This window comes from Stenotrophomonas daejeonensis (assembly GCF_001431505.1).
Classification (GTDB): Bacteria; Pseudomonadota; Gammaproteobacteria; order Xanthomonadales; family Xanthomonadaceae; genus Stenotrophomonas; species Stenotrophomonas daejeonensis.
In genome coordinates, this window is sequence record NZ_LDJP01000030.1 from 1 (window position 1) to 41,770 (window position 41,770).

The following is a 41,770-nucleotide window of genomic DNA, read 5'->3' on the forward strand; positions in this document are numbered from 1 at the left end:
TTATATGTACGGGCCGCCATGGGCTGCACGCCCCGTCATACCTTCGGCAGCGTAAGCAGCGTATAAGAGACACGTTAAGAAGGTCGCCAAGAAGGCCACCGCGAAGAAGGCGGTGAAGAAGGTCGCCAAGAAGACCACCGCGAAGAAGGCGGTGAAGAAGGTCGCCAAGAAGGCCACCGCGAAGAAGGCGGTGAAGAAGGTTGCCAAGAAGGCTACCGCGAAGAAGGCGGTGAAGAAGGTCGCCAAGAAGGCCACCGCGAAGAAGGCGGTGAAGAAGGCCACCAAGAAGGCCGCCCCGAAGAAGGCGGTGAAGAAGGTCGCGAAGAAGGCCGCCGCCAAGAAGCCGGCCGCCCGCAAGAAGAAGGCCGCTCCGGTCGCGCTTCCGGCAACCCCGGCGCCGCTGATCTGATCCGGCACTGACGCTGCACCTGGAACTCCTTCCCCGACTGCCCAGCGGGGAGGGAGTTTTTTTATGCGCGGGATGCTTCCGCAGGTTCCACCGCCACCCGCAGGAGTGACGTAAGTCGCGACCCGTAACGTAACCGGAAGGCCTGGCCTCGCCTTGCTCCCGCGACAGCGGCGTGCTTCCTCCGGAATGAAGAAGGCGGCCACGCGGGCCGCCCTTGGTTCTTCCCGTGCGCCCGCCTCAGCGTGGCGAAGCGGTGGCGCGGTTGGAAACGATGCCCTTCTTGCCCTGCGGCGCGTTGTCCTGGGTGCCTTCGACCATCAGGTTGTCGCTGCCGAAGTCGACGTCCACGTCCAGCCAGCGCTGCGCCGGCAGGCCGATGGCGTGGTCGAGGATGGTCGGCATCAATCCGCTCGGCACGCTGCTTTCGCCGTTCCACAGGATGGCGATGCCCAGGTCGCGCTCGGGCAGCAGGGCGACCAGGCCGCGGTAGCCCTGCACCGCGCCGGCATGGAACACCACCGGGTGGCCGGAGTAGTCGAACACGCGCCAGCCCAGCGCGTAGCCGGCCGAATCCAGCCGCTGGTGGCGCCAGCCCGAGCGCATCTCGCCAGGGGTAGTGATCAATGGTGCGTGCAGCGTCGCCAGCAACGGTGCCGGCAGCACGTCGGGGCGGTGCCCGGTATGGGCCAGCAGCCATTGCGCCATGTCGCTGGCGCTGGCGTTGACGCCGGCGGCCGGGGCGACGCGGTAGTAGGTGGGCTTGGGCATCAGCGATACCCAGCCGTTGCGGCTGCGCACGTGCGGGCGCGCCCAGTGCGGGCTGGCCTGGATGCCGGCCAGGCCCATGCTGGCATCGTTCATGCCCAGCGGCTTGAACAGGCGCCGCTCGACGGCCTGCTCGTAGAAGCTGCCGGAGGCGGCGTAGACCACGTCGCCGATCAGGCTGAAGGCGACGTTCTGGTAGGCATAGCACTCGCCGGGGTCGCACTTGAGCGGTGCGCTGGCCAGCTTTCGGGTCAGCGTGTAGTAGTCGGCGTTGGCCTCGACGTCGCGGTCGTAGGCGTTGTACGGCAGGCCGACGCGGTGGCTGAGCACGTCGGCCACGGTCAGCTTGCCGGTGGCCTCGGGCGTGGCGAGGCGGAAGCCGGGCACGTAGTCGGTGACCTTGCTGTCCCAGCGCAGCGTGCCGTCGTTGACCAGCAGCCCGGCCATCGTGCCGGCGAAGGCCTTGGACAGCGACGCGAGGCGGAACACGGTGTGCGCATCCACCGGCTGCGGGTTGCCGATGTCGGTGACGCCGTAGCCTCGCGCGGAAAGAATGCGGCCGTTCTGCACGATCGCCATCGCGATGCCGGGCACGCGGTTGCCGTAGGTGAGCTGCTCGGCCATCGACTCGATGGCGGCGACGTTGAACCCGGCCGGCAGCGGTTGCACCTGGTCCGGGCGCAGCGACACGCGCCAAGGCATCGGCTGGGTCGGCGACGGCGCGGGAGCGTTTTCCAGATTGACCGGCAGGGCCGCGGGCGCCTGCGATACCGAGGCCAGCGAGGCCGGTGGGGTCTGCGCGGTGGACGACAGTGCGAAGGGCATCAACACACCGAGCAATCCCGATGCCACCGGGCGGAAACGCCGGCGCCTGTTGTTCTCTTTCATCGTGATCGATGCCTGTAAGCCAAGGCTGTCGGCGATTCTAGCGCCGCTTTTCGCCATTGCACAAACAAGAGGAAGATGAATGGGCATGATATTGATATTTCTTGTTTTTCCTTGAACTCCAACTGTGACGGTCGGTACTTTCCAGACCCTTGCAGATGGTCCGCAATCCCATAGCGCGCATCCTGGAGCGCCGGAGGTTTCCCGGGGAAGTCACCAGCGCATCAGGGTGCGCTCTACGTTGTCCGGATCAGCGCCGCGGCGCGTTCGGCGATCATGATCGTCGGCGCGTTGGTGTTGCCGCTGACCAGCGTGGGCATCACCGAGGCATCGACCACGCGCAGGCCGTCGATGCCGCGCAGCCGCAGCTGCGGATCGACTACCGCGGTGGCGTCGCTGCCCATGCGGCAGGTGCCGACCGGGTGGTAGATGGTTTCGGCCTTGGCGCGGATGAACGCCGCCAGCCCGGCGTCGTCCAGGTCTTCGCGCTCGGGGAAGATCGGTGCCCGACGCCAGCGGTCGAAGGCCGGTTGGCGCAATATGTCGCGGCTCAGGCGTGCGGCTTCGACCATCATTTTCAGGTCGAAGCCTTCGGCGTCGCTCAGGTAATTGGCGTGGATGCGCGGCGGCGTGGCCGGGTCGGCGCTGGCCAGCGCGATGTGGCCGCGGCTGCGCGGATGCAGGTAGCAGGCGTGCAGGGTGTAGCCGTCGCCGGGCAGGCGGTGGCGGCCGTGGTCGTCGAGCATCGCCGGCACGAAGTGGAACTGGATGTCGGCGCGCTCGTCGGGCGCGAAGCGCGAGCGCACGAAACCGCCGGCCTCGGCGACGTTGCTGCAACCGGCGCCACGGTGGCCGCGCAGGAACCAGTCGAAACCGATCTTCAGTTCGCTGGCGCGGTCGTAGCTGACGCCGGGCACGGTGCCGTACAGCGTGCAGATGTCCAGATGGTCCTGCAGGTTGGTGCCGACCTGCGGCTGGTCGAGTTGCACCGCGATGCCCTGCGCGCGCAGCGCGTCGGCCGGGCCGATGCCGGAGAGCATCAGCAGTTGCGGCGAGTTGACCGCGCCGGCACTGAGCAGTACTTCGCGCCGCGCATGCAGTTGTTCGTGTTGCCGACCACGGCGCAGGGCGATGCCGTGCGCGTGGCCGGCGTCGATCAGGATGCGCTCGACCAGCGCGCCGGTCAGCACCTGCAGGTTGCGGCGCTGCCTTGCCGGCGCCAGGTAGGCGGCGGCCGACGAACAACGCGCGCCGTCCTTCTGCGTGACCTGGTACAGGCCGACGCCGGCATGCATGGGGCCGTTGAAATCGTGGTTATGGGCATGCCCGGCCTGCATGCCGGCTTCGATGAAGGCATGGCTGAGTGGATTGACGTGGCGCAGGTCACTCACGTGCAGCGGACCGGCGTCGCCATGCAGCGCATCGCCGCCGCGCGTGTTGCATTCGCTGTTGCGGAACCACGGCAGCACGCTCGCCCAGTCCCAGCCCTCGGCACCGGCGGCGGCCCAGCGGTCGTAGTCGCCGGGCACGCCGCGCACGTAGCACATGGCGTTGATCGAACTGGAACCGCCCAGCACCTTGCCACGTGGCCACCACAGCCGGCGGTCCTGCAGCTGCGGCTCCGGCGCGGTGTCGTAGCTCCAGTTCAGGCGGCGGTTGTCGACCAGCCGCGCCAGCCCGGCCGGCATGTGGATGAACGGGTGGCGGTCGCGCGGGCCGGCCTCGACCAGCAGCACCTGCACCTGCGGGTCGGCGCTGAGCCGGTTGGCCAGCACGCAGCCGGCCGAGCCGGCGCCGACGATGATGTAGTCGTATTCCTGCATCGCGCTCCCCCTTGGACGTGCCGCCAGCATAGCCGGCGCAGACCGTCGCACTGGCGATGTTGCAGTGCATCGGATACCTTGCGCGCTTCATCGCGTGGAACGCGCAAGGCATGCAGTCCAGTCGGGGCAGGGTACACAGCGGGGAATGGCCGGCCGTCGCGCTGTCCTTCGCCTACTTCTTTTGCGTGCTGGCCGCGTACTACGTGATCCGGCCGCTGCGCGAGCAACTGGCCGCGGCGGTCGGCTCGACCCAGTTGCCGTGGTTCTACGGCGCGACCTTCGTCGGCACCCTGCTGCTGACGCCGTTGTTCGGTGCGCTGGTCACGCGCTGGCCGCGGCGGGTGGTGATGCCGCTGGTCTACGTGTTCTTCATCGCCTGCCTGATCGGCTTCGTGCCGCTGTTCGCGTGGCCGGAGCTGCTGACGCCGCGCACCCTGGGCATCCTGTTCTTCGTCTGGGTCAGTGTGTTCAACCTGTTCGTGGTGTCGGTGTTCTGGAGCTTCATGTCCGACATCTGGAGCACCGAGCAGGCACGGCGGCTGTTCCCGGTGATCGCGGTGGCGGGCACGCTGGGTGCGGTGGCCGGACCGACGCTGACGCGCTCGCTGGTCGGCGTGATCGGCGTGGCGCCGCTGCTGGTGGTGTCGGCGGTGCTGCTGTGCGCGGCGCTGGGCTGCGTGGTCGCGCTCGGGCGCTGGGCGCGGGTGCATGGCGCGCGGCGGCACGAGCCGGGCCACGAGGCAGCGGTGGGCGGTGGCATGTTCGACGGGCTGAAGCAGGTGTTCGCCGACCCGTTCATCCGCAGCATGTCGATCCTGCTGCTGTTGGCCGACGGCATCGGCACGGTGAACTACGCGCTGGTGGCCGACTACTCCGGCGCCACCTTCGCCGATGCGGTGGCGCGCACGCGCTTTGCCGCCAATGTCGATCTGGCTGGCAACGTGTTGACCGCGATCACCCAGCTCACGCTCACCCGCTGGCTGCTGCCGCGCAAGGGGCCGGGCATCGTCATCATGCTGTGGGCGCTGGCCAGCATCGCGGTGCTGCTGCTGGTGCTGTTCGCGCCGGACCCGCGTGCGCCGCTGTTGTTCGGCATGCCGGCAGTGGCGATCGCGCTGATCGTCAGCCGCGGGCTGGCCTATGGCATGGCCGAGCCGGCGCGGCACAGCCTCTACACCCGGGTGCCGCGCAACGTGCGCTACAAGGGCCAGAACGCGGTGGACACGGCGGTGTGGCGCTTCGGTGACCTGTCCATCGCGCTGGGCATGAACGGGCTGCGCCTGCTCGGCATCGGCACCGCCGGTTTCGCCGGCATCAGCGCAACCGCGGCGGTGATCGCCGCCGGCATCGGCTGGCGGCTGTCGCGCCGCACCGAGGGTGCGGTGGTGCCGCCGACCGGGACGCCGGCTTCTCCCTGAGTGCCGGTAATGGTGGCCGGCCACGCACGCCGCAGGTGCCGTCGATTCAGGCCTTGCTGTCGCGCACCGGCGACAGCCACATGTCGATGCGCGCCTGGAACACCTCGCTGCCGGCACGGTCGCGGATGCTGACCACGACCGGCAACGCATGGGCCTCGGTGGCGGCAACGATGGCTTGCGCCGGCAGCGCGATGGCATGGAGGCGGCCACGGGCCTTGGCCAGGTACTGCACTTCCATGCCCTTGGGGATCCAGCGCATGCCGGCCGGCAGCGATGCGTCCACCATCAACCCCGCGGTCAGTTCGGCCAGGTTGCACAGCGCGATCGCATGCACCGTGCCGATGTGGTTGCGCACCTTGCGGCGGTCGGACAGCGTGCCTTCGCAGCGGCCGGGTTCGAGCACAGTGATGCGCGGGGAAATGCTGGCGAAGTAGGGTGCCTTGAAGCATATGGCACGTGCGAACAGCCAGTGTCCGCCGGGCCAGCGGGTGATGCGGCGGTAGAGCGACAACAGGGGCGTGGTCATGTCTTCTCCCGAAAAGGAAACGGCGGGCAGTGCCCGCCGTTTCCGGTTTTGCCGATGGCTGCCGGTGCTCAGGCAACCTGCGCGGGGCGCTGGCCCTCGCGGTCGTAGTACGAGGCCGCACGCAGTTCGTGCGGCTCGAAGTCGTCCACGGTGATCGTGTCCAGGGTGATCGCGCGCAGCTCTTCCAGCAGGGTGCGCTCGTCCTGGGTGATGACGCCTTCGGCCACCGCCTCGTCCAGCTGCGTGGCGAAGGTCAGCGCCTCGATGCCCTTGGTCTTGAGTGCCTTGAGGAACTTGCGTTCCACCGGCTCGGCCATCACCGCCTTGCTCAGGTAGCTGTTGATGCGGCCGCCGGGGTTGTTCTCGCACGGGGTCAGGAACACGCCACGGGCGAGGCTGTCGCGGGCTTCGTTCGGCGACATCAGCAGCGCGGCGACGCGGCGGCTCAGGCGGTCGCCCGGGGCCTCGGCGCGGCGGCCGAACGGGAAGATCAGCGCCCACATCAACCAGCCGATCGGGCGGATCGGGAAGTTGCGCAACGCGGCCGACAGCGACTCCTCGATGCGGTGCACGCTGTCGTGGAACGCCCATGCCAGCAGCGGCTGCTCGGCGCTCGGCGCGCCTTCGTCGTGGTAGCGCTTGAGCATCGCGCTGGTCATGTAGATGTGGCTGAGCACGTCGCCGAGGCGGCCGGACAGCGATTCCTTGAACTTCAGCTTGCCGCCCAGCGTCATCATCGAGATGTCGGCCATCAGCGCCAGGTTGGCCGAATAGCGGTCGAGCTTGCGGAAGTAGCGGCGGGTATAGGCATCGCCCGGCGCCGAACCGAAGCGTGCGCCGGTCAAGCCGAACCAGAACGAACGCACCGCGTTGGAGATGCCGTAACGGACGTGGCCGAACAGCGCCTTGTCGAACTCGCGCAGGCCGGCCTTGCGGTCCTCGTCCTGCGCCGCCTTCATTTCCTTCAGCACCCACGGATGGCACAGGATCGCGCCCTGGCCGAAGATCAGCAGGCTGCGGGTCATGATGTTGGCGCCTTCGACCGTGATGGCGATCGGCGCGGCCTGCCAGCTGCGGCCGGCGAAGTTGCGCGGGCCGAGGATGATGCCCTTGCCGCCGATGATGTCCATCATGTCGCTGATGCACTCGCGGCTCATGTTGGTGCAGTGGTACTTGGCGATGGCCGACGGCACCGACGGCACGTCGCCGCGGTCCACCGCAGCGGCCGTGGCCTGCGACAGCGCGCTGATCTTGTAGGCCTTGCCGCCGATACGGGCCAGCGCTTCCTCCACGCCCTCGAAGCGGCCGACCGACAGGCCGAACTGCTTGCGGATGCGCGCATAGGCGCCGGTGATGACCGCGCCGGCCTTGGCGCCGCCCGAGGCGGTGGAGGGCAGGGTGATCGAACGGCCCACGGCGAGGCACTCGTTGAGCATGTTCCAGCCCAGGCCACGCTTTTCCGGGCCGCCGATGATCTGGCTCAGCGGGATGAACACGTCCTTGCCGCGCACCGGGCCGTTCTGGAACGGCGAGTTCAGCGGGAAGTGGCGGCGGCCGACCTCGACGCCGGCGGTGTCGCGCGGCAGCAGCGCCAGGGTGATGCCGATGTCCCTGGTGTCGCCGAGCAGGCCATCCGGGTCGTACATGCGGAACGCCAGGCCGATCAGCGTGGCCACCGGCGCCAGCGTGATGTAGCGCTTGTCGAAGGTCAGCTTCAGGCCCAGCACTTCCTCGCCGTTCCAGGTGCCCTTGCAGACGATGCCGAAGTCGGGGATGGAGGTGGCGTCGGAGCCGGCAAACGGGCCGGTCAGGCCGAAGCACGGTACCTCGATGCCCTCGGCAAGGCGCGGCAGGTAATAGTCCTTCTGTTCCTTGGTGCCGTAGTGGTTGAGCAGTTCACCCGGGCCGAGCGAGTTCGGCACGCCGACGGTGGAACTGACCACGCTGGAGATGGATGCCAGCTTCTGGATCACCTTGTGGTGCGCCAGCGCGGAGAAGCCCAGGCCGCCGTATTCCTTCGGGATGATCATGCCGAAGAACCTGTTCTTCTTGATGAAGGCCCACAGCTCCGGCGGCAGGTCGGCGTGGACGTGGGTGATCTCCCAGTCGTTGACCATCCTGCACAGCTCTTCGACCGGGCCGTCGAGGAAGGCCTGTTCCTCGTCGGTGAGCTGCGGCTTGGGGTGGTTGAGCAGGATGTTCCAGTCCGGGTCGCCGGTGAACAGCTCGCCCTCGAAACCGACCGACCCGGTTTCCAGCGCGATGCGCTCGGTCTTGGACAGCGGCGGCAGCACCTTGCGGAACACGCCGATGAACGGGCCGGTGATCAGCGGCTTGCGCAGGAACGGCAGCAGCACCAGCGCGCTGACGAAGGCGACGATGGCAGCGGCGACGATCACCGCGGTTTGCTGCACGCCGCCGAACCAACAGGCGGCCAGCAGTGCCGCGCTGATGACGGTCCAGACGACCAGCTTCATGCGGTGGTAGGCGACGAAGGCGCCTGCAAGCAGCAGGGCCAGGAAGGGTAGGACGATGCTCATGGACGTGCTCCGGTAACGTGCTCGGTTCGGGCGGACGCCGCGGCGGCGGGTGCCGGGGGCAGGGCGTCCAGATAGTTCAATACGGCGGCGGTGAATGCGTCGTTGTCGTCACCGGCCACCATATGCGTGGCGTCGGGCAGATGCACGTGTTGCGCGTGCGGGGCCAGTGCGAGGAATTCTTCCACGGTCTGTGGCGTGACCAGGTCGCTGCGGCCGCCGCTGACCAGCAGCAGCGGGCATTGCACGCGGCGCGCAGCCTCGGCGATGGCGCTCTGGTGTTGTTCGCTGTCGCGCGCCAGTTCGGCCACCAGCCGCGGATCCCAGTGCCAGTTCCAGCGGCCTTCGGCGGTGGGGCGCAGCAGGGTGCGCAGGCCATCGCCGCTCTTGCGCGGGCGGTGCGGCAGGTAGGCGGCGATGCTGTCGGCGGCCGCTTCCAGCGATTCGAAGCCCTCTGGGTGCGCGCTCATGAAGGCAAGGATGCGCTCCACGCCGCGGGTCTCCCAGCGCGGGGTGATGTCCACCAGCACCATTGCCGCGAACAGGCCGGGCCAGCGTGCCTCGGCCATCAGCCCGAACAGCCCGCCCATCGACGCGCCCACCAGCACCGGCGGGCGCGGCAGTTCGCCGGCCACCACGATCAGGTCATCGGTGAACTGATCGCCGTGGTAGGGCAGCTCCACCGCGTTCCAGTCCGAACCGCCGTGGCCGCGCGCGTCATAGGCCAGCGTTGCGTGGCCTGCTGCCGAGAGCGCGGCCATCGTTGCCGTCCACGCACCGCGCGTCTGGCCGAAGCCATGTGCGAACAGGACCGGCGGCTTGCTGCCGGGGGTTCGGCTGGCGGCCAAGCCGATGCCGTGGGCACCTTCCAGTTGGATGTCCTGCATGTGCATGCGCGACCAATGCGAGTAACCGTACTCGATGGTATGGATATGTCGCATACCCTGTCAATACTGCTGGGTATGGAGCGGAGACCCCGTTGGCGTTGGGCTTCACCGGGGTACGGGGCACGGGTCCATCACGATCCGTGGCCTGCACATACTGCAACCAGTCCCCGGCGTATGGTTAAATCGGCACATGAACGAGTCTCCAGTTTCGCCGGCGGAATCCCGCGGTACGCGCAACAGCCGCCTCAGTGCGGACGACTGGGCCCAGGCAGCCCTCGACCTGATCGCCGAACAGGGCGTCGGCGCGGTGGCGGTGGAACCGCTGGCCCGCCGCCTGGGGGTCACCAAGGGCAGCTTCTACTGGCATTTCCCCTCGCGCGACGCATTGCTGCAGGCGGCATTGGAACGCTGGGAACTGGTCGAGCAGCAACAGGTGTTCGGCAGTCTGGAAGAAGTACCGGACCCCCGGACCCGCCTGCGCGCGCTGTTCCAGCTGGTCGCCCACGAAGTGACGCCGCACATCATCTACAGCGAACTGCTCAAGGCGCTGGACAACCCGCTGGTGCGCCCGGTGATCGACCGCGTCTCGCAGCGCCGCCTGGAATACCTGATGGCCTCGTTCCGCCAGGCCGGCCTCAGCTCCACCGATGCCCGCCACCGCGCGCGCCTGGCCTACGCGGCCTACGTCGGCTTCCTGCAGCTGTCGTTGCAGCTGCAGCAGCCCAAGCAGGCCCGCGAGGAATTCGAGGCCTATGTCGAGCATGTGATCGAGACGTTGATCCCGGTCGGTTGAGCCGTGATGAAGGCTGGGGTCGCAATGTGGCGATCCGCGGCGGAGATTTGAAGAAAAATGGCCCGGAGAAATCCGGGCCATTTCTGTTCCATTCGACGAACCGGCGACCAGACGCCAGCGGTTCCGCTCAAGAATGGCATCTGAAATGAAGTCGCGCGAGGATCAGAGATCCTGCTCGTAACGCACGTACGGGATCGCGCCGTCGTCGTTGTTCTCGCTGCGGGGCGAGAAGGGGTTCTTGCCGCGGGTGATGACGTTTTCGGCGCCCACGGTGAGCTGGCCGCTCCACGGGGTGCGCCAGGTCAGGCCCAGACCCAGGCCTTCCCACTTGCCGGGTTGGTTGGGGGAGTCGATGACGCGGCCGATGATGTTGGCGCTGAAGGCGCCGTAGCCGCCGCCCAGGTTCAGGCTCTTGCTGTCCCACTGGTCGACGATGGCCGGCGAGGCGTCGCTGAGCGGGATCAGGCGGGCCTTGGCGTAGGTGCCGCCGATGGAGACGAAGCCTTCGCGGCCGATGTTCTTCTGGCCGAAGACGGTCAGGTCGTTCTGCTCCATGCGCGCGGCCGGTGCTTTCGCGGTGCCGGACAGCCAAGCCGGCAGGGTGTCGCGGCCGGTGCCGGCGCTCAGGCCGAAGCGGCCGCCGGGACGATTGAACGCGGTGGTCGCCGAGAGGTGGCGGCCGTTGTCGTCATCGTCGTCGCCGAGGCTGGCGAGCATGCAGTGGCTGGCCAGCCCGCTGATGCTGCCGCCGCGGCTGCTGTTGCACAGCAGGCCGAGCGAGTCGCCGGAGGAAAGGCCGAAGGCGGCGTCGAGCGAGTTGCGGCCGAAATGCCAGCGGGCGCCGGCCGCCTGCTCGCCGGTGGGTTCGAGGTAGAGCAGCGCTTCAACCTTGCCGCTGCCCTTGTTCCAGACCGGCAGGACGGTGCCGTCGGAACCGGTTTGCGGCTTGTTCTGCGCATGCACGCCGGCCGCCGCCCCGAGGGCGATCAGCAAGGCTAGCGGCAGGCGCAGGAAGGCGTTCATGGACTCGATATGACCGGTGGACCCCCGGGAAGTTCCCGGTTCGTGAGGCAATGAATCCTAAATTGTTCATGTTTTTTTAACAAGATGCCCCATCCAAGGGGCAACTTGCCGGCATCCCATGTCACTGCAGCCGCTCGGGCGCGGGTTGGGATGCCGGCCCCGTGCTGAACAATACGCCGAATTCGGTCAGAGGGAAGCGGTATTCCTGCCCGCAGAATTCGCAGCGTACCTCCACCTGCCCGGTGGGCTCGGCGGCGGCGCGGGCTTCTTCCTCGCCCAGCGACTGCAACATGCCGGCCACGCGCTCGCGCGAGCAGGAGCAGCCGAAGCGCAGGGGCTTTTCGCCCACCAGCTGCGGATGCTCCTGATGGAACAGGCGATGCAGCAGGGCAGGGCCGTCGGTGGCCAGCAGTTCGTCGTGCGCCAGCGTGTCGAACAGCGCCCCGGCGCGGACCCAGCCGTCGCCGTCGCCCTCGTCGCCGGGCAGCTTCTGCAGCAGCAGGCCGGCGGCGTGCTGGCCGTCGGCGGCCAGCAGCAGGCGCGTCGGCAGCTGTTCGGAATGCCGGAAATAGTTCTCGAATGCCTCGTCCAGGCCATTGCCCTGCAATGCCACCAAACTCTGGTAGCGCTGGGGCTCGCGGGGATCCAGACCGGGGTTCTCGATGGTGATGGCCAGCAGCGCGTCGTCGCCCAACTGGGCAAGGTCGCCGGGGGCATCCTCGCCGTCTTCGAGCTGGGCGATGCCGCGCAGGGTGCCGGCGGAAGTGCACTCGGCGAACAGGGTGCGCAGCGCGGAGTTGCTGCGCAGCTGCACCGACAAGCGCCCGTCGATCTTGATGTGGCCGGTGAACAGCGCCGAGGCGACGCAGGCTTCGCCGAGCAGGCGGGCGGCGGCCGGGCGGTAGTCGCCGTGCGACAGGATTTCGCGCCAGCTGCCGGAAAGGCGCACGTGGGCGCCACGCACGCCGGCTTCGGGCAGCAGGAAGCGGACAAGGAGGTCGGACGTTTCGGTCATGGGAATCTGCGCGTGAGGGGACGCCGGTGCCGGATAATGTGCCGGACGTCGGGATTCGGGGCAGGCAGACAATGGGGGCGGAGCAGGACGAGCGCAAGGCGGACGGGGGGCGGCCACGCCGTCGCTGGTGGCGCTGGTTGTGGCGGATTCCCTGCGCGTTGCTGGTGTTCAGCATCGTGCAGGTGGGGGTGCTGCGCTTCGTCGATCCGCCGTTTTCCAGCGTGATGGCACTGCGCCAGCTGGAAGCCTGGGGGCAGGGCGACTGGGCGTACCGCATCCATTACCAGTGGCGCGACCTCGATGCGATGGCCGCCAGCGTGCCGATTTCGCTGGTGGCGGCCGAGGACCAGCGCTTTCCGTTGCACAACGGCTTCGACCTGGATGCGATCGAAAAGGCGCTGGACCACAACGCCAAGGGCAAGCGCCTGCGCGGCGGCAGCACCATCAGCCAGCAGGTCGCCAAGAACCTGTTCCTGTGGCAGGGCCGCAGTTGGCTGCGCAAGGGGTTGGAAGCCTGGTACACGGTGCTGATCGAGGCGTTGTGGCCGAAGCAGCGGATATTGGAGATGTATGCCAACGTGGCCGAGTTCGGAGATGGCGTCTATGGCGTGCAGGCGGCGGCGCAGCGTTTCTGGCACAAGGATGCGGCGCGTTTGAGCGCGGGCGAGAGCGCGCGGCTGGCCGCGGTGCTGCCGTCGCCACGGCGTTACAGCGCGACCAGGCCCGGTCCCTTCGTGCAGCGCCGCGCGGACTGGATACAGCGGCAGGCGCGGCAGCTGGGCGGGCCGGGGTATGTCGAGTAGGTCGGGGTTACATCCCCGACGCGATTGTGCAAGGCGTCGGGGATGTAACCCCGACCTGCCGCGACAGGGTGTTCCCGGCAATGCCCCGTCGCGCGCCAAGGCGCGCTCCTCCGTAGAATCGATGCATGACTTCCCGTGAACGCCTGACCATCGTCGTCGCCGCCTGCAACGAGCAGGACGCCCTGCCGTTGCTGCACCCGCGCATCCGTGCCGAACTGGAGCGCATGCCCGACATCGACGGCCGCGTGCTGTACGTGGACGATGGCAGCAGCGATGCCAGCTGGGCGCTGATGCAGCAACTGGCAGCCAGCGACCCGCAGGTGGCGGCGCTGCGCCTGTCGCGCAACTTCGGCAAGGAGGCCGCGCTCAGCGCCGGGCTGGATTTCGTCGACGACGGCGCGGTGCTGATCCTCGACGCCGACGGCCAGGACCCGCCGGAACTGATCCCGCAGTTCGTCGCGTTGTGGCGGCAGGGGTACGACGACGTCTATGGCACGCGCCTGGCGCGCGATGGCGAAGGCTGGCTGAAGCGCGCCACCGCGGCGGCGTTCTACCGGGTGATCGGGCGCCTGTCGAAAACGCCGATCCCGGCCGACACCGGTGATTTCCGCCTGCTCTCGCCGCGTGCGCTGGCCGCGCTGCGGCAGTTGCGCGAGCGCCAGCGCTTCATGAAGGGGCTGTTCGGCTGGGTTGGTTTCCGCCGTGTCGCATTGCCCTACCGGCGCGCGCCGCGCATGGCCGGGCGCAGCAAGTTCGGCTTCTGGAAATTGTGGAATTTCGCGCTGGAAGGCATCACCAGTTTTTCCACCGCGCCGCTGCGGGTGGCGACCTACCTGGGCCTGTTCACCGCGGCCTCGGCATTCGGCTTCGGTGCCTGGGTGGTGGGCAAGGCGGCGCTGTACGGCGACCGCGTGGCCGGTTGGCCGACGATGATGGCGGTGATCCTGTTCCTCGGCGGCGTGCAGCTGATCGCGCTGGGCCTGATCGGCGAATACCTCGGCCGCCTCTACATGGAGGCCAAGCAGCGGCCGCTGTACCTGGTTGACACCTGGCGGCCGGCGGACGTGGCAGTATCGGCTGCATCGGCCAACACGGGAGAACGCCATCATGCAGACCGTTCGACAGTTGCTCGGGAACAAAGCGCCTGAGATCCACGCGGTGACGCCGCAGGCCGCGGTGATCGACGCGATCCGGCTGATGGCCGAGAAGGGCATCGGCGCGGTGCTGGTGATGGAAGGGGCGCGGCTGGCCGGCATCCTGTCCGAGCGCGACTACGCGCGCAAGATCGTGCTGCGCGACCGCTCCTCGCGCGACACGCCGGTGGCGGAAATCATGACCGCCGAAGTGGTCACGGTGGCGCCTTCGGCCACGGTGGAGCACTGCCTGCAACTGGTGACCGACCGCCGCATCCGCCACCTGCCGGTGGTCGAGGAGGGCGGCGTGGTCGGCGTGATCTCGATCGGCGATCTGGTCAAGGCGGTGATCGAGGAGCAGCGCCAGGAACTGGGGCAACTGCAGCAATACATCACCGGCGGCTGAGCCGGTCGCTTCGCCGCGGCGGCGCTATTTCGCGTAGTGGCCGCCGCAGTCCGCATCCTTGCCGGGGCCGGTTTCGATGGTGGCCAGCAGTGCCGCCGGCGGGGCGATGCTGCCCAGGGTCAGGGCGACCGCGCCGCGCAGGCCCAGTGCCTTGAAGTCGGGGCGGAACGACGGGTCCTTGAAGGTGCCGCCGATGCGCAGCGGCGAGCGCAGGGCGAGGATGCTCTTGTCCTTGGGCCGCGGCCGCAGCAGCAGGTCCAGCTCCTCGCGCTTGAGGCTGACGTTGCCTTCGCCGACCACCAGCGTGTCGGTGGTGTCGAAAGCCAGCGCCTGCGCCTGCATCAGCCCGTCGCGCACGCCGAAGTCGGCGAAGGCGCAGCGCAGCGGGATCTGCTTGTCGCCGGTGAACAGGAACTTCAACGACTCGGCCACATCCAGCCCGGCCAGCTCCATCAGCAGGTTGCCGACGTGGCCGCGGCCCATACCGAGGGTCACGTTGCCGTTGCTGCCGCCGAGCATGGCGGCGATGGAGTTGCCGGTGCCCGACAGCCGTACCTGCCCGCCGATGCCGCCGGAAGCCTGTTCGGCCAGTTTCGCGTCGGGGAACAACTGGCCGAGCTGCACGCCGCGCACGCTGACGTCGAGCGCGGTGGCGATGCGTGGCCGGCGCGCGTCCATGCGGATGGTGCTGCGGATGTCGCCGCCGGCCACGCCGAAGTCCAGCGGCTCCAGCCGCAACAGGCCGTCGTCGAGCAGCAGGTGCGCGTCCATGTCGTCCAGCGGCAGCGACGGTGAATTGATGCGGTGGGCCTTCCAGCGCACGTCGGCATCCATCGCCCGCAGCTTGCCGAGGTCGTACGGCGTGTCGGGCAGGACCGTGGGCCTGGCCGCCTGCGCGGTGGCCCTGGCCTTCTGTTCGGGATTGGCGGTTTCGCCGCCGCCGGTGCCTGGCTGGGCGCCGACGAAGCCGGCAAGGTCGTCGAAATCCAGCCGGCGCGACACCAGATTGGCGGTCAGGCGCGGGCGTTCGCCGGCCACGTCGATGCGCACGTCGCCGGCCAGGTCGCTGTCGCCCACCTGCCCGCTGAAGCCTTCGTAGCGCCAGACTTCATGGTCGCGCTTGAGCCGGCCGTCGAGCCGGTAGGGGGGCGAGGAAGGGATCGCGATGCCGATCAGCGGATACAGGTCCTCCAGATCCTGCCCGCTGAGGCGGAACTGCAGGTCGAACACCTGCAGCTGGAACGGGTTGGTCAACGTGCCGCTGGCCACGGCGTGGGTGGCGCCGGCATGGCCGTCGAGGTGGAGGCGGAAGGGGTGTCCGCTGTCGGCCAGCTGCAGCGGCGACTCGGTGCCGCCGCGCACGGTGAAGGAGGCACCGCGCCAGCGGCCCTCGCCTTCCAGCAGCAGGGGCGGCGCGGCGCCGGGCTGCTTCGCCTTGCCGCTGCGGACGTCGAGCCGGACGTCGGTGCGGCCGGCCTCGTCGAGGAACTGCAGCTTGCCGTCGTCGACGCGCAGGCGCTTGAGCTGCAGCGGCTGGCCGCCACCGCCGCTGGGGAAATTCCAGTTGCCCGGTTCCCCCGGTTGCGGGGCGGCCTGCAGCAGTATGTCGGGGCGGACAAGGCGTATCTCCGGCAACTGCACGCTGCCGCGCAGCAGTGGCCACAGGCGCAGGTCGATTTCCACCCGGTCGGCGCGGGCCATGTCCGGTCGCTTCGCCCAGCCGGCATTGGCGAAGGTGATGCGGTCGGCGCGGAGGGTGCTGGTGCGGCCGAGATCGACGTCGAGGTTGCCGATGTGCAGGGCGCGGCCGGTGCGTGCCTGCACCAGGCGTTCCACCGGGCCCTTGAACCAGTTCCAGTCCCATAGCGCCAGCAGCACGACGAGGGCCGCGAGTAGCACGGCGGCAGCCACCAGCCAGCGCTTGCCGGGGCGATGGCGCCGGCGCGACACACGCGGCGCGGAAGGAGCAGCCGGAGTATTCATGCGGCCATGGTCGCCGCTGCACCGTGGACGCGGCGCGAAGCGTTCATTCGTGCCGCGTGCAGGTTCCGTTGCCGCCATGCATGAAACGGCGGCGATGGAGCGTTCGCTAGAGGATCTGCGCCGTTACCGAGACGAAGTGGCAGACGCTGCCGGCGATGACGAACAGGTGCCAGATGGCGTGCGAATAGCGCACCGATTCGCGGTGGTAGAAATACGTGCCCAGCGTGTAGAACACGCCGCCGGTGAACAGCCAGCCGAGGGTGAAGCCATCCAGTTCGCGCCACATCGGCTTGATCGCCACGATCACCAGCCAGCCCATTGCGATGTAGATCAGCGTCGAAAGGCGCTTGAGGCGGCCGGTGTAGAACAGCTTGAACACCACCCCGGCCACGGCCAGCGTCCAGATCGCGGCGAACAGCCCCCAGCCCCACGGGCCGCGCAGACCGATCAGGGTGAACGGCGTGTAGGTGCCGGCGATCAGGATGTAGATCGCGCAGTGGTCGAAGATCTTCAGCCGGCCCTTGGCGACCGGGTGCTGGATGGCGTGGTACAGCGTGGAGGCGGTGTAGAGCAGCAATAGTGCGACGCCGAAGACGATGGCGCTGGCCAGCTGCCAGCCGTCGCCGTAGATCGCGGCCAGCGTTATCAGCACTGCGCCTGCGCCCAGTGCAGTGACCGCACCGAGGCCGTGGGTGAGGGCGCTGGCGATTTCCTCGCGGATGTCGGCGACGCGCTGTTGCAGACTGGAAGGAGGCATGGCGGGCACGTTACCGCAACGCAGCATGCGGCGCATCCCTACGCCGGCGGGGGATTCTGGATGGTGGGACAGCATGCCCGGTAGCGCCCGACCGTTGGTCGGGCGGCGAGGATTTCAGCAGGCTGATGGATCGTGCCGACCAACGGTCGGCACCCACCGCATGTCCGCAGGGCGCACCTCGGTGCGCTTCTGCGCGATCACTCGACCGAGATGCTGTGCGCCGCTTCGCGGGTGGCGGCGAAGCGCACGTCCGGCGCGCGTTCCTGCGCCAGTTGCAGGTTGACCCGGGTCGGGGCCAGATAGACCAGATGGCCGGCGGCATCGACGGCGAGGTTGTTGGCGTTCTTCTCGCGGAACTCTTCCAGCTTCTTCTCGTTGCCGCAGCTGACCCAGCGTGCGGTGACCACGCCGACAGGCTCGAACACCGCCTCCACGCCGTATTCGTCCTTCAGCCGGTAGGCGGCCACGTCGAACTGCAGCACGCCGACCGCGCCGAGGATCAGGTCGTTGCTCATGATCGGGCGGAAGAACTGGGTGGCGCCCTCCTCGGACAGCTGCGCCAGGCCCTTCTGCAACTGCTTGAGCTTGAGCGGGTCCTTCAGGCGCGCGCGGCGGAACAGTTCCGGGGCGAAGTTGGGGATGCCGGTGAAGGTCACCTGCTCGCCTTCGGTGAAGGTGTCGCCGATGGAGATGGTGCCGTGGTTGTGGATGCCGATGACGTCGCCCGGCCAGGCCTCGGCGGCGATCTCGCGGTCGGAGGCCATGAAGGTCAGCGCGTTGGCCAGCTTCATTTCCTTGCCGGTGCGCACGTGGAAGGTCTTCATGCCGGCGGAGAACCTGCCCGAGCATACGCGCATGAACGCCACGCGGTCGCGGTGCTGCGGGTCCATGTTGGCCTGGATCTTGAACACGAAGCCGGTGAGCTTTTCTTCCTGCGGGGCGACGTCGCGGCCGGTGGTGGCGCGCGCTTGCGGCGCAGGCGCGTGTTCGACGAAGAAATCCAGCAGCGGCTGCACGCCGAAATTGTTGACGCCCGAGCCGAAGAACACCGGGGTCTGCTCGCCGCGCAGGTAGGCGTCCTTGTCGAACGGGTGGCTGGCGCCCTGCACCAGTTCCAGCTCGTCGCGCAGGTCGGCCAGCATCTTCTCGCCGATCTTCTCGGCCAGGCCGGGGGCATCCAGCGACGGGAAGATGGTCGAATCCTGGCGGGTGAAGTTGCGGCCCGGTTCGTACAGGTGCACCTCGCCGGTCAGCAGGTGCACCACGCCCTTCAGGCGCTGGCCCATGCCGATCGGCCAGGTCACCGGCGCGCACTGGATGCCGAGCACGGTCTCGACCTCGTCCAGCAGCTCGATCGGGTCCTTGCCCTCGCGGTCGAGCTTGTTGATGAAGGTCATGATCGGCGTGGTGCGCAGCCGGCACACCTCCATCAGCTTGATGGTGCGCTCCTCGACGCCCTTGGCGACGTCGATGACCATCAGCGCGCTGTCCACCGCAGTCAACACGCGGTAGGTGTCCTCGCCGAAGTCGGCGTGGCCGGGGGTGTCGAGCAGGTTGACGATCTTGCCCTCGTAGGGGAACTGCATCACCGACGAAGTGACCGAGATGCCGCGCTCCTTTTCCAGCGCCATCCAGTCCGAGGTGGCGTGGCGCGCGGCCTTGCGGCCCTTGACCGAGCCGGCCATCTGGATCGCGCCGCCGAACAGCAGCAGCTTTTCGGTCAGCGTGGTCTTGCCGGCGTCGGGGTGGGAAATGATGGCGAAGGTGCGGCGGCGCGCGGCTTCGGTGGCGACTTCGGGCATGGCGGCTGCGCCTGCGACGGGCGCGCTGAGGGAAGGGAAGCCGGCGATTATAGCGGGTCAGGGCAGGGCGCCTGTTTCCCGTGGAAAGCGCAGCTCGCCCTGCGGGCCGGCCATGCGGAACGGGATCGAGGCCAGCGCCAGCCCGGTGTTGGCCTGCACCGCGAAGTGCAGGTGCGGGCCACTGCTGCGGCCGCTGTTGCCGGAGCGGGCGAGCGCCTGCCCGGCCTCCACGTGCTGGCTGGGGCGCACGCGAAAACTGCCGGCTTGCAGGTGGGCGTACACGGCCATGCTGCCGTCGGCGTGCAGCACCCGCAGCAGGCTGCCGTCGTCCGGGGCGTCTTCCACCGCCTGCATCACCGTGCCGGCGCGCGCGGCGAGGACCGGCGTGCCCTCGGCCAGCGGGAAATCGACGGCATGGCGGTTCTGCGCGTCGGTGTGGCTGTAATGGCCGCCGAAGCCCTGGCTCACGCGCACGCGCATGGCGTCGAACGGCAGGCGGTAGAGGTGGTCGTCGGGACGGGCGGCCGGGTCGCCGGGGAAGGCGTCGAGCAGCCAACGGACCGGGCCGGCCCCGTCGTCGCGCCAGAGCAGTTCGCGTTGCTCGCCGGCGGCCAGCAGTGTCGCCGGCGCGGCCTCGCCGCCGCTGGCGGCGTCGCGCAGCCGGACCTGCACCGGGCCGGCCAGCAGGTTGCGTACCCGTGCCGAGTGGCCGCTGCCGCGCACCTGCAGCTGCAGGAGGACGAAGCGGGTGTCGTGGCGGGTTTCCGCAGCAGGTGCCGTACCCGCCAGCCCCCAGCCCTGCCGCCATTGCGGACCGGACGCGCCGCCGGAGGCCGGCAGTACGAGCAACGCGGACAGGAACAGGAACGGCAGCCGGGGCATGGCGGGTCGGGGAGCGGGGACGCGCGGATTATGCCGGGGTGGTTGCATCGGAAACTCCATCGCTCCATCCGAATAAAGAGATTGACACTGGCGAAAGGGGCTGGCATCGTGGCGCCACCATCGAGACCGGCAGAGGGACAGGCCCTTTGAAGCCGGGGCAACCAGCAGACGCGAAAGCGCCTGTGCTTGGTGCCAAATCCTGCGGTGACCTCTGTGTCCGCCGAAAGATGGTTCGATCCGTGCCACGCACGGCGAACACGGGCCCGCGAAGCTCGATGGCTGCTCCTCACCGGATACCGCCATGCGTTTCGCCACTGCCACCGCCGCCCGAGAATTCCCGGCCGTCCCCCTCGACAGCGCCCCGCGCGCGCTTCCCGCCGTGCGCGGGGAAATCGAGCTGCGGCTGGCGATGCGCCATGCCGGCGAGCGCAGCCTGCGCCTGCGCTACGAGCTGGTGGGCGCGGCCGAGGCGCCGGTGGTGCTGGTGGCCGGCGGCATCTCCGCGCACCGCCACGTCGCGGCCAATGCGGTGTTCGACGAGAAGGGCTGGGCCGAAGGGCTGGTCGGCGTCGGCCGCGCGCTGGACCCGCAGCGCCGTCGCCTGCTCGGTTTCGACTTCATCGGCGCCGACGGCGAGCTGGACGTGCCCATCGACACCGCCGACCAGGCCGAGGCCGTTGCCCTGCTGCTCGATGCGCTGGGCATCGAGCGCCTGCACGGCTACGTCGGCTATTCCTATGGCGCGCTGGTCGGCATGCAACTGGCCATCCGCCATCCGCAGCGGCTGCACAGGCTGGTCGCGGTCAGCGGTGCGCACCGCCCGCATCCCTATGCCTCGGCGTGGCGTGCGCTGCAACGCCGCGCGGTGGCGCTGGGCCAGCTGCAGTGCGCCGAAACCCACGGGCTGGCGCTGGCCCGCCAGTTCGCCATGCTCAGCTACCGCACGCCGGAAGAATTCGGCGAACGCTTCGACGCCGCTCCGGAAGTGGTCAACGGCCGCGTGCGCGTGGCCGCCGAGGACTACCTCGACGCCGCCGGCGCGCAATACGTCGCCCGCACCCGCGTCAATGCCTACCTGCGCCTGTCCGAATCCATCGACCTGCACCGCATCGACCCGGCCGCCATCGACGTGCCGACGCTGGTGGTCGCCGTCGAGGGCGACCGGCTGGTGCCGCTGTCCGACCTCGTCTCGCTGGTCGAGGGGCTGGGCACGCGCGGCAGCCTGCGCGTGCTGCGCTCGCCCTATGGCCACGACGCCTTCCTCAAAGAAACCGATCGCATCGACGCGATCCTCGCCAACGCCCTGAGCCTTCCCGGAGAAACCGCATGAGCCTGTCCAACGCTTCCGACGTGTCCTGTTGCCGCGCCACCGCCGCGGTGCGCGCCGGCATCGACCGCGATACCGCCTTTGGCGCGGTGACGCCGCCGATCGTGCTGTCGTCCAACTTCAGCTTCGATGGCTTCGGCAACAAGCGCCAGTACGACTACACCCGCAGCGGCAACCCCACCCGCGACCTGCTGGGCGAGGCGCTGGCCGAACTGGAAGGCGGCGCCGGTGGCGTCATCACCTCCACCGGCATGGGCGCGATCAACCTGGTGCTCAACGCGCTGCTGCAGCCGGGCGACAAGCTGGTGGTGCCGCACGACGCCTACGGCGGCAGCTGGCGCCTGTTCAACGCGCTGGCGACCAAGGGCCATTTCGAGCTGATCACCGCCGACCTGACCCAGCCGCAGTCGCTGGCCGACGCGCTGGCGCAGTCGCCGGCGCTGGTGCTGGTGGAAACCCCGTCCAACCCGCTGCTGCGCATCACCGACCTGCGCTTCGTCATCGACGCCGCGCACAAGGCCGGGGCCAAGGTGGTGGTGGACAACACCTTCCTGTCGCCGGCGCTGCAGAACCCGATCGCCTTCGGCGCCGACGTCGTGCTGCATTCGACCACCAAGTACGTCAACGGCCACAGTGACGTGGTCGGTGGCGCGGTGATCGCGCGCGACGCCGAACTGCACCAGCAGCTGACGTGGTGGGCCAACGCGCTGGGCCTGACCGGCTCGCCGTTCGATGCCTTCCTGACCCTGCGCGGCCTGCGCACGCTGGATGCGCGCCTGCGCGTGCATCAGGAAAACACCCGCGCGCTGGTCGATGTGCTGGCCGCCAGCGATGCGGTCGCCAAGGTCTATTACCCCGGCTTGGAGTCGCATCCCGGCCATGCCGTGGCCGCGCGCCAGCAGAAGGGCTTCGGCGCCATGCTGTCCTTCGAGCTGGCCGAGTGCGCCGGCGCCGATCCGCAGGCGGCGGTGCGCGCCTTCGTCGACGGCCTGCGCTACTTCACCCTGGCCGAGTCGCTGGGCGGCGTGGAAAGCCTGGTCGCGCACCCGGCGACCATGACCCATGCGGCGATGACCGCCGAAGCGCGGGCCAAGGCCGGCATCAGCGATGGCCTGCTGCGCCTGTCCGTCGGCATCGAGGCCAGCGAGGACCTGGTGGCCGACCTGCAGGCCGGGCTGGCGCGGGCCGCGCAGGTGCTGGCCGATGCCGGCAATGGCGGGGCCGCACGCAAAACGGTGGAGGCGTGAGCGCCTGTCTGAACGAGGTGCAGGTGGCGCAGCCGCGACTGCTGCTGCTCGGCACCGGTACGGTCGGCTCGGCCTTCGTCGCGCGCTACCAGGCATTGCGGCAGCGGCCGCTGGCGTTGCCCAGCCTTGAGATCGTCGCCAATTCGCGCATCGCGCTGGCCTGCACCGATGCGCCGGACGCGGCGTTGGCGCAGGCGCGCGACGCGCAGGGCGGCGGCGCGCAACAGCGCCGGGAAATCGGCCGCCTGCATGCCGGCGACATCGTCGTCGATGCCACCGCCAGCGAGGACGTGGCCGCCGAGCATGCGCAGTGGCTGGCGCAGGGCGTCCACGTGGTCACCGCCAACAAGCTGGGTAACGGCACCACGCTGGCACGCGCACGGCGGATCGACGGCATCGTCGCCTCCGGCGCCGCGTGCTATGGCGATGCGGCCACCGTCGGCGCCGGCCTGCCGCTGCTGTCGAGCATCCGCGCGCTGGTGGCCGGCGGCGACCATATCCATGCGATAGAGGGCGTGCTGTCCGGCTCGCTGGCATGGCTGTTCCACCGCTTCGACGGCAGCCAGCCGTTCTCGGCCTGCGTGCGCGAAGCGGCGGCGGCCGGCTACACCGAGCCGGACCCGCGCATCGACCTGTCCGGCGAGGACGTGCGCCGCAAGCTGCTGATCCTCGCCCGTGCCGCCGGCGTGGCGCTGGAGCCGGCGCAGGTGCAGGTCGAATCGCTGGTGCCGCCGGCACTGGCTGCGCTGCCTGCGGCGCAGGTCGGTGCGGAACTGGAGCAACTGGACGCGCCGCTGCACGAAAGGCTGCGGCAGGCGCGCGGGCAGGGGCAGGTGCTGTGCTTCGTCGGTCGTTTCGACATGCGCGGGGCCAGCGTCGGCCTTTGCGCGCTGCCGGCCGACCATCCGCTGGCCGGCGGCCGTGGCACCGACAACCGCGTGGCGATCCACAGCGACCGCTACAGCCGGCAGCCGCTGCTGATCCAGGGGCCGGGCGCGGGCGCGGAAGTCACCGCGGCGGCGCTGCTGGACGACGTGCTGCGCATCGCCGCGGGCAGGTAGCCCGCTCCGCCGACCTTTCGTCGCGCCGGGTTTCATCGGGACGACCCCATGCGGGGCGAGCCCCGCATCTACAACAGATGGCCTCGCGACTGGTAGGTGCCGGGCTTGCCCGGCACGGGGGCTTTCCCGGGACGGCTCCATACGAGGTGAGCTCCGCATCCATGGCAGGTGGCCCCGCATTTCGTAGCGTCGGGTTCGCCCGGCAAAGGGCATTCCCGAGATTGCCGCCCGCAGGGGAAATGCCCGTGCGGGGCATGCCCCGCACCTACGTGATCGTGCAGCGGGTTTCGCCGTCGAACATTTCCAGCAGGCCGTTTTCCACCAGCCACCACGGGTCGCCGCTGCTGGCGGTCAGGTCTTCCGGCAACTGCGCGCCTGGCGCCGGGCGGTAGGCGACCCAGCCGTTGCGGCCGCTGCTCTTGGCGCGGTACAGGGCGCGGTCGGCCAGGGTGACCAGTTGCTCCCAGCCGAGCAGTTGCGGGTAGGCGGGGAACAGCGGGCACTCGATCAGGCCGACCGACACGGTGATGCGGTGGTGCAGGCCGTTGCCGAGCTCGAAGTCGTGCTCGGCGATGCGGCTGCACAGGCGCTGCCCGATCTGCCCGAGGTCGCCGCGCGGCAGCGGGCGCAACACCAGCAGGAACTCCTCGCCGCCCCAGCGCGCCACGTAGTCGCCGCTGCGCTTGAGTTCGTTCAGCAGTTGCCCGAGCTGCTCCAGCACGCGGTCGCCGGCGGCGTGGCCGTGGGTGTCGTTGATCGTCTTGAAGTGGTCCACGTCGAGCAGCGCGAACACCACCGCCTCGCTGCCGTCGCGGTAGCTTTCGTCGCGCTCGTAGAAGGCCAGGTCGGCGGGGATCTGCTGGGCCAGGTAGCGCCGGTTGTGCAGGCCGGTGAGCGGGTCGGTGAAGCTGATGACTTCCAGCCGCGCGTTGGCGGCCTGCAGGTCGCGGGTGCGTTCCTGCACCAGCCGCTCCAGTGCGGCGCGCTGGCGCTTGTAGCGGTGCTTCAGGCCGAGGTAGCCCAGCCATATCGAGCCGGCCAGCAACAGGACCGCCAGCAGCCGGAAGGCCAGGGTTTCGTGCGGGCGCGGCGGGATCTCCAGCTGCAGGCGGGCCATGCCGGCCTGCGGGTCGCTGCTGCCGAAGTCGGCCACCTCGAAGGTGTAGCGGCCCGGCGGCAGGTTGCTGTAGCTGACCGAGCGCATGGCCGGGCTTTCCGGCTCGCGCCAGCCGTCGTCGTAGCCGCGCAGGCGGTAGCGCAGCTGCGGGGTGTGCATCGCCTCGAAGGTGGGCAGGGAAAACTCGATGCGCGGGCTGCGGGCGTTGAGCGGCAGCTGGAACTTGCCGGTACTCGGGTTGACCCACTTACCCTGCACCTGCAGGCCCTCGATGCGCACCTTGCGGGTGAAGGGCTGCTGCGGGGTAACCACGTCCACCAGCAGGGCGCCGTCGCGGGTGGGCAGCCACAGGCGGCCGTCGCGCAGCAGGCCACGGCTGTTGCCGGAGCCGTTGCAGCACTTGTCCTGCTGGCCGCCGCCCTGGTCGGCGCCGGAGTTGATGACCATCTGCACCGCCAGCGGGATTTTCGGGTCGGCCAGCGACTGGTCGATCGAGGCCAGCGGCAGGCGGTAGACGCCCTGCATGCCGGCCACCCACAGGTCGCCGTCCTTCTCGGCCAGGTGGAACGGGATATTGGCCGGCAGGCCGCGGTCGTGGCTCAGGTGGTGCCAGCGCCGGCCATCGAACACGCGCAGGCTTTCGTCGGTATTGCTGCCGAGCACCCAGCGGCCGTCCTGCAGTTCCAGCAGGGCGGTGACGGCGATGCCTTCGCCCAGCCCGGTGCCCTCGCCGGTGGCCAGGAGGTGGCCGTCGCGCCATTCGTACAGGCCGTCGTAGGTGCCGACCAGCAGCCGGTTGCCGCGGGTTTCCAGCACCAGCCGGATGCGTGCGTCGGCCAGCCCGTCCTTCTCATCGTAGTGGGTGAGCCGGTTGTCGGCATCCAGCAGGTACAGCCCCTGGGTGGTGGCGAACCAGTGGCGGCCGCTGTGGTCGCGGACGATGCCGTTGATCTGCGCGTTGCGCAGCGGGGCCAGCACCGCCGGTTGCTCTACCCTGCCCTGGCGCAGCACGGCCACGCCGGCTCGGGTGCCGATCCAGGTCTGCTCGCGCTCGGGCAGCAGGCTGTAGGCCTCCGGTTGCGGCAGCTGGGCGCCGCCGACGCGGTGCTGGAAGCGCCCGCCCTGCCATTCGTACACGCCGTTGTTGCTGCCGACCCAGATGTTGCCGTCGGGCCCGGCGGCGATCGACCACAGCAGCGGGTCGTTCAGGCCCTCGGGCTGGCTCAGGCGCCGGGTCCAGCCGTTCCACACGCGGGTGACGCCCTCGATCATGCTGCCCAGCCAGAGGTTGCCGGTGTCGTCCTCGTGGATGGAGCGAATGGCGATGCTGCCGGCCATGTTCTGGATGCGCTCGGCGGGCATGCCGTCGTGCAGCCGCTGCAGGTATTGCGGGGTCGCCACCCACAGGTTGCCGTCGCGGTCGGCGGCCAGGGCCTCCACCGCCTGCGGTGCCTCGCCGGGGCGGTTGCCGGCCGCTTTCCAGGTATGGCCCTGCAGCCGGAACAGGCCGTGGCGGGTGCCCGCCCACAGCTTGTCGCCGATTTTGGCCAGCGCGGTCACCGAGGTGTCGCGCACCGTGGCCGGCAGTGGATATTTCTCGATCCCGTCGCTGGTGACGTGGAAGACGCTGCCGGTGCTGCCGGCCCACAGGCCGTCATCCCCGTGCAGCAGGCTCAGCGTCGGGCCGGGCAGGGCGTGCAGGCGTCGCAGGTGCTTGTCGGCGACCACGTAGATGCCGTCCGGGCCGGTGACCAGCACCTGCCCGTCGGCTCCCCGGGCCAGTGCGTTGACCGGGAAGCTGCGTTCGGGCGCGTCGGCGGTGGCGCTGGCGGGAATGGACTGGAAGTGGCCGTCCTCGAACAGCACCAGCCCGCGCGCGGTGCCCACCCACAACCGCTGCGGCCCATCGGCCTGCAACGCCAGGATGTTGTTGCCCAGCTCCGAGGCGTCGTGCCGGGTGTAGCGCTGGAAGTGCACGCCGTCGAAGCGCGCCAGCCCGGCCTGGGTGCCGAACCAGAGGTAGCCGGCCGGGTCCTGGGTGATGGCCAGCACGCTGATCTGCGGCAGGCCCTGCTCCACGCCCCAGTTGTCGGTGACGTAGTCGCGGAACGGCTTGTCCGGGTCCAGCGCGGCCGCCGGGTGCGCCAGCGACAGCGAAAGGAGCAAAGCGGCACACCACCGCTGGATGGTGCGCCGGAATGGCCGCTGGCAACTGGCAAACGACGGGTCGATCAGGACTCCCCCCGGATCCTTGATGAATGTCAGATTACAACGAGATCGTTAACGGCCTTCGTGCGGGCAACTTGAGTGGTATCGGACAAACCCGCATGGCGTGGTCGGCATCAGCCGCGGCCCGCCCTGCGGTATTTCGCGGCCAGGAAATCGCGCACCTGTTCGCGGCTCATGCGCCGGCCTTCGGCGTCGACGGCGGTGAAATCCACGCCGTTGTCCCACAGCTGCGGCGCGGTGAGCACGGCGATGTCGTCGGCCGAGGTGGTTTCCTGCAGCGCGAGCAGGCGCGCGTTGAAGCCGGCGCTGCGCAGCCAGGCGTCGTAGGCGGCGTCATGCTGGGTCAGGAACTGCACGGTGTATTCGCATTCCCGGCGGTCCTCGGGCGGCAGCGTGGCGCAGGGTGCGCGCCACTGGTGCAGGCCGATGACCGCGTCCGGCTCCAGTTCGCGGGCCGCGGCCGCCGCCCACAGGCCCACGCACATGCTGGCGCAGTGCGAGCGGACCCGGACGATCAGGTTGCGGCGGCTGATCTGCCGCGCCGCTTCCAGCCCGGGGCCGGCATAGCCGCCGCCGCTGGTGATGACGATGCGCTGCAGTGATGGATGGGCCGCCAGTGCCGCGTTCAGGTCGGTGGCGAAGCGGCGGCCGACGTCGCCGTCGATGCGCAGCTCCCGCCCGTCGCTGCTGACCGAGAAGCTCGCGTCCCGTGGCGCCGAAGGCGGTGGCGGGGTGCCGCCCTGCGGCTTGAGGATCATGGCCGCGGTGGGCGTGGCCTGCGCGGCTTCCTCCACGGCGGTGTCCACGGTATCGGCGCGGGCAGGCCTGCGCTGGCCGATGTAGGCGGCCAGCACCAGCAGGCAGGCCACGGCGGCCAGCAGCTTGAACAGGCCGCCGTGGCCGCGGTTGCGGCGTGTGGCGGCAACCGGGCGCCGCGGTGGCGAGGGGGGCGGCAGTGGCGGGGTGTCGGGAGACGGGTTCATCGTCCGGAAGCTCCTTGCGCGGATGTGGGGCGGGTGTGGCCGCTCAGCACTCGATGACGTTGACGGCCAACCCGCCGCGGCTGGTTTCCTTGTACTTGTCCTGCATGTCGCGGCCGGTGTCGCGCATGGTCTTGATGACCTTGTCGAGGCTGACCTTGTGCTTGCCGTCGCCGCGGCTGGCCATGCGCGCGGCGTTGATCGCCTTCACCGAGCCCATCGCGTTGCGCTCGATGCAGGGGATCTGCACCAGCCCGCCGATCGGGTCGCAAGTCAGGCCGAGGTTGTGCTCCATGCCGATCTCGGCGGCGTTCTCGATCTGCCCGGGGTTGCCGCCCAGCGCCGCCATCAGCCCGCCGGCGGCCATCGAGCAGGCCACGCCGACCTCGCCCTGGCAGCCGACCTCGGCGCCGGAGATAGAGGCGTTCTCCTTGTAGAGGATGCCGATGGCGGCGGCGGTGAGCAGGAAGTCGAACACGCCCTGCTCGTTGCTGCCGGGGCAGAAGCGGTCGTAGTAGTGCAGTACCGACGGGATGATGCCGGCCGCGCCGTTGGTGGGCGCGGTGACCACGCGGCCGCCTGCGGCGTTTTCCTCGTTGACCGCCAGTGCATACAGGTTGACCCAGTCCAGCGTGGTCAGCGGGTCGCGCATGGCCGCTTCCGGGCGCGAGGACAGCTCGCGGTACAGCATCGGCGCGCGGCGGCCCACGTGCAGGCCGCCGGGCAGAGTGCCTTCGGAACGGATGCCGCGCGCCACGCAGGCCTGCATCGCCGCCCACAGCTCGCGCAGGGCGTCCCTGATCTCGTCCTCGCCGCGCCAGCACTTTTCATTCTCGAACATCATCTGCGCGATGCTCAGGCCGCTGCGCGCGGCCTGCGCCAGCAGCTCGTCGCCGCTCTTGAACGGGTACGGGAGCGGGGTCTGGTCGGGGACGATGCGGTCGTCGGCGGCATCGTCGGCATTGACCACGAAGCCGCCGCCGACCGAGTAGTAGTCGCGGGTGGCGATGACGTCGTCGTTGCCGTCGAACGCGGTGAAGCGCATGCCGTTGGTGTGGTAGGGCAGCTTCTGGCGCTTGTTCAGCGCGAGGTCGCGCTTCTCGTCGAAGGCGATCTCGTGCAGGCCCATCAGCTTGATGCGCTTTGACGAGCGGATGCGGGCCAGCGTGTCCGGGATGATGTCCGGGTCGATGAGGTTGGGGCGGTTGCCCTCCAGCCCGAGCAGCACCGCGGTGTCGGTGCCGTGGCCGCGGCCGGTCAGGGCCAGCGAGCCGAACACCTCGGCGCGGATGCGCGCCACCTCGGGCAGGCGGCCGGGGTCGAGCAGCCAGCGGTGGACGAAACGCTCGGCCGCGCGCATCGGCCCGACGGTGTGCGAGGAACTGGGGCCGATGCCGATCTTGAACAGGTCGAACGTGCTGACGGACATGCTGCTTCTATGGTTGCGGCTGAAACGGAGCGGCTATTCTACGGACTTGCCGTTGCCGGCCATGTCCGCAGCGCAGCAATTCCCCCGATGGAGCGATGGATGAACGGCCTGGTCCTCTACCAGCGTGACGATTGCCACCTGTGCGACCAGGCGCTGGCGGTGCTGGCGCAGGCGCGCGCGCCCGATTTCGACAGCATCTTCATCGACGATGACGACGCACTGGAGGCGCGCTACGGCGTGCGCGTGCCGGTGTTGCGCGATGCCGCCGGGCGCGAGCTGGACTGGCCGTTCGACGTGGCCGCGCTGAGCGGATGGTTGGAAGCCGCTCCCTCCCTTTGACGTAGGGTCTGTGATGTATCGCTGCGCGTGCCAGCGGAACTCTGGCGTGTTGTGCAGGATCATTTGGGTTGGGACGGATGGGCTGTATTGCGATGAATTGTCGCGTGGTCACCTCCGTGCCGCATTTGCCAAAGGGCGGTAGCCGAGGGCGATGGTGCATCGCATGTATGCGATATTGTTCTCCATGCCATCTTGCGGAAACCCGCGCGTTGACGACCATGGAGCCTTCGCCGTGCCGCAGGGATATGTACATGGAATTCAACTAAAAGGACTTGGTGCATGAAACAGACTGGTTGTCGCATCGGTTCATTGCCGATGAGCAGATTCCGTTTCTTCCTCGTTCTGGCCCTGCTGCTTTTCCTGTCGTGGCAGCCAGCCTGCTCATCTACGACGTTGGTCCCGCAGGCGCCTCGCGAGAATGTGTCTATGGAATACAGTTCACAGGAGGTGATGCATGAAGCCGATTGACCCGCGTATTGCGCCCTTTTCGACACGCAAGCTTTTCCTTGTCCTGATTCCGCTGCTGGCCCTGTCCTGCGCCAATGCACGCACGTCGCCTCCCCCGGTGCATCCACCCGCTACCAAGGAAGAACTGCAACAGCGGTTGCTGCGTTTCGCTGATTCCCTGCATAAGCGAGCCGATGCGGAGGCGGAGCAGTTCGCGGCAGCCCTGGGAATTTCCCTGATTCCCATCGAAAATACATCGAAGCATTATAAAGCCGTCAGCCAGCCCCTGGCCGGTGGCTATCTTTTCGCTGTCAGTTCATTGCACGGCACCAAAGATTTCACCATGAACTCGATATGGGTTTTCCCTCCGGATGGACAAGACCCCGTCCGAGCCATCGACCCACCCTGCATCTGGGATGCGGCCGATTTTTCCCGACAGTTGCGGGCCATCGGATTCAATCCTTGGGAAGGGGAAACGTCGCCTCATGGAGCGCCGTTCCAAGGCGGACGGATATGGCCACACTTGCGTCTCATAGATAACGATGGCCACGGCGTGACCGCCAGCCTGCTCATCTACGACGTGGGGCCCACAAACGCCTCCCGGGAATGTGTCTATGGAATGCGGTTCGCGGGAGGTGAGGTATGAAGCCGACTGATCCCCGTATTGAGCCTTTGCTCTCGGCAATGGCCCGTGACCCACGTCTACCTCAGAGTGCCGAAGCCGACATTCGCCAGGCTGTTGCCGAATCACCCTATCTCTCCAACCTGCTGGCACGGGCCATCGAGAACCGCGATATCGGCGCCATCGGCGTTTCGCATGGGCAGCACAATGACGGGCATTTCGAGGATGGCAAAGATGGAGCACCAGGTACCCTCTTCATCAGCGAGAGCATTTTCCTGAAAGCCTCTCTGCATCGAGATCGAATCAACCGCCTCACCGAAGTCATGGGCCACGAAACCATGCACGGAGTGCTCTCAACCCACCGCGCCGAGAAGCTGGCACAGTTTCGGCGCGATTACGGCAATACGCTGGATCAGGCCCATGCGGCGCGCGAGCCGATGGTGAACCTCACAGGGCTGGTGCGCACTTATCTTGAGCGTAGTCGGCAAGATGAAGCCCTGGCCGAGATTTCCGCGCTGCGCGCCCTGCACAGCCGTATCCGGCACGAAAACCCACGCGCCAGCGAGTCCGACCTCGATGCGGAACTACGAGAACGTACCAACACCCGTTGCGTAAACCGACAGGAAGGCCAAACACCCATCTACGCCCCCGGCCTGACCTACGAAGCCCTGACCCGCCAACCCGCCGGCCGCGACGACGCCCTGACCGCCGCGGTCGAACGCTGCTTCTTCGACGGCCGCGGCAACCTGGGCCCGCATGGCGATTCGGACTATCGCAACTACTACGGCACCCTGCCGCTCTCGGAAATCGCCGCGGCCACGGCCTGGCTGGGTGAGGGCGGCCGCACGCCGCCGCAGGTGCGCGTGGACCTGCGCGCATTGGGACTGGACCCGGCGCAATTGGAGCGCAACGGCCTGGACCTGGGCAAGGCAGCCTCCTTCCCACTGCTGGACCTGGGCCCCGGCGGATTGGGTGAAGTGCGGCTCAACCACACCGGGCCATCACGGCTCGTGCCACCGGAGCGGGCCGAAGCCGTTGCGCAAGGCGCACTCACGCCTGCCGATCCCGGTCACCCCGACCACGCCTTGCTGGAACAGATCCGCGACAGGGTGAAGGAACTGGACGCCCGCCACGGCAAGACGTTCGACCACACCAGCGAGCGCATCAGTGCCAACCTGCTGGGTCTGGCAAAGGAGAACCGGCTGCAACGGGTGGACCACGTGGTAGTGAGCCGGCAAACCGATGTCTTGCCGGCCGGCCACAACATTTTCGTGGTTCAGGGCCGCATGGATGACCCGGCGATGCTGCGCGCGCACATGCCCACCGTCGAAGCCGCGCAGCGCCCAATCGACGATGCCTGGCTGCATGTGGAAACCCTCAACCACCGGCAAGCACAGGCGCAATTGCTGGAAGCACCACACATGCCGGAGCCGGCTCGGCAGCCCATGCTGCCTTGAGCCCCCTGTCGGTTGCAGTTTCCTTTAATTGCGCAGTAAGGCGTCAGCGGGCGTTGAAGCGGACGATGGTGCTGATCGCGGTTTCGTCGGGGATGGTCTTGGTATCGCTCCAGTCGCCGCCGCCGATGCCGAAGTCCAGCCGCTTCACCGTCGCCCGGCCGGTCAGCACCGGCTGCGCGCCGGGCGTCCAGGTAAAGGTCAGGGTGACCGGCTTGCTGACGCCGTGCAGCTCCAGCGCGCCGTCGGCGGCGTACTGGTTGTCGCCCAGCGCGCGGAAGCCGTTGGCGGTGTAGCGCGCCTGCGCGAAGCGGGCGACGTCGAAGAAGTCCTTGCCCTGCAGGGTCGAGTCGCGGTCGCTGTTGCCGCTGCTGGCGCCGGCCAGCGGGATGGTCACGTCGAGCCTGCCGGCGGCGGGGTCGGCCGGGTCGAAGCTCAGTTCGGTGCGGAAGCCGGGGAAGCTGCCGGTGAAGATCTCGCCATCGTATTTGCTGGCGAAGGTCAGCGCCGAGCCGGGGGCCTGTTCGTAGTCCGCGGCCAGTACGGGCGTGGCGGCGAGCATGCCGGCCAGGGCGGCGGCCACGGCGGCCGGGGTGGTGAGCTTGATGTTCATGCGGATTCCTTCTGGGGGGCGGCGAGCCAGCCTCGCGGCAGCATGCGCGACAAGGTGGCATCGCCTTGGTGAACGTGGTGGTAGAACGCGGCACCGGCATGCGCCAGCACCGCCAGGATCAGCAGCCAGAAGCCCCACTCGTGCAGTGCATGCGAGAGCTGCGCGGCCCGTTCGTCGGGCGCCACCAGCTTGGGCATCTCGACCAGGCCGAACAGCTTGAACGGGCGCAGCCCGCTGGCCGAGTCGTACAGCCAGCCCGACAGCGGGATGGCGAACATCAGCACGTACAGCAGCCCGTGCGTGGCGCTGGCGATGCGCTCCTGCCAGCCGGGCGTGCCCGGGACCGGCTGCGGCGCGCCGGCGTACAGCCGCCAGCCCAGCCGCAGCGCCACCAGCGCCAGCACGGTGATGCCAAGCGACTTGTGCGCGGTGTAGACCCAGAAATACTTCGGCGTCTTCGGCAGCTCGCCCATGAGCAGGCCGACGATGCCCAGGGCGAGGATCAGCAGGGCGATCAGCCAGTGCAGGGTCTTGCTGACGCTGCCCCAGTGCTGGGGGGTGTTCTTCAGGCTCATGGGCGCGGTTCCGGTTCGGGGGAGGTGGGCTCGGCGGGAGCCGGAGGAGTGCCGTCGGCAGCGCCGTGGTTGTCGAGCACCGCTTCGGCCTCGATGCGCAGCTGCACGCTGTCGCCGATCATCGATTTCCATGCGTCGATGCCGAAATCGGCGCGGCTCAGCGTGGCGGTGGCGGAAAAGCCGGCGGTGCGGCGGAACGGCGGCAGCGGGTGGCGCTTGAGCGCGTTGAGGGTGACGTCGAGCGCGACCTCGCGGCTGACCCCGCGCAGGGTCAGCAGGCCGTGGACGCGGGCGTGTCGAGGATCCAGCGGCTCGACGCGGGTGGAGACGAAGCGCGCCTGCGGGAAGCGCTCGCCGTCGAGCAGGTTGCGCGCCAGCGTGGCGCGGTTCCACTTGTCGTCGCCCAGCTCCAGCCGTGCGATGGGGATGATGACGTCGAGCTGCGCGCCGGCCCAGTCGTCCGGGTCGAAGTCGAGCGTGCCCTCGCTGCCGGACAGCGTGCCCAGCGCCTGCGAGAAGCCGGCGTGCTCGACGGCGAACAGCACGCGCGTGTGCACCGGGTCGAGCCGGTAGCGCTCGGCAGCGGCCGACAGCGGCAGCAGGCACAGCAGGAGCAGGGCGAGGCAGCGTGGCAAGGTTCGGCTCCGCGACGGGTTGCGGGGATTCTAGACATGTCGCCGCCGCGGTTTGTTCCTGCGCCGCGCAATGGATTGTTGCGCGGGCGCCGGTGGCCTTCGCGCCGTGGAGGTTGAAGCCCCGCGGTGACTTCGGTCTAATCGGGCGGTCCCGTGGGGGCGCGTGCGCCGGGGCGAGGGGATTCCGGATGGTTCGGGAGAGGGTGCCGACATCGGGCTGCCTCTGCGAGGAGGTCGTGCGGTGAAACGCGGGTGGCTTGCATTGTTGTGGCTGTTGCCGGTCTTCGGCACGGTCGCGCGCGCCGAAGTTCCGGCCACCCCGCAGCCGCGCCAGCTGGAAGTGGTCGATGGCCTGCCTTCCACCGGCATCAACGCGTTCGCCGAAGACCACTTGGGTTACCTGTGGCTGGCCAGCCGCGATGGCCTGGCGCGTTTCGACGGGCGCAACTACCGCATCTGGCGGGCCGAGGACGGCCTGCGCGACAACCTGGTCTGGAGCCTGCACGTCGATGCGCAGAACCGGCTGTGGATGGGCACGCAGAGCGCGGGGCTGGTGATGCTGTCGGCCGACCGCCGCAGCTTCCGCTATTTCGACCGGGACACGCTGCCGCAACTGGGCAGCAACACGATATGGAGCATCACTTCCACGCAGGACGGCAGCGTCTGGTTCGGCACGCCGACCGCCGGCCTGTACCGCCTGGCGACCGATGGCGGGCTCCGGCATTTCATGCCCACGCCGGGCCGGAGCGGCGGCCTGCCGTCGGCGTCGGTGGCGTACCTGGCGGTCACCCCTGACGGCGTGCTCTGGGTGGGCACCAAGGGCGGCCTCGCGCGCTGGACCGGCAGCGGCTTCGAGTGCGAGGGGCTGGACGTGCTGCCTTCGCCGCGCATCAACGGCTTGAAGGTGGACCGCGAGGGCCGCCTGTGGATCGCCACCAACGACGGCGTGGTGGTGCGCCAGGCCGATGGCCGCTTCGAGCGCATGGCCTGGCCGGGCGCGCAGCCGGCCGACGTGCTGAACATGATGCAGTTCGCGGCCGACGGCAATTACTGGCTGGACACGCGGCAGGGCCTGGGCCGCAGCCGTGACGGCGGGCCGGTGCGCGACGTGGCGCTGTACAGCGTGCAGGAACGCGGGCGGGTCCGGCCCAACTGGGTCACCGCCCACGAGGATCGCGACGGCGGCCTGTGGTTCGCCAGCACCAACGCCGGGTTGTGGCACCTGCCGCCGAACTGGCGGCAGTTCTCGGTGCTGACCCGGCGCCTGGACGACCCGGCCTCGCTGCGCAATCCCTATGCGTTGGCGCTGGCCGCTTCCGCATCGGGCGGGATATGGATGGTGGGTACCCGCGGCGCGCTGGACCGGCTGGATCCGGAGACAGGCGAGGTCGAGCACCACCTGCAGCCGGTCGACGGCAGCAACTGGCCGCAGTCGGTGGTCGAGGATGCGAACGGGCGGGTGTGGATCGGCAGCCTCGACGCGCTGGTGCGGTATGACCCGCGCGACCGCAGCGTGCGCCGCTGGCACGACGGCGATGCGGCGGACGCGGCGATGCCCGGCGACAGCGACATGCTGCGCTCGTGCAACGGCGGGCGGCTGTGGGTGTATTCGGAGGATGGCGGCCTGCAGCAGCGCGATGCCGGGGGGCGCGTGCTGCTGCGTGTCCATCCTGGCCAGCAGGGCCTGCCCGTCGCGGCGCTGGAGGACATGCAGTGCGGACCGGACGGCCACCTGTGGCTGTCCAGCGCTGCCGGGCTGGTGTCGTGGCAGCCGCAGGCACGGCGCTTCCTGCCGGTGCGCGGGGGGCCGTCCGACCATGCCTACGCCTTCGATGCCACTGCCGCCGACGTGGTCTGGGTTGCGGCGCTCGGCCGGCTCGACCGCTATCGCTGGAATGACGGCAGATTGCTGCGCGAAGCCAGCATCGGCGCCGGACAGGGCTTCCCGGGGTTGGCGGCCAACGGGCTGGCGGTGGATGCCGACGGCGTGGCCTGGGCCAGCAGCGCCCGCGGCCTGATCCGGGTCGATCCGGCCAGCCGCTCGGTGCGCCTGTACGGCGTGCACGACGGCCTGCCGGGGCAGGAATTCCGCCGCCGCAGCCTGGTGCGGGCGCGTACCGGGCAGATGGCCGGCGGCACTCCGGAAGGCGTGGTGCTGTTCGAGCCGGCCCTGGTCAGGCCGTCGGGCCGGCAACCGCCGCTGGTGATCGAGCGGGTGAGCGTGCGCCGCGGCGACGTGGAGCACGACCTGACCTGGCAGAGCCCGCTGGAAATCAGGGACGGCGACCGCGACCTGCACATCGTCACGCGCCTGCTGTCCTTCGCCGATTCGGCCAACAACAGCTATCGCTTCCGGCTCAACGGCTACGACACCGGCTGGGTGGAGGTGGGGTCCAGCGGCGAGCGCGTGTTCTCGCGGTTGCCGCCGGGGCATTACCGGCTGGAGGTGCAGGCGGCCACCTCCGACAGGGTCTGGTCGCAGGTGCAGACGCTGGCGTTCGACGTGCAGCCGCCGTGGTGGCGCAGCGCGTGGGCGCTGGTGTTCTGGCTGGCGCTGGCCGGAGTGGCGATCACGGCGCTGGTGGCCGTTTACCGCGCGCGGCTGCGGCGCCGCAACGAATGGCAACTGGCGGTGCAGAAGCGGCAGCTGGCCGAGCAGGCCTCGCTGGCCAAGACCCGCTTCCTGGCCACGCTCGGCCATGAGGTGCGCACGCCGATGACCGGCGTGTTGGGCATGACCGAGCTGCTGCTGGACACCCCGCTGGACACCACCCAGCGCCGCTACGCCGATTCGATCCAGCAGGCCGGCACCCATCTGCTGCGGTTGGTCAACGATACCCTCGACCTCGCGCGCATCGAGGCCGGCCGGCTGGAACTGGAGGCGCGCCCGTTCGAGCTGACGCCGCTGCTGGACGGCATCGCCGGGCTGATGGCGCCGGTCGCGGAAAAGCGTGGCCTGCACTTCGTGCGCGAACGGCTGCCGCCGATGCCGGTGGTCGTCACCGGCGATGCGACGCGGCTGCGGCAGATCCTGATGAACCTGTTGAACAACGCGATCAAGTTCACCGAGCGCGGGCAGGTCGGGCTGGACGCCGAACTTCTGCCCGACGGCGCCGGCCTGCGGCTGGTGGTCAGCGATACCGGCCCCGGCATCCATCCCGACCAGCAGAAGCGGCTGTTCCACCGCTTCGAGCAGGCCGATGGGCCGCGTACCGCGTCGCGCTACGGTGGCAGTGGGCTGGGGCTGGCGATCTGCCAGGAGCTGGCGGTGGCGATGGGCGGGCGTATCCGCATCGACAGCCGGCTGGGGGCCGGCGCCCGCTTCATCGTCGAGTTGCCGCTGCCGTGGCGGCTGCAACCCGTCGCGGCCAGTGCGGCGGCCACGCCGGTCGCGGCCCCGAAGCAGGCCCTGCGGATCCTGCTGGTCGAGGACGACCCCACCGTGGCCGACGTGATCTCGCACCTGCTGCACGCCCGCGGCCACGAGGTCGTGCACGTGCTGCACGGGCTGGCGGCCTTGTCGGAGGTGGCCGCGCAATCCTTCGACGTCGGCCTGCTCGATCTGGACCTGCCGCTGCTGGACGGGCTGGCACTGGCCCGGCAGCTGCGCGAGCTCGGCTGTAGCTTCCCGCTGATAGCGGTGACGGCGCGTTCGGATGCCGATGCCGAGCGGCAGGCATCGGCCGCCGGTTTCGACGGCTTCCTGCGCAAGCCGGTCACCGGCGAGATGCTGGCGGTGGCGATCGGCGCTGCGTGCGCGCAGGCATCGTAGGAACATCCGTAGATGCGGGGCTTGCCCCGCATGAAGCTTTCCCAGTGAAGCGCCGTACCGGGCAAGCCCGGTACCTACGGCGGAGTAACAAGCTGCTGGCGCAGCCAGCCCGCCAGCGCCTCGATCCGCGGGTGCCCGTCGCCAGCGGTGCACAACGCCCATTGCCCTTCGGTATCGACGAAGCCCCACGGTGCGACCAGCCGCCCGTTGGCGAGGTCGCCGGCCACCAGCGGTTCCGGCGCGATGGCGATGCCCAGCCCGGCGACGGCGGCTTCCAGCAGGTAATACAGGTGCTCGAAGCCGGTGCCGTAGCGCAGCTCGCCGGCATCGATGCCGTTGCGCACCGCCCAGGTCGGCCATGCCTGCGGACGCGAGCGGGTGTGCAGCAGCGGCTGCTCGCACAGGGCGGCGGCCGGTTGCCGTGCCAGCGCCGTGGCGCCGGGCAGCGCAGGGCTGAACACCGGGCCGATGCGCTCGGCCGCCAGCGGATGCACCCGCCAACTGGCCGGCCACGGCGCCTGGCCCAGCATCAATGCCGCGTCCAGGCCGTCCAGGCGCGGGGTGAAATCGCCTTCCTGCGCGGCCAGGTGCAGGGTCAGGCCGGGCAGGTCGCTTTGCAGCACTTGCAGGCGCGGGATCATCCAGCGTGCCAGCACGCTGCCGGGGCAGCCGAGCACGAGGGCGTCGCCATGCTGGCCCCGGCGCAGCGCGGCCACGCAGTCACGCAGCTGCGAGAACGCGCCCGAAGCCGCTTCGAGCAGGCGCCTGCCGGCGGCGGTGGGGCGGATGCCGCGGCCGTCGCGCTCGAACAGGGCGAGGCCGAGTTCTTCCTCCAGCGCCCGCAATTGGCGGCTGACCGCGCCGTGGGTCACGTGCAGTTCCTCGGCGGCCAGGCTGACGCTGCGCAACCGCGCGGCCGCCTCGAAGGCACGCAGGGCATTGAGCGAGGGCAGGGCGCGTTCATCGTTCATGTGAGTTTTTCTAACACATGAAGGCATATTTATCGATTTTCATCGCATGGCATGTGCGTTACGGTGCGGGCCTGTCCTGCTTGCCCGTGATGCCATGACCGCCGCGCCGATCCCCGATTTCCACGCCTATCCCGATGCCCGCGGCCATTTCGGCCGCTACGGCGGCAGTTTCGTCGCCGAGACGCTGGTCGGGCCGTTGCAGGAACTGGCCGCCGCCTATGACCAGGCGCGGGTCGATCCGGCCTTCATCGCCGCCTACGACAAGGACCTGAAGCACTACGTCGGCCGTCCCAGCCCGATCTACCACGCCGAGCGGCTGAGCCGCGACGTCGGCGGCGCGCAGATCCTGCTCAAGCGCGAGGACCTCAACCACACCGGCGCGCACAAGGTGAACAACACCATCGGCCAGGCGCTGCTGGCCGCGCGCATGGGCAAGACCCGCATCATCGCCGAGACCGGCGCCGGCCAGCACGGCGTGGCCAGCGCCACCGTGGCCGCGCGGCTGGGGCTGGAATGCGTGGTCTACATGGGCGCCACCGACATCGAGCGGCAGAAGATCAACGTCTACCGGATGAAGCTGCTCGGTGCCACGGTGGTGCCGGTGAGCAGCGGCTCGGCCACGCTCAAGGACGCGCTCAACGAAGCAATGCGCGACTGGGTGACCAACGTGCGCGACACCTTCTACATCATCGGCACCGTCGCCGGCCCCGACCCGTACCCGCGCATGGTGCGCGACTTCAACGCCATCGTCGGCCGCGAGGCGCGCGCGCAGATGCTGGAGGACTATGGCCGCCTGCCCGACGCGATCACCGCCTGCGTCGGCGGTGGCTCCAATGCCATCGGCCTGTTCCATGCCTTCCTCAATGACCGCGAGGTCAAGATCTACGGTGCCGAGGCGGCGGGCGACGGCATCCATACCGGCCGTCACGCCGCGTCGATCTCGGCCGGCCGCCCCGGCGTGCTGCACGGCAACCGCACCTATGTGCTGTGCGACGACGACGGCCAGATCACCGAAACCCATTCCATTTCCGCCGGCCTGGACTACCCCGGCGTCGGCCCCGAGCATGCGTTCCTGTCCGACAGCGGCCGCGCGCAGTACGTCGGCATCACTGATGACGAAGCGCTGGCCGCGTTCCACCGCCTGACCCGCACCGAGGGCATCCTGCCGGCGCTGGAATCCAGCCACGCGGTGGCGCAGGCGATCAAGCTGGCGCGCGAGCTGCCGAAGGACGCGCTGGTGTTGTGCAACCTGTCCGGCCGCGGCGACAAGGACGTGCACACCATCGCCGCGCGCGAAGGGCTGTCGCTGTGAACGGGCGCTTGTTCCGCATGGGCGCGCTGGCCTGCCTGGGCATGGCGTTGACGGCCTGCAAGCCGCCCGAGCCCGAGGTGCGGCCGCTGCCGGCAGGCGCGCAGGCAACGCCGCCGGAAGCCACGCAACCGGCCCCGGCGACGGATGCGGCAGCGCAACTGGCCGGCGTGGGCGAACTGCAGGTCGGCGCGGCGTTCGGCCAGGGGCCGGGCGACGACGCCTTCGCCTCCGCCGGCATGCGCGAGCTGATGGAAGGCGACTGCGAATACTACGAAGGCGGCACGCTGCCGGCGGGCCTGTCGATGATGGTCATCGCCGACCATATCGCCCGTTTCGACGCCCACGACGAGCGCGCGCCGGGTGCCGACGGGCCGCCGCTGCCGTTCGGGCTGTGGGTCGGCATGACCGCGGCCGAGGCGCGCGGACGCCTGCCCGCCGGCGTGGTGGCCAGCCCGCACGCCTATGCCTCGCCCGATGGCGAGTACCTGACCTGGACCGACCCGCAGGCCCGGCTGGCCCTGCGCCTGGAAACCCTCGATGGCGTGGTGACCGCGATCTACTGGGGCCAGCCCGAAGCGGTCGAACTGATCGAAGGATGTGCCTGAGATGCCCGTGACCCGAATCGACGAATGCTTCGCCCGCCTGCGCGCCTCCGGCCGCAAGGCGCTGATCCCCTTCATCACCGCCGGCGACCCGGCGCTGGAAGCCACCGTGCCGGTGATGCACGCGCTGGTCGCCGCCGGCGCCGACGTCCTCGAACTGGGCGTGCCGTTCTCCGACCCGATGGCCGACGGCCCGACCATCCAGCGCAGCTCCGAGCGCGCGCTGGGGCGGGGCGCCGGGCTGCGCTATGTGTTCGACAGCGTGGCCGCGTTCCGGCAGCGGGACACCGCCACGCCGGTGGTGCTGATGGGCTACCTCAACCCGGTGGAAATCCGCGGCGCGGCACGGTTCGCCACCGAGGCGGTGGCCGCCGGCGTGGATGGCGTGCTGCTGGTGGACCTGCCGCCGGAAGAAGCCGCCGAAACTCGCGCCGCGTTCACCGCCGCCGGGCTGGCGCTGGTCCTGCTGGCCTCGCCGACCAGCAGCGAGCAACGGCTCGCCGGCCTGTGCGAGGCGGCGCAGGGCTACCTCTATTACGTCAGCTTCGCCGGCGTTACCGGTGCCTCCGAACGGCTGGACAGCGCCGCCGCCGGCGAGCGCCTGCGGTTGCTGCGCAGCCGGGCGAAAACGCCGGTGGTGGCCGGTTTCGGCATCAAGGACGCGGCCAGCGCCGCGGCGATGGCGGTCGATGCCGATGGCGTGGTGGTCGGCAGTGCACTGGTCGCGGCGATGGCCGGGGCCGCATCGGTCGAAGCCGCCGTGCGCGATGCCAGCGAGTTCCTCGCACCGCTGCGGCAGGCGCTGGACGCCTGAATCATGTGGCTATTGTAGGAGCGACGCGAGTCGCGATGGAGCTTTCCCGAGGAAGCCCGGTCGCGACTCGCGTCGCTTGTGTCATTTATCCCGTTACCGTTGCAGGTGAGAGCGGAGTGCGGCAGCCCGTTCAGTCGCGGTGCCAAGCAAGCACGTGTAGGAGTCAGGGGCGCCGCACTCCGTGCTCCCATCCTCAGCCCGAACAGTTGATCGGATCACAGTCCGAAGCGAACAAGCATGGGATCGATGGGAGTGCTCTCGTCCCCAGCTTACGTCGGAGGCGTGATGAATACCTGTGTCGGCATTGATGTTTCCAAGGATGAATTGGTCGTCCATGTCCTGCCCACGGAAGCGGCCCGCACGTTTCCCAACACGGC

The 41,770-nt window shown here is 69.3% G+C and carries 34 protein-coding genes and 1 riboswitch; of the genes, 16 read left to right on the forward strand and 18 right to left on the reverse strand.

Annotation, left to right across the window (positions count from 1 at the left end):
• Window positions 1-112: 112 nt before the first annotated feature.
• Window positions 113-409 carry a hypothetical protein gene (locus ABB34_RS05675; protein ID WP_211258166.1) on the forward strand — a complete coding sequence of 99 codons (297 nt, stop codon included), beginning with the start codon at window positions 113-115 and terminating at the stop codon, window positions 407-409.
• Window positions 410-646: 237 nt separating this feature from the next.
• Here the strand turns inward: ABB34_RS05675 and ABB34_RS05680 are convergent, their stop codons facing one another.
• Entirely contained in the window at window positions 647-2,062 is a 1,416-nt protein-coding gene (locus tag ABB34_RS05680; RefSeq protein ID WP_057640282.1) for a serine hydrolase domain-containing protein, read from the reverse strand.
• A 233-nt stretch (window positions 2,063-2,295) separates the two neighbouring features.
• Window positions 2,296-3,882, reverse strand: coding sequence for a GMC family oxidoreductase (locus ABB34_RS05685; protein WP_057640283.1), 1,587 nt, complete (start codon window positions 3,880-3,882; stop codon window positions 2,296-2,298).
• A 110-nt stretch (window positions 3,883-3,992) separates the two neighbouring features.
• Here ABB34_RS05685 and ABB34_RS05690 point away from each other — a divergent pair, with 110 nt between their 5' ends.
• Window positions 3,993-5,300, forward strand: a complete 1,308-nt coding sequence (locus ABB34_RS05690; RefSeq protein ID WP_057640311.1) for an NTP/NDP exchange transporter — start codon at window positions 3,993-3,995, stop codon at window positions 5,298-5,300.
• Window positions 5,301-5,346: 46 nt separating this feature from the next.
• On the opposite strand, the gene ABB34_RS05695 is transcribed toward ABB34_RS05690, so the two are convergent.
• The 3 genes from ABB34_RS05695 to ABB34_RS05705 all read right to left on the reverse strand — a co-directional run bounded on the left by ABB34_RS05695 (window position 5,347) and on the right by ABB34_RS05705 (window position 9,256).
• Window positions 5,347-5,826, reverse strand: a complete 480-nt coding sequence (locus ABB34_RS05695) for a hotdog fold domain-containing protein (RefSeq protein WP_057640284.1) — start codon at window positions 5,824-5,826, stop codon at window positions 5,347-5,349.
• Between the two features lie 68 nt (window positions 5,827-5,894).
• Window positions 5,895-8,366 (reverse strand): acyl-CoA dehydrogenase, encoded by a 2,472-nt coding sequence (locus ABB34_RS05700; RefSeq protein ID WP_057640285.1) that lies wholly within the window; start codon window positions 8,364-8,366, stop codon window positions 5,895-5,897.
• Window positions 8,363-9,256, reverse strand: coding sequence for an alpha/beta fold hydrolase (locus tag ABB34_RS05705; protein ID WP_057640312.1), 894 nt, complete (start codon window positions 9,254-9,256; stop codon window positions 8,363-8,365). The genes ABB34_RS05700 and ABB34_RS05705 overlap by 4 nt, the downstream gene beginning before the upstream one ends.
• 184 nt (window positions 9,257-9,440) lie before the next feature.
• Here ABB34_RS05705 and ABB34_RS05710 point away from each other — a divergent pair, with 184 nt between their 5' ends.
• Complete coding sequence (locus tag ABB34_RS05710) at window positions 9,441-10,043, forward strand: TetR/AcrR family transcriptional regulator (RefSeq protein WP_057640286.1); 603 nt, start codon at window positions 9,441-9,443, stop codon at window positions 10,041-10,043.
• A gap of 162 nt (window positions 10,044-10,205) precedes the next feature.
• On the opposite strand, the gene ABB34_RS05715 is transcribed toward ABB34_RS05710, so the two are convergent.
• Together ABB34_RS05715 and hslO are read right to left on the reverse strand one after the other, a co-directional pair.
• On the reverse strand, window positions 10,206-11,066 hold the full coding sequence (locus ABB34_RS05715) for an XOO1806 family protein (RefSeq protein WP_057640287.1): 861 nt from the start codon (window positions 11,064-11,066) through the stop codon (window positions 10,206-10,208).
• A gap of 121 nt (window positions 11,067-11,187) precedes the next feature.
• The gene (hslO, locus tag ABB34_RS05720; protein ID WP_057640288.1) at window positions 11,188-12,081 is read right to left on the reverse strand and encodes an Hsp33 family molecular chaperone HslO; all 894 of its coding nucleotides are present in this window, start codon (window positions 12,079-12,081) and stop codon (window positions 11,188-11,190) included.
• A gap of 71 nt (window positions 12,082-12,152) precedes the next feature.
• On the opposite strand from hslO, the gene mtgA reads away from it, so the two are divergent.
• The 3 genes from mtgA to ABB34_RS05735 all read left to right on the forward strand — a co-directional run bounded on the left by mtgA (window position 12,153) and on the right by ABB34_RS05735 (window position 14,423).
• Window positions 12,153-12,884, forward strand: a complete 732-nt coding sequence (gene mtgA, locus ABB34_RS05725; RefSeq protein ID WP_057640289.1) for a monofunctional biosynthetic peptidoglycan transglycosylase — start codon at window positions 12,153-12,155, stop codon at window positions 12,882-12,884.
• Between the two features lie 125 nt (window positions 12,885-13,009).
• Window positions 13,010-14,032, forward strand: a complete 1,023-nt coding sequence (locus ABB34_RS05730; protein ID WP_057640290.1) for a glycosyltransferase family 2 protein — start codon at window positions 13,010-13,012, stop codon at window positions 14,030-14,032.
• Window positions 13,992-14,423 carry a CBS domain-containing protein gene (locus tag ABB34_RS05735; RefSeq protein WP_057640291.1) on the forward strand — a complete coding sequence of 144 codons (432 nt, stop codon included), beginning with the start codon at window positions 13,992-13,994 and terminating at the stop codon, window positions 14,421-14,423. Before ABB34_RS05730 ends, ABB34_RS05735 begins: the two co-directional genes overlap by 41 nt.
• A gap of 24 nt (window positions 14,424-14,447) precedes the next feature.
• On the opposite strand, the gene ABB34_RS05740 is transcribed toward ABB34_RS05735, so the two are convergent.
• The 4 genes from ABB34_RS05740 to ABB34_RS05755 form a co-directional block, all read right to left on the reverse strand.
• Window positions 14,448-16,406 carry an AsmA family protein gene (locus tag ABB34_RS05740; RefSeq protein ID WP_057640292.1) on the reverse strand — a complete coding sequence of 653 codons (1,959 nt, stop codon included), beginning with the start codon at window positions 16,404-16,406 and terminating at the stop codon, window positions 14,448-14,450.
• 106 nt (window positions 16,407-16,512) lie between these two features.
• Window positions 16,513-17,163, reverse strand: coding sequence for a PAQR family membrane homeostasis protein TrhA (gene trhA / locus ABB34_RS05745; protein ID WP_057640313.1), 651 nt, complete (start codon window positions 17,161-17,163; stop codon window positions 16,513-16,515).
• A gap of 197 nt (window positions 17,164-17,360) precedes the next feature.
• Window positions 17,361-18,965 carry a peptide chain release factor 3 gene (locus ABB34_RS05750; RefSeq protein WP_057640293.1) on the reverse strand — a complete coding sequence of 535 codons (1,605 nt, stop codon included), beginning with the start codon at window positions 18,963-18,965 and terminating at the stop codon, window positions 17,361-17,363.
• Between the two features lie 57 nt (window positions 18,966-19,022).
• Window positions 19,023-19,847: a M23 family metallopeptidase gene (locus ABB34_RS05755; protein WP_057640294.1), complete on the reverse strand. Its 825-nt coding sequence runs from the start codon at window positions 19,845-19,847 to the stop codon at window positions 19,023-19,025.
• A 114-nt stretch (window positions 19,848-19,961) separates the two neighbouring features.
• Window positions 19,962-20,081, forward strand: a riboswitch (SAM riboswitch).
• Window positions 20,082-20,148: 67 nt separating this feature from the next.
• Between ABB34_RS05755 and metX the strand changes: the two genes are divergently transcribed.
• From metX to ABB34_RS05770, 3 genes are read left to right on the forward strand one after another with little or no spacing between them, the layout of a single operon-like run.
• A complete protein-coding gene (gene metX / locus ABB34_RS05760; protein ID WP_083490079.1) occupies window positions 20,149-21,177 on the forward strand; it encodes a homoserine O-succinyltransferase MetX in 1,029 nt (342 codons plus the stop codon).
• Window positions 21,174-22,421 carry an O-succinylhomoserine (thiol)-lyase gene (locus tag ABB34_RS05765; protein ID WP_057640296.1) on the forward strand — a complete coding sequence of 416 codons (1,248 nt, stop codon included), beginning with the start codon at window positions 21,174-21,176 and terminating at the stop codon, window positions 22,419-22,421. The genes metX and ABB34_RS05765 overlap by 4 nt, the downstream gene beginning before the upstream one ends.
• Window positions 22,418-23,482 (forward strand): homoserine dehydrogenase family protein, encoded by a 1,065-nt coding sequence (locus ABB34_RS05770; protein WP_057640297.1) that lies wholly within the window; start codon window positions 22,418-22,420, stop codon window positions 23,480-23,482. Before ABB34_RS05765 ends, ABB34_RS05770 begins: the two co-directional genes overlap by 4 nt.
• A gap of 265 nt (window positions 23,483-23,747) precedes the next feature.
• On the opposite strand, the gene ABB34_RS05775 is transcribed toward ABB34_RS05770, so the two are convergent.
• From ABB34_RS05775 to ABB34_RS05785, 3 genes are all read right to left on the reverse strand, one after another.
• On the reverse strand, window positions 23,748-26,765 hold the full coding sequence (locus ABB34_RS05775; RefSeq protein ID WP_057640298.1) for a ligand-binding sensor domain-containing diguanylate cyclase: 3,018 nt from the start codon (window positions 26,763-26,765) through the stop codon (window positions 23,748-23,750).
• A gap of 176 nt (window positions 26,766-26,941) precedes the next feature.
• Window positions 26,942-27,811 carry a hypothetical protein gene (locus tag ABB34_RS05780; RefSeq protein WP_057640299.1) on the reverse strand — a complete coding sequence of 290 codons (870 nt, stop codon included), beginning with the start codon at window positions 27,809-27,811 and terminating at the stop codon, window positions 26,942-26,944.
• A gap of 43 nt (window positions 27,812-27,854) precedes the next feature.
• Entirely contained in the window at window positions 27,855-29,237 is a 1,383-nt protein-coding gene (locus ABB34_RS05785) for an L-serine ammonia-lyase (protein WP_057640300.1), read from the reverse strand.
• A gap of 99 nt (window positions 29,238-29,336) precedes the next feature.
• Between ABB34_RS05785 and ABB34_RS05790 the strand changes: the two genes are divergently transcribed.
• The 3 genes from ABB34_RS05790 (at window position 29,337) to ABB34_RS05795 (ending at window position 32,102) form a co-directional block, all read left to right on the forward strand.
• Window positions 29,337-29,576: a glutaredoxin family protein gene (locus ABB34_RS05790; protein ID WP_057640301.1), complete on the forward strand. Its 240-nt coding sequence runs from the start codon at window positions 29,337-29,339 to the stop codon at window positions 29,574-29,576.
• A 454-nt stretch (window positions 29,577-30,030) separates the two neighbouring features.
• Entirely contained in the window at window positions 30,031-30,669 is a 639-nt protein-coding gene (locus tag ABB34_RS15190; RefSeq protein WP_152979531.1) for a hypothetical protein, read from the forward strand.
• A complete protein-coding gene (locus ABB34_RS05795) occupies window positions 30,666-32,102 on the forward strand; it encodes an XVIPCD domain-containing protein (protein WP_211258168.1) in 1,437 nt (478 codons plus the stop codon). The genes ABB34_RS15190 and ABB34_RS05795 overlap by 4 nt, the downstream gene beginning before the upstream one ends.
• Window positions 32,103-32,145: 43 nt before the next feature.
• On the opposite strand, the gene ABB34_RS05800 is transcribed toward ABB34_RS05795, so the two are convergent.
• The 3 genes from ABB34_RS05800 to ABB34_RS05810 are packed head-to-tail and all read right to left on the reverse strand — an operon-like array spanning window position 32,146 to window position 33,922.
• A complete protein-coding gene (locus ABB34_RS05800; protein WP_057640303.1) occupies window positions 32,146-32,712 on the reverse strand; it encodes a YceI family protein in 567 nt (188 codons plus the stop codon).
• Complete coding sequence (locus ABB34_RS05805) at window positions 32,709-33,287, reverse strand: cytochrome b (RefSeq protein WP_057640304.1); 579 nt, start codon at window positions 33,285-33,287, stop codon at window positions 32,709-32,711. The genes ABB34_RS05800 and ABB34_RS05805 overlap by 4 nt, the downstream gene beginning before the upstream one ends.
• The gene (locus tag ABB34_RS05810; protein WP_057640305.1) at window positions 33,284-33,922 is read right to left on the reverse strand and encodes a YceI family protein; all 639 of its coding nucleotides are present in this window, start codon (window positions 33,920-33,922) and stop codon (window positions 33,284-33,286) included. Before ABB34_RS05810 ends, ABB34_RS05805 begins: the two co-directional genes overlap by 4 nt.
• A 241-nt stretch (window positions 33,923-34,163) precedes the next feature.
• Between ABB34_RS05810 and ABB34_RS05815 the strand changes: the two genes are divergently transcribed.
• Window positions 34,164-37,694, forward strand: coding sequence for a hybrid sensor histidine kinase/response regulator (locus tag ABB34_RS05815; RefSeq protein ID WP_245625410.1), 3,531 nt, complete (start codon window positions 34,164-34,166; stop codon window positions 37,692-37,694).
• A gap of 74 nt (window positions 37,695-37,768) precedes the next feature.
• Here the strand turns inward: ABB34_RS05815 and ABB34_RS05820 are convergent, their stop codons facing one another.
• A complete protein-coding gene (locus ABB34_RS05820) occupies window positions 37,769-38,665 on the reverse strand; it encodes a LysR family transcriptional regulator (RefSeq protein WP_057640307.1) in 897 nt (298 codons plus the stop codon).
• Window positions 38,666-38,759: 94 nt separating this feature from the next.
• On the opposite strand from ABB34_RS05820, the gene trpB reads away from it, so the two are divergent.
• The 3 genes from trpB to trpA are packed head-to-tail and all read left to right on the forward strand — an operon-like array spanning window position 38,760 to window position 41,393.
• The gene (trpB, locus tag ABB34_RS05825) at window positions 38,760-39,977 is read left to right on the forward strand and encodes a tryptophan synthase subunit beta (RefSeq protein ID WP_057640308.1); all 1,218 of its coding nucleotides are present in this window, start codon (window positions 38,760-38,762) and stop codon (window positions 39,975-39,977) included.
• Between the two features lie 8 nt (window positions 39,978-39,985).
• The gene (locus ABB34_RS05830; RefSeq protein ID WP_211258169.1) at window positions 39,986-40,582 is read left to right on the forward strand and encodes a hypothetical protein; all 597 of its coding nucleotides are present in this window, start codon (window positions 39,986-39,988) and stop codon (window positions 40,580-40,582) included.
• Window positions 40,583-40,589: 7 nt separating this feature from the next.
• Window positions 40,590-41,393 (forward strand): tryptophan synthase subunit alpha, encoded by an 804-nt coding sequence (trpA, locus tag ABB34_RS05835; RefSeq protein WP_211258170.1) that lies wholly within the window; start codon window positions 40,590-40,592, stop codon window positions 41,391-41,393.
• Window positions 41,394-41,770: the final 377 nt, after the last annotated feature.

Excerpts from the sequence above, each read along its gene's own strand:
- trhA (WP_057640313.1), bottom strand. The coding sequence starts at position 17,163 with ATGCCTCCTTCCAGTCTGCAACAGCGCGTCGCCGACATCCGCGAGGAA.
- ABB34_RS05740 (WP_057640292.1), bottom strand. The coding sequence starts at position 16,406 with ATGAATACTCCGGCTGCTCCTTCCGCGCCGCGTGTGTCGCGCCGGCGC.
- ABB34_RS05730 (WP_057640290.1), top strand. The coding sequence starts at position 13,010 with ATGACTTCCCGTGAACGCCTGACCATCGTCGTCGCCGCCTGCAACGAG.
- ABB34_RS05795 (WP_211258168.1), top strand. The coding sequence starts at position 30,666 with ATGAAGCCGACTGATCCCCGTATTGAGCCTTTGCTCTCGGCAATGGCC.
- metX (WP_083490079.1), top strand. The coding sequence starts at position 20,149 with ATGCGTTTCGCCACTGCCACCGCCGCCCGAGAATTCCCGGCCGTCCCC.
- ABB34_RS05800 (WP_057640303.1), bottom strand. The coding sequence starts at position 32,712 with ATGAACATCAAGCTCACCACCCCGGCCGCCGTGGCCGCCGCCCTGGCC.
- ABB34_RS05765 (WP_057640296.1), top strand. The coding sequence starts at position 21,174 with ATGAGCCTGTCCAACGCTTCCGACGTGTCCTGTTGCCGCGCCACCGCC.
- trpB (WP_057640308.1), top strand. The coding sequence starts at position 38,760 with ATGACCGCCGCGCCGATCCCCGATTTCCACGCCTATCCCGATGCCCGC.
- ABB34_RS15190 (WP_152979531.1), top strand. The coding sequence starts at position 30,031 with ATGAAGCCGATTGACCCGCGTATTGCGCCCTTTTCGACACGCAAGCTT.
- ABB34_RS05750 (WP_057640293.1), bottom strand. The coding sequence starts at position 18,965 with ATGCCCGAAGTCGCCACCGAAGCCGCGCGCCGCCGCACCTTCGCCATC.
- ABB34_RS05735 (WP_057640291.1), top strand. The coding sequence starts at position 13,992 with ATGCAGACCGTTCGACAGTTGCTCGGGAACAAAGCGCCTGAGATCCAC.
- ABB34_RS05700 (WP_057640285.1), bottom strand. The coding sequence starts at position 8,366 with ATGAGCATCGTCCTACCCTTCCTGGCCCTGCTGCTTGCAGGCGCCTTC.
- ABB34_RS05705 (WP_057640312.1), bottom strand. The coding sequence starts at position 9,256 with ATGCACATGCAGGACATCCAACTGGAAGGTGCCCACGGCATCGGCTTG.
- ABB34_RS05820 (WP_057640307.1), bottom strand. The coding sequence starts at position 38,665 with ATGAACGATGAACGCGCCCTGCCCTCGCTCAATGCCCTGCGTGCCTTC.
- ABB34_RS05680 (WP_057640282.1), bottom strand. The coding sequence starts at position 2,062 with ATGAAAGAGAACAACAGGCGCCGGCGTTTCCGCCCGGTGGCATCGGGA.
- hslO (WP_057640288.1), bottom strand. The coding sequence starts at position 12,081 with ATGACCGAAACGTCCGACCTCCTTGTCCGCTTCCTGCTGCCCGAAGCC.
- ABB34_RS05715 (WP_057640287.1), bottom strand. The coding sequence starts at position 11,066 with ATGAACGCCTTCCTGCGCCTGCCGCTAGCCTTGCTGATCGCCCTCGGG.
- ABB34_RS05785 (WP_057640300.1), bottom strand. The coding sequence starts at position 29,237 with ATGTCCGTCAGCACGTTCGACCTGTTCAAGATCGGCATCGGCCCCAGT.
- ABB34_RS05755 (WP_057640294.1), bottom strand. The coding sequence starts at position 19,847 with ATGCCCCGGCTGCCGTTCCTGTTCCTGTCCGCGTTGCTCGTACTGCCG.
- ABB34_RS05690 (WP_057640311.1), top strand. The coding sequence starts at position 3,993 with ATGCAGTCCAGTCGGGGCAGGGTACACAGCGGGGAATGGCCGGCCGTC.
- ABB34_RS05780 (WP_057640299.1), bottom strand. The coding sequence starts at position 27,811 with ATGAACCCGTCTCCCGACACCCCGCCACTGCCGCCCCCCTCGCCACCG.
- ABB34_RS05685 (WP_057640283.1), bottom strand. The coding sequence starts at position 3,882 with ATGCAGGAATACGACTACATCATCGTCGGCGCCGGCTCGGCCGGCTGC.
- mtgA (WP_057640289.1), top strand. The coding sequence starts at position 12,153 with ATGGGGGCGGAGCAGGACGAGCGCAAGGCGGACGGGGGGCGGCCACGC.
- ABB34_RS05710 (WP_057640286.1), top strand. The coding sequence starts at position 9,441 with ATGAACGAGTCTCCAGTTTCGCCGGCGGAATCCCGCGGTACGCGCAAC.
- ABB34_RS05790 (WP_057640301.1), top strand. The coding sequence starts at position 29,337 with ATGAACGGCCTGGTCCTCTACCAGCGTGACGATTGCCACCTGTGCGAC.
- ABB34_RS05805 (WP_057640304.1), bottom strand. The coding sequence starts at position 33,287 with ATGAGCCTGAAGAACACCCCCCAGCACTGGGGCAGCGTCAGCAAGACC.
- ABB34_RS05695 (WP_057640284.1), bottom strand. The coding sequence starts at position 5,826 with ATGACCACGCCCCTGTTGTCGCTCTACCGCCGCATCACCCGCTGGCCC.